Origin of the sequence: Variovorax sp. J31P179, from assembly GCF_030316985.1 — a bacterium.
GTDB lineage: Bacteria > Pseudomonadota > Gammaproteobacteria > Burkholderiales > Burkholderiaceae_C > Variovorax > Variovorax ginsengisoli_B.
Genome location: NZ_JASZYL010000025.1, coordinates 1 through 56,423, shown reverse-complemented (window position 1 = coordinate 56,423; position 56,423 = coordinate 1). Strand labels below are relative to the sequence as shown.

The window sequence follows — 56,423 nt, the reverse complement described above, 5'->3', positions numbered from 1 at the left end:
TTGAAGGGCCGCAAGGCGGTGTAGTGCAAGTCGGCGGCGGAGATGATCGCCGCCGACGCGAGTTCCACGCCTACAGGACTCAGCGCGGGATGCGGCGCGCAACCCAATAGGTCGCGCCTTGAGGCCCATAGCGCTCGGCATGCGGCATTCCGCAGGCCACCACGAAAGTGTCGCCAGGTTCCAGGTGTTGTGTCTTTCCAGCACACGACAGCCATATGTCGCCCCGGGTGACGATCGCCTCCGCATCGAACGGATGGCTGTGGGTTTCGATCTCCAGTCCTGAAGCCCAGACGCGCTCCAGGACTTCGTCGAAACCTTCGGCAAGCGCCTGAGCGCGAAACTTCTCCATTGTGTCGACTGCTTTGAGTTGCATAAGACGGCTCCTAAGCTGGCAGATGATTCTCGAACGAGCGCCACGACCGGGGAGTGGCCCGCTCGTTCGCTTCAGACCTTCGATCCAGACAACGACTCGAACTCGCGGCGCAGCGCGTCGCCATTCTGGTCGACCATGGGTGCCTGCGGATAGAACGCTTCGTCCCACTCCGTTGCGTACGGCGTCGCCGGAATCTCCGCGACCAGGCCGCGCACCTTCATGGGCCGCGTGCGCAGCTGGGGATGCTGGATCAGGTCGTGCACGGAGTTGATGGCGCCATACGCGGTCTGCGCCTCGGTGAGCCGATCGACCGCCTGCGCATAGGTCAGCTCGGCGAACACGTCGCGGATCAGCGACTCCAGGTCGACCCGGTTGCTGGTTCGCACGTTGTTGCTCGCGAATCGGACGTCGGTCGCGATGCCATGTCGAAGGCCAGGAATATTTCGCAAACGGGCGCCGTACCGCATCACGAGGCCGAGAGGCTCAACCGCGGCACAGGTGGTGCCATTCAACCCAGGAGATCGACATGCGACCATTCGAACCCACACTCGCCCCCGGGACGGGCAGCTCGCAAACGGCGCGGCGCTGGAAATTCGCTCGCGCCACGTCCGCCTTGTTCCTTCTCGCCGCACTCGGTGCAGCCGCCCATGCCGACGGGGGCATGACACGTGCGCAGGTCAAGGCCGAACTGGCCGAGGCCATGCGAACCGGCAACATGCTCGCCGCCGGCGAAAGCGGCATGACCCTCAGGGAGTCGAGCCCGCAGCGCTATCCTGCGCCGGTGGTCGCACTCGGCAAGTCACGCGCCGAGGTCAAGATGGAACTGGCCGACGCCATCCGGACCGGGGACATCATGACCAACGACGAGAGCGGCCTGAGGGTCAACGAGGAGTTCCCGCAGCGCTTCCCGGCGCGGATCGTTGCAGCAGGAAAGTCACGCGCCGAAGTCAAGGCCGATCTGGCCGAAGCGATCCGTACCGGCGACATGCTCGCGAACGATGAAAGCGGCCTGAGGCTCAACGAAGAGCTCCCGCGGCACTACGCCAAGGCACGCTCGGCACAAGGCGGATCGCCCCGGCTGATGACCGCCGAGGCGCCTTCGGCTGCAGGCCGCGCTGCGCAGTGATGCGGGCTTCATTTCATCACCAGGCCGCCGTCGACGAACAGCACCTGCCCCGTCATGAAGCGGCTCCAGTCGGAAGCAAGAAACAGCACCGGCCCCGCCACGTCCTCGGGCCGCGCGATGCGCCGCAGCGGCGTCGCAGCGATCAGCGACTCGCGGAACGCCTCGCGGGTCGCGCCGCTGGCCTGCGTCGGGTAGACCAGGCCCGGGGCGACGCAGTTGACGCGGATGCCCAACGGCCCCAGTTCGGCCGCCAGGTTGCGGCTGAAGCCGACCAGCGCCGACTTGGCGGTCGTGTAGTCGTGGTACGGGATCACCGGGCGCTCGACCAGGTCGCTGACGATGTTGACGATGCTGCCCCGGGCCCGCTGCCTGAAGTGCGGCAGCACGGCCTTGCAGACGTTGTAGGCGCCGCCGACGGCGCCATCGAATTGCGCCTGGTAGTCCTGCCACGCCGTCTCGTCGAACAGGGCGCGGCGCTGCGGGTCGAACGCATAGGGGCGGAATGCGTTGTTGACCACCACGTCGATGCGGCCCGCGTCGTCCAGCACCTGTTCCACCATGGCCTGCACGGCCACGGCCGAACCGACGTCGGCCTTCACCGCCCAGGCATCGCCGCCGGCGGCCTTGCAATCCGCGACCACGGCGGCGGCGGCGTCTTCATTGCGCAGGTGATTGACCACCACCGTCGCGCCTTCGCCGGCGAAGGCCCGGGCAATGGCGGCGCCGATGCCCCGGCTCGCGCCAGTCACCAGCACCACCTGGGTGTCGAACCTCATGGCGTCGACCTCGATCGCGACGGCAGCAGATCCGTGCCGACCACGTCCTTGATTTTGATTTCGTGCTCGATCAGGCCCAGCTTGCGATAGGCATCCGCAGCCCGTTGCAGCGCCTCCAGGTCGAAGGCGCCCAGGCCGTTGCGCTCGGTGTTGGCCGACACGCTGGCGGCATTGCGCAGGCGGATCACTTCCAGGTTGGTGGCACGGTCGGTGCCGTCGATGGCGTATTTCACCGCCAGGCCGGCCGCTTCGTCGGGATTGGCGATCATCCACGCCGCGCTCTCGCGATAGGCCTTGAGGAAGCGCTTGAGCAACGGCTTCTTCTGCTGGTAGACCTCTTCGCGGACCACGAACAGGTCGCTCGACACGTTCAGGTAGTTGCGGACCTCCATCACGTTGACATCGCCGATCCCCTTGTGCCTTCCCACCAGCAGGCCGGTGTCGGTGGCAGCGGTCGCGTCGACCTGGCCTTGCAGCAGCGGCGCGAAGTTCAACAGCCCCGTGACGACGATCGTGACATCGGATTCGGACAGCCCGGCCTGGTGCAGCAGCACCAGCAGGTTCTGGCGAGTGCCGCTGGACAGGCTGTAGACGCCGATCTTCTTGCCCTTCAGGTCGGCCGGCTTGCTGATGTTGGCGGACTTCAGCGAGACCACGTTGAAGACATTCTGCGGGTAGATGTCGTAGATCGCGCGCAGCTTTTCGCCCTTGTCGAGGGCAGCGAAGAACGCCCCCGGGTCGGTGAAGGCGACGTCGGCCTGGCCGGTGAGGATGTTGCGGATCGCGTCGCCCCCGCCGGCGCCCGGCACGTAGGCCAGATCGATCCCGTTGGCCTTGTAGAAGCCCTTGTCGGGCTCGACCAGCAGGTGCGTGATCTCGGTGATCGGCTTGCTCCAGCCAGCCACCGTGAGCTTCTCGAGCGGGTCGGCGGCGTGGGCGCCGCGGGCGGCCGTCAGGGCCAGGAGCGCGGCGCTCGCGAGCAGCGCGGTTCGGCGAGCGATGGGTCTTTGCATGGCAGTGGTTCCTTCATGAGCTTCGGGTGTAGGGCAGCAGCAGTCGCCTCTCGACGGCCAGCGTGATTTCGTAGAGCAGCAGCCCGAGCGCGGCGATGACCACCAGCACCGCGAACATCAGGGGCGTGTCCATCATCCCTTGCGAGGCGATGATCAGCGCGCCGAGCCCCTGGCTGGCGCCGATGAACTCGCCGACCACCGCCCCGACGAGCGCCAGGACCACGGCCACCCGCAGCCCCGCCAGGATGCCGGGCAGGCCGGCGGGCAGTTTCAGGCGCAGCAGGGTCTGGCGCCGGGTGGCGCCCAGCATGCGGAACAGTTCCAGCCGCTGCGGGTCGACCTGCTGCAGGCTGGTCACGGTGTTTTCCATCAAGGGAAAGAAGCAGATCAGCGCCGTGATCACCACCGTCGACGTCATGCCGAAGCCGAACCAGACGATGAAGAGCGGCGCCAGCGCCAGCTTGGGGACCACCTGGCTGACCACGATGTAGGGCTTCAGCAAGCGTTGCAGCAGCGTCGACTCGGCCAGGACCACGCCGCTCGCGAAACCGATCAGGCAGCCGAGGCTCAGGCCGAACAGCAGTTCGAGGCCGGTCGCGCGGATATGGGGCCAAAGGTAGCCGGTGGACAGCCCCATCCAGAGCGACTTCATCACCGCCGAGGGCGGTGGCAAGACCAGCGTCGAGACACCGGAGGCGCGCGACGCCAGTTCCCATAGGGCAAGCAGGGCCAGCAGCAGCGCCCAGGCGCCAAGGCGCGCGCGAACCGAGGCCTTCTTCATGCCGCCTCCAGGTCCATCGCATCGCGCACCTGCGCGCAATGCCGGTTGAAGGCCTCGCCGTAGCGCATGGCCGGCGCGCGGGGCCTCTGGACTTCGACGCGGATGGCGCTGACGATCCGGCCGCGGTTCATCACCGCGACCTGGTCGCCCAGGTACACCGCTTCGGCGATGTCATGCGTGACGAACAGGACGGTGGTGCGGCGCAGCCGGCACATCTGCAGCAGATCGTCCTGCAGTTCGCCACGGGTGATCGCGTCGAGCGCTGCAAAGGGTTCGTCCAGCAGCAGCAGCGACGGCTCGAGGATCAGGGCGCGGGCCAGGGCCACGCGGCTCTGCTGGCCGCCCGACAACTGCCGGGGGTAGTGCTGCGCGTGGCCGGCCAGGCCCAGCAGTGCCAGCAGCTGCTGCGCCTTGTCGATCTCGTCGGCGGACGGCTTGTGCTGCAGCGACACCGGCAGCAGCACGTTGTCGATCACGCGGTGCCACTCGAGCAGCGTGGGCGACTGGAAGACGAAGCCCAGCTGCGGGCCGGGCGCCAGCACCGGCCTGCCTTGCAGGCGGATGCTGCCGGCCTGCGGATGCAGCAGGCCGGCAGCGAGCTTGAGCAAGGTCGTCTTGCCGCAGCCGCTGCGTCCGACCAGGCAATGGAACTCGCCTTGCGCGATGCGCCAGTCGACGCTGCGCACCACCGGCGGCCAGCCGGGAAAGGTGAAGCTCACCTGGTCGATGTCGAGGAAGCTCACATCGATCCCTAGTCGGCGTAGGGCGCCAGCGGGTCGGCCGCGATCTCTGCCGACTGCTCGATCTCGACCATTCGAACCAGATCCAGCAGGTTGAACCGGCCGTCGTGATGCCAGCCCGCTTCCGGCGAACTCATGGCGCCGATGGCGCTGATGCGGGTCACGCCAGCGGCGCCCAGCAGTTCGGCCAGCCGGAACAGCTCGGCCGGCGCCGCGGCCACGCCCGCGGTCTGCAGGAAGGGCCGGTGCGCCTCGATCCGAGCGACCACCTGGTCCAGCGCATCGACCGCGACGACCTGGATGCTGCGATGCGATGCCGTCGGCGCCAGCTCCTTCACCTCGTCGGTGTAGGCAACGCCGAAGGCCGCGCCGTCCTCGCCGATCAACCCGTCGCCGCCTCCGTCGCCCACGGCCATCGCCTGCAGCTCGATGCCCTGGCGCCAGCCGGCCACCGTGGCCGAATCTTCCAGCGACAGAGCCCGGCGCGGGAAGCGGTGCTGCAGGTTGGCGAGCTCGCTCGCGAGGTAATGAGCGAACTCGCGCGGCGACACCCGGCCGCCGCGTTCGACGTAGAAGACATGGGGGGAGTAGCAGCCTTGCTGGTCATAGCGCATCACGTCCCAGGCGGCCAGGCGTGCCGTCGCCGGCGCTTTCAGGGCATCGAGGGCCGAGGCGCTGACCAGGCCGAAGCCCAGCTTGTGACCGTAGGCCAGGAAGCGCGTCGTGACCGGCAGCCGGCGCCGGATCTGGTCCAGCGAATCGTTGCCGCCATAGGCCAGCACCGTGTCTGCCTCGGCATACAGCGCCGACGCCTGTTCCTCGTCGCCGCCCTTCCACCACACCACGGCCAGGCAATCGGCCAGCGGCGGGTGGACTTCGGCCAGCAGGCGCGCGAACAGGCCCGCGAACAGCGGCTCCGCGCTCGGCAGCTTGCCGATGTTGCCGGCCTTCACGAGCAGCCCGCAGACCAGGCTCCAGAGCGCAATGGCCGGCACGTTGCCGGCCCAGACGTGGACCAGAAGCTCCGGCCCGAAGGCCTTCGCCGCGCCGCCCTTGGGGCGCGGCTGGAATTCGTCAAGCAGCTTCGGATTGGCGAAATCCTCGGCGACGAAGCGATGCAGCTGCGGCGCGCGAAAGGTCTTGAAGAAGGCCGTGAGGCCGAGGCGGACCATCTCGGCGTCGTAGCCGGTGACGATCGGCAGCAGCTGGTCGAGCTCCCTGCGGTATGGATCGGCCGGGTCCAGCAGCCGAGCCATCGCCCGATCGACCACGTCCACGATCCCGGACACGGTCATGGTCTTCAGATGGCGGCGGGTGGCGTGCCCGACACGCACGGCAAGGGCGCGCATCTGATCCGGACTGAGCACCGGAACGGCGACCTCGAGCCGGGTCGGGCCCGATTCGAAGCGCAGGGACCGCCACTGCACGTCCGCTGGCGCCAGGCCCGGCAGGTAGCCGGCGGTCGCATGCAGCGTCGTCATGCGGCGGCCCGGATGAATTCCTCCACCGCCAGCGAGCAGCCCTTGGCCTGCGCGCCCTCGGCGCGACCGAGCAGCAGGAAGCCGCCGTCCGCCGCCAGGCCTACGTCCTCGGTCAGGATGGTGGTCACCGAATTGAAATTGGCGAGATCGCAGTGAACCAGGATCCCGCGCTCGGCAGGCGCGACTTCACGGCCCGTGAGCGGGTCGACCAGACGCGAGCGGATCCAGTGCGGCCCGGACTTGACCGAGGGCACCGAGGCGTTGCCCGCATCGTAGAACTGCGTGCTCAGCTCGGTCATGCCATACATGTTGATGCAGTGCGATCGCTCGATGCCGAGCAGCGCGGACAGCTCCGCATAGAAGGTGTCGAGCGGCAAGTCGCGTGACTGTCCCTTGTAGCCGCCGGTGTCCAGCACCCGGCTGCCCGCCGGCAGGCGGAACGACTGGCCGCGCCGCTTGAGCTCGTCGATCAGGTGCACGAAGCTGTAGCTGGCGCCGAGCAACGCGAAGGGCTCGCCGCGCTGCTGCGCATCCGACAGGGCCTCGCAGAGTCCCGGCAGGTCCAAGCCCTGCGGACTCATGAAGTAGCGGCTCTCCGCGGTTCCGAACGCCTCCATGGCCAGCGCCAGATAGTGGGCGAGCGAGGAATTGGCCAGCACGGTCTCGGTGGGGAACAGGATGCCCATGCGCATCGGGCCATGCCCCCGCATGAAGCGCTGAGCGAAGTTGCCGATCATCGAGCGGTCGTAGACCGCCAGCGTCGGATGAAAATGGCGGCCCTTGACCTCGCTGCGGGTGGTGCCGCTGGTCATGAAGACCCGGTCGGTGGCGGCCGGCGGCTCGCAGCGCAGCGGCAGTTCCTTGAAGGCGTCGATCGGTACTGCCGGGATGTCGCTCCAGCGCTTCACGCTTCGCGGGGTCGCGCCGCGCCGTTGGCAAAAACGCTTGAAGGGCTGGTTGTTGGCGTACTGGTAGGCGAACAGTCGCAACGCCAGGCCATCGAAGTCGGCGTCGGAGCAACCGTCTTGCGCGATGAAGGCGAGGACGGCAGCGACCACGTCGCTGGCTGCCGCCGTGGGCGCAGGTGGATTCGCAGAGGAATTGTGCATAGGGCCTTCTTCGTGACCGTGAAACGGGTGCTCCGAAGGCCGCTTCGGGGTCGGCAGGATGTGCCGATGACCCAAGCAACTGCTCTTCTTCCGCCGGTGTTAACCGGTTCAAGTTCGCGGGTTTGAATCTCAGCACTGTGACGTGCACCCCGGAGCATCATGGATTTTAGGCGCATTCGCGCCTGCCGCCGTGCCGGCCCGCGATCGGCTCCTTGCCCATCAAGTCAGGCAGGGCGAGAGAGGGATGATCCCTTTCATGGACGTGGAGCCCGATCCAGTCCTAAAGTCTTCATCTTCTTGCTGACTTCCTCGATACGAAGTGACCCTGCGTCGCGTTCTGCTTGTGATCGCATTCCTGGTCGCCACGGGTGCCTGGATTGCCTTCGTTTATTGGATGACGGGGATGGAACGCAAGGAGCCGGCCTACCTGGAGATCGACCTCACGGAGATTCCGCCGGGCAGCCCGAAGTTCTACACCTTCCAACGTACACCCCTGGCCCTCGTGCGAACCACCGATGCGATGCTCGATGACCTTCGGGCGCAAACCGCCCACACCTGGAACCATCGTCCGATCGCGGCCGGGCGTCCATCGTTCTTCATCTACTCCCTGGTGAGCCCGGCCGACGGATGCGAGGTCGATCACGTGCCCAGCGGCGCGGACCGCTACGCGCCAGTGCGTCCGTGGCAAGGCGGCTATCGCGATCCATGCCGTTTTGGCGAATGGGACTACGCTGGCCGCGCGATCAAGCAGTACGCGGACCAGGACGCGCGGCTGCTGCAGATGGCCGACCTGGATGTGCCGGACTTCGAAGTCAGGGACTACCACATCTTGCGCATCACTCGTGCCCCGAAGCGATAGTCGAGACCGATGTTTTGCGAGTTCAGCATGCCTCCAGCGAGCGATCGGCAGGGCGCTGCGGACCCAACTGACTCTCGAGCCACTCGCACATCGCGCTTGCGCTCTGCTCGAAGCCGATGATCGCCGAGTAGTGGTTGGCGCCCGGTTGAGGTGCGCACAGCGACAGGTTGCCCGCATCGGTCCAGGCAGAGTGGAAAGTGGTCGACTGCCGCACGAACTCCGCGCTCTCCTCGCCGCCCCATGTCAGCAGAACCGGCGTGGGACAGGCGCGAATCGAGAACAGCGGCGAGTTGCGCCGGATCACGCCGTCGTCCAGCTGAATCTGCGGCTGCAGGTAGCTGTGGCGCAGCGGTTCCAGGTCGTACAGGCCGCTGACCAGAACGGCGGCCCGGAACGGATCTTCAGGCAGGCCGTAGTCGTCCGACCAGCGCGTCTGCAGTGCCATGGCCGCCAGGTGGGCGCCGGCCGAGTGCCCGCCGACGGCCACGCGCGCCGGATCCCCGCCGTGCCGCTCGATGTTGCGCAGCACCCAAGCCAGTGCCGCCCGCGTCTGGCGCGTGATCTCGTCGATCCCGACCCAAGGCGCCAAGGCGTAGTTCACGACCACTGTCGTGATGCCCAGCGCATGCAAGCCCAGCGCGACACAGCTGAAATCACCGGCCAAGAACGCCCGCCAGTAGCCTCCGTGGATGAAGACGAAGACCGGCGCATCGGACGGCGCCGCCGGGAAGATGTCCAGCGTCTCGGCCAAGGTCGGCCCGAAGGGAACGCCCTGCAGGCCGGGCAAGCGCTCGCGAGCCAACCGGCTCTGTTCGACGTAGTGCCGCTGGTAGGCGCCCGGGTCACTCAGCCGGGCCGCCGGGTTGTACTCGGCGTCGATCTCTGCCTGGCTGGCGAACTGGCGGTAGAGCATGGGTGGCTTCATCACAATCCCAGGTAGGCTTGACGGATCATCGGATCGTCGATCAATGCGGCCGACGGGCCATGACGCACCACATGGCCATCTTCCATCACGTAGGCCGTGTCGGCAATCGACAGCGCCGCATAGACGTTCTGCTCCACCATGCCGATGGTCACGCCCTGGGCACGGATCGAACGCAGCGCGGCGAACACCTCGTCGGCCATGGCCGGCGCCAGGCCCAGGCTCGGCTCGTCCAGCAGCAGAACGCGCGGCATGGACATCAGGCCGCGCGCCAACGCCAGCATCTGCTGTTCACCGCCGGACAGCAGGCCGGCCGGGGTGGCGCGCCGCTCCTTCAGCCGCGGGAAAAGCTCATACATCAGGTCCACCCGCGCCCGCCACCCCTTGCGCACGCGCGGCAGGTAGGCACCGATGCGCAGGGTTTCGGCGACCGTGAAGTCCGCAAACACCAGGCGGCCTTCGGGCACCAGCGCGATGCCGTCGTCGACGCGCTGGTGGGCGAAACGGCCAGTGACGTCGGCGCCGTCGAAGCGGATGCGGCCCGACCGCAGGCGCAGCAGTCCGGCCAGCGACCGCATCAAGGTGGACTTGCCCGCGCCGTTGCTGCCGATGATGGCCGTGATCGAACCGGCGGGGATCGCGACGTCGACCTGGTCGAGCACCTGGATCTCGCCGTAGCCGGCACTGGCGCCGAGCGCCTCAAGCAGGTACGGCATGGCGTCGTTCTCCCAGGTAGGCCTTGATGACGCGAGGATCGTTGGCGATCTCCGCAGGGAGGCCTTCGACCACCTTGCGACCTTCGTGCATGACCACGATGCGATCGCTCAGGCGCATGAGTGCCTTCATCACGTGCTCGATGATGACGATGCTCAGCCCGTAGCGCTCCCGCACTTCGCGGATCAGTTCGAGCGCCGCGCCCACCTCGGTGGCATTGAGCCCGGCCAGCACCTCGTCGAGCAGCAGCAGGCGGGGCCGGGTCGCCAGCGCGCGGGCGATTTCCAGCCGCTTGCGGCCCGCCAGGTTGAGCTGCGAAGCCGGCAGGTCCGCTCGATCGGCGAGCCCGGTCTCGCGCAGCAATGCGAAGGCATGTTCGCGGGCCTCCGCAGGCGACGCGATGCGCCCGCGCCCGTACATGGCTCCGACGGCCACGTTCTCCAGCACGCTCATGCCCGGAAAGGGCCGCACGATCTGGAAGGTGCGCGCCACGCCCAGCGCATTGATGCGCTCCGGCGGCTGCCCCTGGATCGCCTGTCCTTCGAGCATGATCTGTCCCGACGAAGGTTTGACGTTGCCCGCGATCATGCTGAACAGCGTGGTCTTGCCGGCGCCGTTGGCGCCCATCACGCCGAGGATTTCTCCCGGCATGACATCGAAGCTGACGTCGTCGACCGCCAGGTTGCCGCCGTACCGGCGGGCCAGGTTGCGCACGGAAAGAAGACTCACGCCGGCCTCCCGACGACCGCTCGACGCTTGAGCGACGCCGAACGCCGCCGGGCCCACAGGCCCGACAGTCCGGACGGCGCCAGCAGCACGAAGCCGATCAGCAGCGCGCCCAGCAGGATCATGTAGGTCTGGGGCGCCCGGGCCCACAGCAGTTCGCTCAGGAACAGGATGAACGCCGCGCCCAGGATCGGCCCAGCGGGCCGGTCGCTGCCGCCGATGATCGCCATGGTCACGATGGTGAACGAGGTGGTCGGACTGAACAACTGCATGGGCTCGAAGTAGGTGCTGCGCAGCACGCTCAACGCGCCCACCATCGCGGGGATCACGGCCGACACCGCGAAGGCGAGCATCTTGATGCGCGTCACGGGCACGCCCACCGTCGCCGCGGCCGTCTCGTCTTCGCGGATGGCTCGCAGCGCGGCACCGAGACGCGACCGGGTCAGCCAGACGTTGATCGCGGTGGCGGCCAGGGCCAGCCCCAGCATCGGATAGAACAGGACGACGGTGTCGGGCGTGTCGATCAGCAGTCGGCCGCCGGCGCCAAGCGACGCCTCGATGGCCACCACCACGTACTTCAGGAACTCCGAGATGCCCAAGGTCAGGATCACGAAGTAGGGACCCCGCACCCGCAGCGCCGGAAAGCCCATCACCAGCGCGAGCGCCGCCGCCGCCACGCCGGCCAGCGGCAGGATCGCCACGATCGGGATCTGCTGCCAGCCCAGCGCCATGATGTAGGCGCCGAGGCCGAAGAACACCGCGTGGCCCAGCGAGATGTAGCCCGTCATGCCGGAGAACGCGACCCAGCTGCCGGCCAGTGCGATCCAGGCGCACAGTTGCGTGAGGACACCGACCCCGTAGGCACTGAGGATCAGGGGCGACAGAGCGGCAACGCCGGTCAACGACGCGGCCACGGTCAGGCCGCCCTTGTCGACGGAAGAAAAGACAGTGCGTGCCATCAGTTGGCCTTTCGCCCGAACAGCCCCTGCGGCCGCACGAACAGGATGAGAATGAACAAGCCGTAGACCAGGATCGAGCGGTAGGCCGCCGAGGTCAGCGTCACGCCGTAGACCTCGACGAAGGCCAGCAGCAGGCTCCCCGCCACGGCACCGCCGAGCGAACCGAGGCCGCCGAGGATGACCACCACGAAAGCCGCGATCGTGAAGGGAAAGCCGCCGAAGGGCGTCACGCTCTCGGTCATGCTGATCAGCGCCCCGGCCAGGCCGGCCAGCGCGAAGCCCAGGCAGAACACCACGATGTTGATGCGATCGGCGTCGATGCCGATCAGCGACGCCGCGTCGCGTTGCTGTATCAAGGCCCTGATCGCGATGCCGAAGACGCTGAAGCGCAGGAAGCACAGCACCGCCACCGTCGCGCCGGCACTGATCCCCAGGATCACCAGTCGATTGAGGGCGATCGACACGCTGCCCCATTGCACCAGCGTGTCCATGTAGCTGTAGCTGCGCGCGTCGGCCGTGAACACCAGCGACATCAGGTTCTGCAGGATGATCGACACGCCGAAGAAGATCAGCAGCGAGTTGGCCTCCAGCCGCGCCGCGATCGCCGTGTTGCGCACCAGCCGCTTGAAGAACAGCGTGTAGCAGGCGATGCCCAGGCCCGCCGCAAGAAGCATCGCACCGAAGAGACCCAGCAGCGGGCTCAGCCCCAGCAGGGTGAAGCCGCTCCAGGCCACGTAGCCGCCGAGCACCATCAGGTCGCCATGGGCCACGTTGAGCAGGCGCATGGCGCCGTAGATGAGGTTCAGGCCCAAAGCCACCAGGGCGTAGGTCGATGCGAGCATCAACGCCGCCAGCAGCAGCTCGGGAGACAGGATCTGTGCCATGGAATTCGCCGGAGCGTCGCGGGCAAGAGGGCCGGGCCTACTTCTGCCAGCCGCTCTTGGCGACGAAGGGCGCGGTCTGCTGCGAAGGCGGATAGACGATCTGGCCCTTGCCTTGCTGGAACTGCAGGAACATCGCCGGCGTCAGGCGGTTCTGGACGCCCTCGAAGGCGACCGGGCCGTCGATGGTGTCGAAGGTGCCGGAGGCGATGGCGGCGCGCAGCTTGTCCTTGTCCAGGCCTGCCTTGGCGACGGCCTGCTGCAGGACCTCGGCCGACACCCAGGCCAGCGCGACGTCGAGGTAGTCGGGTGCTTCGCCGTACTTGGCCTGGTAGGCGTCGAAGAAGGGCTTCGCCTTCGGCCAGGCCTTCTGGTCCGGCGACCAATGGCCCAGGGTGACGATGTTGTCCAGGTTGGCGCCGAACATCTTCGAGAAGAAGGCGATGCTGGGGCCGACCGCCACGAACTGGAAGGGCGCCCGGAGATCCTGCTCGCGGGCCTGCTTCATGTAGAGCATCGAGTCTTCAGGGTAGGACAGCGAGATCACCGCGTCAGGCGAGGCGCGCTTGATGGCCACCATGCTGGCGGTCATGTCCTTGATGCCCGGCGCGTACTCCTCGTTGTAGACCACCTTCATGCCGGCGGCCTGTACCGCCGGCACCAGGTAGCGCTTGATCTCCTGCGGAAAGGGCAGCTGGACGGTGTTGATCGCCACCGCCTTCACGCCCTGCGCCTGCATCAACTTGGCCAGCTCGGCGCCCAGTGCATCCGGGATGGCCGAGGTCGGGAACCAGATGTTCTTCGCCTTGAGCGAACGAATCTGCAGCGACGCCGCGGAGCTGCCGACCATCGGAAACTTGTAGCGCTCCAGCACGCCCACCACCGCGAAGTGGGCGGGCGAACCCCAGGGCGACATCAGCAGGTCGACCTTGTCGCTGGTGATCAGCTTCTCGTAGATCGCCGCGGCCTTGGCCGGGTCGGACTGGTCGTCGTAGACCACCAGTTCCACCGGCCGCCGGGTGCCCGCCACATCGAGTCCGCCGGCTGCGTTGACCTGCTCCGCCCACAACTGGTAGGCGTTGAGCTGGCCGGCACCGGCGGCGGCGAAGGCACCCGTCTTGGCCATGCTCATGCCGATGCGCACGGGCTCGGCGGCCCAGCTGCCGGCGGCCATCGCGAGCACGAATCCCGTCGCGAACATCCGAAAGACTTTCAGTAGTTTCATCATGGAGCCCTTGAGTTGAGAGAGTGCGGTCAGCGGCGGGGTGCCACCGTTCCGGTGGGTGAACTGTTGGCGGCCTTGAAGACCTGGCCCGCGACCCATTCGTCACCCATGGCCGAGCGGATCACCTGCGAGCGCACGGCGTCCGGCAGGCAGGTGACCTCGCCGTACAGGATCGACCAGCGCTGGCAGTGCTCGACCAGCGGACGCTCCGCCGTTTCCCAGGCTTCCAGCGCCGCGGGGATGTCACGCGGGTCCTGCGCCTGCTCGAGCGCCACGGCCATGGCCAGGCCGTTCTGCATCGCCATGCCGCCGCCCTGCCCCAGGTTGGGTGGCTGGGCATGCGCGGCATCACCGACGATCGCCGTGCGGCCGGCCGACCAGGCGCGGCTGCGCGTCACGCTGTAGACGCCCCAGCTCAGCGTGTCGCCGATGCGTTCGATCAGGTGGGCCCAGCGCGGGAAGGCGTCGATCCAGAGCTGCCGGTTCAGCGGCAGATTGCGCGCTTCATCGTCCTGCAGGCAGGTCAATGCCAGGTAGATCTGCGTCGCATTGACCGGCGTCACCAGGAGCCGGCGGGTGCCGTTCCAGTTCTCGATGTACTTGCCGACATCCTGCGCCGCGAAGTCGCCGGGCCGGGAGGCGATCATGGTGCGCAATGCGCCCTCGCGGGTCTGCTCGTGCAGCAACTCCAGTCCCAGGCTCTGGCGCACGCGCGACCAGACGCCGTCGACGCCCACTGCCAGGTCGGCGCGCACGGTCTGTCCGTTGGCCAGCAGCAGCTCGCCGCAGGCCGTGGCGCCGATGGTCTCGGCGTTGGTGACGACCTTGACGCCGGCGCGCTCGCAGGCTGACTTCAGGGCGCCCAGCAAGCGGCTCCGCAGGACAGTCAGCAGGCGCTTGTCGGAGGCAATCGGCGCCGACTCGATGATCTGGTCGCGGTTGTCGCGCTGCTCGAAGTGCGTGCCGTGGAACGCACCTTCGGTGGCTTCTTCATAGGCCCCCAGGGCCTCCAGCACGCGCAGGCCGTTCTCCCAGATGTAGATGCCCGAGCCGGCCGCACGCAGCTCGGATTGCCGTTCGTAGACGGTCACGTCCCAGCCGCGCTGGGCCAGGGCGGCCGCGGTGGCCAGTCCGCCGATGCCGCCGCCGGAAATGATTGCGCTTCTTGCCATGGTTGTTGTCTTTCAGGCTGTTGGATGCTGAACAGGGACCGCTCAGACCGCTTCGACCAGGTCGACATCGCCGAGCGCCGACAGCGCCCGCGGCGCCGGGCGCTTCACGTACCACTCGCTGCAGAGGCCGTCAGGGTCGCGCAGGAAGATCGAGCGCTTCCAGGGCAGGTCGACCTGGCGCGCAATGGCCACGCCCTGCGTCTGCAGGCCTGCGACGGCCGAATCCAGCGTGGCCTCGTCGGCCAGCTGGAAGCTCGCATGGTGGTAGCTCGCGCTGTTCGCGGGCACCAGCACCAGGTGGTGGTCGTACTGGGCTTGCGTGGCGCCGAGGTAGACGACGCCCTCCTCGCGCGCCACCACGTGCAGACCGCCGATCTCGGTATAGAAGCGCGTCATCTCCTCGATGCGCGCCGTCTCGAGAACGGCATGCGTGATGCGCCAGGGGCGCATCGGCGCCGCGGTGTTGGTGCGCAGCACCGGGTCCGTGTCGTAGCGGCCTTCGGCGAAGCCCTCGGCTGTCAGCGGGTCCCAGTGCGTGGTGATCAGCGCCATCGGGCCGCTCAGTACCTGGCGCCAGTCCTTGACGGTGTCGCAATAGAACTCGTTGTAGTTGCCATCGGGATCGAACATGTAGACGCTGTGCGCCACTTGGTGGTCGACCGTGATGTCGGTCGGAACGCCGTCGTCCTTCAGGCGCCTGAAGGCCGCCACCAGATCGGCCTCGTTCTCGAGTTCCCACGCCAGGTGATTGAGCCCCGCATGCAGGCCGATGCTGCCGGGCAGCTGCAGCAGGCCATCCTTGCCGTAGCGGTCCACGCCATTGGTCTTCTGGATCATGCCGAGGTCGTGCGGCGTATGGCCGGTTCCGAGGAAGGTGGCGATCAGCTCGGGCTCGCTGAACTCCACGCGCAGGCCGCACACATCGCTGTAGAAGCGTTCGGACGTCGGGATGTCGTCCACCCAGAGATTCACGTGGCCGAGGCGACGCGGGGTGAAGTAGGAAGCTTGTCGTGTGGCAGTCATTGAAGCTCTTTCCGGGTACTCGAGTTGCGATCGAAGTGAACTCTAGAAGCCGCCTCGATGGCTGTCAATAGCGAATACCATTCAGTTTTGAAAATGTGACGGCCGACGATTGGAAGCACAATTGGTGCATCGATCGCTGCGGTCATCGCCGCCGGCGCGAGCACCAAAAGAAGGCATCGGCACATGGTTCAACGCAAGAAGGAAGGGGTTCGCGACGCGATCCTCGAGGCGGCATTCCGCCTCTTCAGCGAACAGGGGTACAGCGAGACCTCCATTCCCGGCATCGCGCGGGAAGCAGGCATTTCGACGGCCAACGTCTACGTCTACTTTCAATCGAAGATCGACATCCTGTTCCAGCTGTACTCGCCGTGGTTGCTGGGACGCCTGGACAAGCTGGAGCGCGCGCAGCGCCGAGTCGCTGATCCGCAAGAGCGACTGCGAAAGCTGTTGTTGACGCTGTGGCGCGACCTGCCGCGCGAAAACAACGGCTTCACCAACAACGTGATGCAGGCTGTCTCCACCAGCAGCGGCAACGGCGACTACAGCCCGGCGTTGCGCCAGCTGTTCCAGTCGCGGGTGGCCGGTTGGATCCAAGAATGCCTCGCGACGCCATCAGACGAAAGCGACATGCTCGCAAGCGTCGCGCTCATGGCGTTCGACGGCTTTGCCATGAACGTTCGCCTGGCGCACAGCCCCCCGTGCGACGACGACATGGCGCGACTGTTCAGTCGCTTGTTCGCTGGCGCCGCCGCAAAGTCCGCGCCGACGCCATGAAGGCGGTCTGGCCGCTGCAGAGGTAGAGTTGAGCTGTGCGGCACGCCCTGCAAAGGGGCATGCAGCTTCTCGTCGATTGTCGTTGCCCTCTGCCCGTCACGCTCGCACAATTCCCTGTCGAATCTTTTTCGATTGGGTTGAAATGGCATCTCGACCAAGCGTCCTGGTCATCGGAGGCGGCATTGGCGGCTTGTTCGCCGCCAATGCGTTGATCGAAAAGGGGCTGCGCGTTTCTGTCTATGAACAGGCGTCGGCCCTCGGTGAGATCGGCGCCGGCGTGTTCGTGACGCCGAATGCGGTGCGCCACCTCGAGCGAGTGGGTCTGGGGCCCGCCGTCGAAAGATGGGGCGCCCGAGTCGGACCCGGCTCCTGCTACCTTCGCCACGACGGCACGCCGATTGCCCCGGTGCAGGTGTCGGATGCCTCCGGGTGGCATGCGGCCTTCGGCATGCACCGCGCCGATCTTGTAGATTTCCTGGCCGCCAACCTGCCTCCCGGGATCGTCCATACCGGCCACCGTGCCATCGGCTTCGAGCAGACCGACGACGTCGCCCGCGTCGAATTTGCCAACGGCGTCACCGCCGAGGCCGACGTGGTGGTTGCCGCGGACGGCATACATTCCGAACTGCGTCCTCACGTCTTTCCGCCCTCGAAGCCCGTTTTTCACGGCACCATTTCCTATCGAGGCCTGATCTTGCGCGAGCGGCTGCCGAACTGGCCGATGGACCGCTGGCAAATGTGGGCCGGTCCGTCCAGGCATTTCCTGGTCTTTCCTGTTCGCCACGGCTCGATGGTCAACTACGTCGGGTTCGTGCCGACCGATGAGGAAATGAAGGAATCGTGGTCCGCGCCCGGCGATCCGGCGGTGCTGCGCCACGAGTTCGCAGGGTGGGACCCGCGCGTTTCCGATGTCCTGCGGCAAGTCGACAAGACTTTTCGCTGGGCACTCTACGACCGCGAGCCGCTGCCGACCTGGACCAAGGGCCGATTGACACTGCTTGGCGACGCGGCGCATCCGATGCTGCCGCACCTGGGCCAGGGGGCCAACCAGGCGATCGAGGACGGCATGGCACTCGCCACGATCCTGGCCCAGGTGGACAGATCGCAGGTGGCGGCGTCACTGCTTGCCTACGACCGATTGCGTCGCGAGCGCGTGGCGGAAATTCAGTTGGGTGCCCGGCAAAACGGACTGCGTCTGGACTCGACCGCTGCGGATCTCAGTACCCGCGACGCAGAACTCGCCGCGCATGCCGAATTCCGCAAGCGTCTCTATGCCTACGACGTGTTGCCGGATGCAATCGCCGCCGGAGCAGCGGTGCCACTGTGATGGATCTGGACGCGCGCATCATCGGTCTTACTTGATCGCACGGGGCCCGACCCTGTACAAGAGCGGGCTGCCCACGGCGCCTGACAACGCGCCGCACTCGCGAGCAGCTCACCTGCTGATCCAGCGACGGCAGCTCGGGACCGCGGCCTTCGACCCCCTCCTTCAGGGAGGGGGCGCGAGGGCCATGTGGATCGGAAAATCCTGCCCGTGCGACGCGTCCCGCGCCGGGCTTCACCGCGCCTGCGCGCGGACGCGCTTCGCCGAATTCACGCGCCAACCCATCCACATGACATCCTCAATGCTGAGCATTCTTTCACGCTCCCTCGTCGCCGCCGCCGTCCTCACGATTACCGCCTGCGGTGGCGGTGGCGGAAACGGTGGCTTTGCCACCCCGACCCAAACTTCAGCCGCAAACCCTCAAACCCGCCCCGCGGAAAGCCGCCTCGCCACGCCCGATGCGAATACAGCCTTGACCACCCGCCTCAGTGGTCTGGCTGCCGTCGGCGCACCCGTTGCGAACGGCAGCGTTTCAGTCCAGTGCGCGACAGGCACTGCCGTGGCCACGACGACCGGCGCCACGGGCGCGTGGAGCGCCACCTTGACCGACCAGAAGTTCCCGTGCCTGGTCACCGTCAGCGGCGGCACCGTACCCGCCGGGCAGTCGCTCTATTCCATGGCACTCGACGCCTCCGACCTCAACGTGACCCCGCTGACCGGCCTCGTGGTGGCGGGAGGCCTTCATGCCGCTCCGTCGACGATCACTGCGTCATCGCTCGCATCGTCGGCTTCCAGCGCCCTCGCGCAAGGACTGGCAAAGGTCAATGCGAGTCTGAAGGCTTCAGGGTACTCGCCGCTGGCCGGCAATCCGCTGACGACGTCATTCCAGCCGAGTGCCGGCGACGCGCACGACGACCTGATCTCGACCCTCATGCGCTCCCTCGCCGACGAGAACATCGCCTATGACGAGATGCTCTCGTCGATCGCATCCGCAGGCGACGCCGATGTGCCGATCCCGTTGACGCATGTCTTCAAGGCTGCGGAACTCGCCGCAATTCCCCAGCTGAACAGGGCCTCCATCTCTGCCAGCGGTGACGAACTCTCGATGACCCTCGGCGCAGGCGCCAATGCGGTGGGAAGCTTCGTCGGCGGCGGCAACGGCAACAAGGCCGTCCTCCAGCTGCCAGGCCTTGCCGGTACGAAGCTCATCGACTTCAAGGACATGGCCATGGACGTCAAAGGAGCGACCACTTCCGGCGGCAGGAATGTCTATGCCTACGTGAACTTCACCGTCGACCTGACCTGCGACGGCTCCCCGCTTGCGGCGAATGCGACGCTGGCCGATGTGCGCAAGAAGCGTCGGATCGTGATCTACGACCCGTTCGCGAAGTTCGTCCAGCAGGACAACGCCATCTCCGACAGCGCCTTCAGCACCGTGAAGTTCAGCCGCGCGACGCCGGGATGGCGGGTATCCGCTGGCACGCCCGTGGGAAGCGGCGTCGCCTTGAATCCGGACTACATCGGGCACGAAACGCTGACCGGTTTCGACTTCGCCACCTATCCGAACGCTTGCATCGTCGACGGGGTCACCGGCGACGGCGGCATGTACCGCGACAAGAGCGATGCCCAGTGCGACACGACCGCCGCATTGGCAGGCGACAAGCCAGCCGCTTGCGGCAAGCCCTACAGCGGCGCGATCGTCGTGCTCGGTGACAGCGGCACGGTGGTCGCCTCCGACTGGAAGGTGAAGAAGATTCGATTCAACGCCGCCAACGTACGGAACTTCGCGTTCCAGTAGGCACGTTCTTCAGGTCAATGGGCCCCGGCGTACGACGCCGGGGCTCTTTTACTTTCCCGGGCTGTCAGGGAGATCCTCCCACGCACGCCCTGCCCCCGCCAGAAGCCGGAACAATCTCTCTCCTTCTTGAAAGCACATGAAGACGCACGCAACGACCGGCGGTTGGAAGCCCGCCCGGCATCCGACGGTGAACGGCTATTTCTGCCTTGCACGCAAGAACTTCTCCGGCCACTGCGAACTGCTGGCCAACCGCTTGAGCGGATCACCCCACGTCGAAGCCTTCGCGACCCGCGAACAGGCCGAACGGGTTGCAGAACATCTCGCGCGTACGCGAAGGGAAGTCGATTGAAGCGGAACGATGGTGCTGCGTCCACCTTGCGGATATCGTTTCCGTCGAGGATTCGCATGCGTTTGCTGCCGCACGCCCTGCTTTGGAAGAAAGGTGCGTTCGCGGGAGACGCCAGCCGCTGGATGGACGGGCGCCTGCGCACGACGGTCGGCGCCGCAACCGGACAGGTGAACCTCGACTTCTACAGCCTGGGCCCCGGACTGCCATCGTTGGCGTCGACACCGCAAGTTCGGTCTGGATGTGGGCATCGACGTGGCTCACAGCCCGGGCACGACGGCGGTGTATCTGGTGGTCGGAAGCAGCTGGTTCCGTCCTCGAGCGAGCATCGGGATCGAGCCGTCCGGGGCGGATCAGAAGTCGGGCGCCGCGCCAAGCACACGCCCTTGATTGTCATGTTGCACGCGAAGGCAGCGCGCTTCGCGCCACGGGGGCTGGTCCGGGAGTGCCACCCCGGCCGCCGCGAACTGCTCGTCGGGAAGCAAGGGCGGAACTTCCCGATCGCGACTGGGCTGCTGGCGCAGGCGGCGCCACCGGCTGAGGCCTGCCAGGCCCAACCAGACCATGAGGCCCGCCGCCATCCACAGATAGGGACGCAGGTCGACGGCGAGCGGACGTTCGATCAGGTTCCCGAGATAGGTCCCCGCCGACGGGCTCAGCCATGCAACGCCGGCAATGACGGGCTCTCTCAGAAACCACAGATAGGCCATCCACGCAAGCAAGGTCATGACAAGGTCGCGCACGCGCATCCACCACTGCGTGCGCACCCGCTGAATTCGCGGCGGCCAATCGGGCGGCCGGGCCAGTTCCGGCGGCGCAGCGGCGTCGTCCCCCGGAGTAGCAAGCGTCTTCTGCATGATTGAATGCTCCCGCTTCAACGCAGGCCGCGGTCGGGGCTCACCCAGGTTCCGCGCATGCTGCCGATATGAAGGATGGCACGCGGCAGGCCGACGACCGAGGTCGCGGCCTGGGCGGCCCAGAACACCAGCGGATACCAGACGACCCAGAACAGCGATCGAAACATGCCGCGCTCGAAGCGCTCGTCGATCCAGGCGCTCGTCACGGCCTGCGCGAGGTAGGTCAGCGCCAGGACCTGGCCCCAGCCGCGCGGCAATGGTCCGAAGGCTGGCCAGAGTTCCGGCAGGCCGAAGCCCCAGAAGCGCAGCAACGGGCCCACGCCCCATGCCAGGAAGCCCAGTGCGATCGCATAGGCCCAGGCGACCGCGACGACATAGTTGAACCATACCGGAAGCATGCGCGGCTGCGACAGCAACTTGGGAAACACCTTGAGCATGACGGTCACGCCGCCTTCGGCCCAGCGCAGGCGCTGGCGCCACAGTCCGCGGAAGGTTTCCGGCATCAGGATCCAGCACAGCGCCTTGGGCTCGAAGGCCAGCCGCCAGCCGGCGAGCTGGAGGCGCCAACTGACGTCGACATCGTCGGTGATGGCCTCGCGAGACCACCAGCCGGCGTCCTGCAGTGCGCGCTTTCGGAAGGCGCAGATCACGCCGGAGACGGTGAACAGCGATCCATACACGGTCTGGGCCCGCTTGATCAGCCCCACGATGGACGAAAACTCGCCGACCTGCAGGCGTCCGAGGAGCGTGGCGTGGTTGCGCACCCGCGGATTTCCGGTCAGTCCGCCGATGCCTTCATCGGTCTGGAACCGACGCACCAGCCATGTCAGCGCGTGCCGTTCGAGCAGCGCATCGGCGTCGATGCACACCAGCAACTCATGCCGGGCGGCCAGCGCGCCGGCATTCAGCGCGGTGGACTTGCCCTGGTTGCTTTCCAGGTGCACGACGCGCAGCATCGGCAGCTGCGGAATCAGGGCCTCCAGCCAGGCCCCGGTCCGATCGGTGGAGCCGTCGTTGATCGCGATGATCTCGAAGTCCGGGTAGTCGATGCACGACAGGGCCCCGAAGGTTTCGGCCAGTTGCCGCTCCTCGTTGTGGCAAGGCACCAGCACCGACACGCCCGGGTACGACGGGAGCTTCGGAGGATGCTCCGGCCGCGGCTCATGGCGGCCGCGCAACCCGACGTAGAGCAAGCCGCCGGTCATCCAGAACAGGGCCATCACGAAGGGATAGCCGAAACAGAAGGCGGCGATGAGTTCATTGAAATGCATGGATGTTCAGCGCCTTCCTTCAACGTCGCACCGGAAAGATCGACCCCGACACCGCGGGCGCCGCTATGGCCGCCTCGGGCCGATCCGCAATGGGGTCATCCGGGCACCAGCCCAGCGAAACGCCGCCGTGGCGCTGGAAGTCGACGGCCTTGCGGGCCAGTACCCGGGCGTCGGGCGGCGACACGCCGGTGAACCATCTCAGGAGCGTTGGATCGACAGGCGAGAGGCGGTCGTCGGCGACCGGGTCGTCGACGCCTCGGGGCACGAGGGTGATGTCTGCCAGCGGGTGCGGCGCTGCGACGGGATGCCGTGGCGCGACCCACACCAGTTCCAGTCCGGGTCGCGCGGCGTCCAGGGCCGCGAAGGCCCGCCATCCCGCCGCGTCGATGCCGTCCGCGCGACCCAGGTCGGCGAGCACCGACTGTCGCCGCTCGCGTATGACCCAGGATGACCAGGTCAGCGGAATGCCCGGACGGTGCGCGAAGAGCGGCGGCGGACCGTCGAAGTGCATCGCCAGCGCCTGCGTGTCCTCGAGCAGCCAGCCGTCCAGCGGCACCTTGGCACCCAGGTCCCCATAGAGGCGCTGCACGCGCGCGTCGTCGCCCAACGCCGCGAGTGCCTCGCGATGCGGCAGGCGGGCATAGACCTTCACGCCGGCCCGCGTGTTCATCTGCCAGGCGATGCGCGACAGCCAGTCGCCCGCCAAGGGCAGCTCCCGGGTAGGAAACCAGGCGGCGGTGATCCGCCCCTGTGCATCGCGGCGAACCGCGTCGACCACCAGGCCGGTCACCCCCAGCGCCCGCACGCGCTCGATCGCCAGTCCCAGGCGTTCGTTGCTGGCCTCCGCGTTGTCGGTCCACAGGGCCGCCGGGTCGAGGCAGACCAGGCGATCCAGGCGCCGCTCGTTCGGATCGGGACGCAGGCTTTGCACCAGGTCCGGCAGCGGCGGGTTGTGCCTGTGCAGCAACCGGGCCAGCCTGAAGGGCCGCTCCGGGCGAGAGGGTCCCTGGTCGAGCACCAGCGCGAACGAGAAGCCCAGGTCGCGGGCCGCCTGCGTGCCGATGCTGTCGTAGCGGCCGTAGGGCCACACCAGCGCGCGCGGCGCGCGACCCAGTTCGCGCTGCAGGCTTGCCCGCCCGGCCGCCAGGTCGGCGCGGACGCCCGCCGCAAAATCGGCTTCGCTCTGGTAGCCCGTGCCGGGAGAGTAGCGGCGCGTCACCGCCGCCGGCATGGTGTTGCCCTGCGGGTTGCCGACGACTTCGTCGTGAAGCGACTGGCTGTGCAGCGCGAACTCGACCAGGCCCGAACGCTGCATCTCGCGCGCCTGATCCCAGCTGATGAAGCGTTCGCGCGGCACCGCTTGATCTCCATAGCGAACCATCGAGCCTGCAGGTGGTTCCATCCATTCGCCCACCAGGGCCGCGACGATCGGGAAGCCATAGGCGAGCGCCAGCGGGTAGACGCGGGTGTACAGGCTGCGGTAGCCGTCGTCGAAGGTGATCAGCACGGCCTTGGCGGGCAGCACCTTCTCCCCGCGGCCCGCGCGTGCGATGTCGTCGAGCGAGATCGCCGTCCAGTCGTTGCCGCGCAGCCAGTCGAAAAAGCTCACCAGGCGATCCGCGGTGACCGCGTCGTCGTCCAGGTCGCCGGGAGCGTCCACCACGTCATGAAGGCTCACCGTCGCGAAGGTCGCGGCCGGTCCGGATGCGGGCGAAGGCAGCTGCGCGAACGCGGGCCGGGCGGCCAGCCACAGGAGCAGCAGCGAGATCGCCAGCGTGCGAATCGCCTTGTTGGCGGGCGGGCTCGTGTTCATCTTCCGAACCTGTGCTCGAGCTTGAGGTAGCCGTTCAGCGTGCGCTCGCGCTGGCCGTTGTAGACGTTGCTCGCCCATTCGATGCCCCAGGTCAGTTCGGTCCAGGGATCATGGCGCCAGGTCTGCTCGTAGGCGGCACCGCCCACGGCGTAGCCGCCGAAGTCGCGCTGGTCGAACATGCCGATCGTCAGTCGCAGCCGCTGCAGCAGCACGCGCTCGTAGACACGCCCCAGGACATGCTGCACCTGCGCCTCGACCGAAGGCAGCCATGACTCCCTGGGATTGAAATACGGCGTGACGGCCAGGCTGTTGTGCTGCCATTCGACGCGCGGCTTGACCATGATGTCGAGGTGCGGCCGATCGAGCAAGGTGAGGGTGCCGTCGATCGTCACCTGCTCCCGCCTGTTGCCGTCGCTGAAGTCCATGTACTGCGCTTTCAGGCCCGCCTCGGTCGATTCGGTCCAGGCATAGCGCACGCCGCCGCTGGCCGCATCGGCCGTGATGCCATGAAAATCCGCCCGCAGCGGGGTGTCCGGCGAATGCTTCGCGGCATCCGCCAGGAACGTCCAGTGATCGGTGGGCTGCCACTGGGCGGCGAGCGAGCCGCCCGAGGTGTTCAGGGAGCCTGTCTGGGACCATGCCAGCGCGTTGACCTTCCAGTCGGGCCAGAGGGCCTGCACACCGCCGCCGAAACGATGGCGTTCGGCGCGGCCTTCCTCGATGGAGTCGCTGCTGCTGTCGGCCAGGCCGATAAGCCGCCAAGTGCCCGCGAAGGTCGAGGACTCGACCTGGAGACTGGCTTCACCGCCATTGCCGGGCCCTTGCAGCGCCTGGTTGTCGGTATGCCTGCCACCCAGCGCGAAGCGCACGCTGGGGCCCATGGCGGCGTCGAGTTCCCGCCGCGCCTGCTGCACGCGCGGAATGTCCGCGCCTTCTTCCAGCAGCGGCGCCAGGCGCTCGTCGGCGCGCAGCAAGCGATGGCGTCGCGTGTCCGAGTCCACCTGCTGCACGCGAATGCCGAAATCCTCCGGCGCCAGCGCGGCGGCGGCATCGATGCCGTCTTCGGCCCGGCGCGGCCAGCCCTGCTGCGCAGCGATATCGGCCGCCTGCGCACGCAGCCAGGGGAGAGCCGGGGCGCCACGCTCCAGCGGCGCGATGCGCTGCCACGCGGCGGCCGGCATGTCGGCATAGCTGTGCACCGCAGCATCGAAGACCTGCGCTTCGAGCCAGGCTTCGTTTTCGCGCGGCGTCTGCTGTTCGCCGGCACGGCGCCAGGGCGGTCCCGCAGCGGCCACCAGGGCGTCGACCGTGGCGAAGGCGGCTTCGAAATCCTCGGCCTCCGTCTCTGCATAGGCACGGCCCATCATCATCGAACGCCATGGACCCTCGTCGTCGGCGCGCTCCGAAGGCGTCAGGCGCTGCAGGGCTTCATCGTAGACGCGGCGCGCATCCGCGGGGCGGCGCAGGGCGAGCAGCGCGTCCGCCTCGGCTTCGAGGACATAGGCCGGAAGGGCATCTCCCGCCGCACGCAGCGCCTCCACCTGGTCCACGGCGTCCTGCCAGCGCTCGCGATAACGCAGGGCCACCGCACGGTCGCGTTGCAGACGCGTGACCAGACCCGGGTCCGGCGGCGCGGCGGCACGCGCCTCGACCAGCAACGCGTCGAGACGGGCCAGCGCCGGGTCCACGGCGTCGAAACGCCGTCGGGGATCGGGCTCCCGCGGAGGGATGTCGATCGCCCAGCGCAGGCGCTGGCCGGCGACGCGGCTGCGCACACCCGGGTCGGCACGGGCGCCCAGCGCGTGGGCGGCGGCGCTCGGGGCGCCCAACTCCATCAGCACATCAGCCAGGGCCTGGGTGACTTCGGCGTTGTCTGGCTGCAGGCGCCGGGCCTGCGCGATCGCGCCAAGGGCGGCATAGCGATCGCCTGTGCGCAAAAAAGCGCGACCACGCTCCAGCAGCAACTGCGCTGCCACCGCTGCATCGGCCTGCGCGTCGGGCCTGAACGGTGACCGCGGGGCCTGAGTTGCACCAGGCGCAGTCACGCCCTGTCCCGCTGCGATGCCGCATGCCACCACCCCGGCCAGGGCGGTGGAGCGAATGCCCAAGGTGGAAGAATGTCGGAGAATTCGGCACTCCTGAATGCGGCCGGGGCCTGCTTGTTTCAGCCTAAACGCAGCAACCAGATCCGTCAAACACGAGGCACGCCATTTCCTGGGGACCTTCATGCGCGGCGCCTCTCTGATGCGCTGTAAAGCCAGGACCACCACAGAGGGGGTGTCATGAGGAAATCGCTTTGGAAGCTTGCGGTCGTCGGGGCCGTTCACGCCGCTCCCGGGGCCTGCGCGGCCGACCAGGCGTCGTACGACGAACTGAAAGCCGAGTTGCAGCAGGCCATGAAGACGATCCAGGACCTGCAGGCGCGCATGACGGCCCTCGAGCAGCAAAAGGCGACCGCCCCGGCAGCGGCCGCCGTGGCCGTGCCCGCTGCCGCCGCTTGGGCACCCGTCGTCTCGGTGGGCACGAGGGCCGAGGACGGCGTCCCGGACCCGGACAAGGCAAGGGTCGAGTTCTACGGCCAGGCCATGATCGACACGATCTACGACTTCAAGCGCATGAACCCCGACTGGCAGGCGACCCTGCGGCCATCGCAGATTCCGATCGTCTGCCCGGGATCGCCAGGATGCGGCAAGGATGGCACGACGGTCTTCAGCGTGCGGCAATCGAGTCTCGGGTTCAAGTCCTTCATCCCGACGAGCCTCGGCCTGGTCAAGACCGACCTGAGCTTCGACCTCTTCGCGACCAACGGCGGTACCCAGGTCCACTGGCTGAACGCATGGGCCGAACTCGGCATGTATGGCGCCGGCCAGACCTACTCGAACTTCATGGACATCGACGTGTTCCCGAACATCATCGACTACTGGGGACCGAGCGGCATGGTCTTCGTGCGCAATCCTCAGCTGCGTCTGACGCCCTACAGCAAGGATGGATTGACCGCGGCCTTCTCGCTCGAGGCGCCCAATTCGGCGATCGATACCGGTCGGATCACACGGGTGGACCCGGCGCTGGGCGCCGGCATCACCGGCTGGAACCGCGCCCCGGACGTCGTCGCGAGCCTGCGGATGGACGGCGACTGGGGCCATGTCCGGGCCGCCGCCATCGTGCGACAGGTCGGCTTCCAGAACACGATCAGCTTCAACAGCGAGCCGTCCGGCTCGAAGACCGGGTACGGGCTCAATCTCAGCGGCACGTACAGCGTGTTCGGCAAGGACCAGCTGAGCGCGCAGGTCGTCGGCGGGCAAGCCATCGCGAGCTACATGAACGACGGCGGCGTGGACCTGGCCCCGGGCGCGAACCTGCAGGCCGAAACGGTGGGGTCTCTGGGATGGCTCGTCTACTACAACCACGCCTGGAGCGAGAAGTGGAGCAGCGCCATCGGCTACAGCGAGCATCGGCAGAACAATACCGCCGGACAGCTTGCCACCGCCTTCCACAAGGGCAGCTATTCGTCGGTCAACCTGCTGTATGCCGCCTCTCGAAGCATCCTGCTGGGCGGCGAATTCATCTGGGGGCGCCTCGAGAACAAGTTCGGACTGTCGGCAGACGACTACCGGCTGCAGTTCTCGACCAAGGTCACGTTCTGACGCCGCCTGACCCCCGCCAGTGCGACCCGTCGACACCGTGCTGGCGCCGAGTTTTCCGCGAGGTCCGGACGTGTGGCTTCTGAGTCAAACGGCCGACCACCCGCGCTCACAGTCCAGGACTGCTTTGCATGATCCCGCCGTCCACGAAAATCGTGGTGGCCGTCAGGTAGCTCGCACCGTCGCTCGCGAGGAACGCCACGACGCTCGCGATTTCCTCCGAACGAGCCATGCGGCCCAACGGAATGGCCGAGTTCAGCTTCTTCAGCAGTACCGGATCGTTCATGGTCGACAGGTTGATCGGCGTGGCCACGGCGCCAGGGCCGACGCCGACGACGAGGATGTTGTGCGGCGCCAGCTCGACGCCCGCCGTGCGGGTGAGCATGCGAATGCCGCCCTTCGAAAGGCAGTAGGCGGCGTTGCCCGGCATCGGCCAGTCCTCGTGCACGGAACTGACGTTGATGATGCGCCCGCCGCCCCCCTGCTTGATCATCTGCTGCGCGGCGAACTGGGTGCCGAAGAACGCGCTCTTGAGATTGATGGCGAGCACCTTGTCGTAGTCCGCCTCGCTCGTGTCGAGCACGGAGGTGCGAGTCTCGACCCCTGCGTTGTTGACCATGACGTCGACCCGGCGGAACCTCTTGACGGCAGTGGCGATCAGCCTTTGCAGGTCGGCTACCTTGCTCACGTCGGCTTGCACTCCGATCGCCTGGTCTCCCAAGGCGAGGACTTGCCTCTCCGTCGCTTCCGTTGCTTCTGGATGCACGACGTAGTCGATGACAACGTTGGCGCCTTGCTTGGCGAGCTCCAGCACGATGGCGAGACCGATGCCGCTGTTGCCGCCCGTGACGATGGCGACTTTGTCCTTCAGGTTCATGGTTGATCTCCTGGATGAGTGATGGTTGAGGTCTGGGTCGGAATTTGAATCGGCGCGCGCACTGCTTCCGTGACCCGTGGCGCTGGGCGGCGGGCGATGAGCGCGGCAAGCACGACGAGCGCCAGCGCGACCCCGGTGGTCGCTCCATAGATCGTGCCCAGACTCAATCCCGACCGTGACTCCAGAGGGCCGACGCCAAAGGCCGCGATCCCGTAGCCGATCTGGTAGGACGCAATCAACCCACCGGCCATCGATGCGGCGATGGCCTTGAGTTCCGCCTGACCGAAGCTGATGACCAGCGGCAGCAAGGCCGAGCAACCGAAGCCTGCGAGCGCAAAGGCCGGGATGCCGAGGAGCGGCTGGCTCGGCTGCAGGAAGGCAAGGACGACAAAGCCAGCGGCCACGAGCAACGGCAGGACCTGGAAGACGGCGCGCTCGGGCAACCATTTCTCGACGAGGGCAAAGAGGACGCGCCCTGCCGTCACCATGCCCCAGAACACGGTCAGGGCAAGCGAGGACTGCGTCGCACTTGCGCCCAGTTCCTTCGTCATGTAGAGCGAAGCCCAGTTGCCGTTCATCGTTTCGCAGACACCGTACAAGAGCGCGAATCCGGCGAACACCCAGAACCGAGAAGGAAGCTTCGTCCGCCCGCCCACGACGCCGGCGCCGTCCGCCTGCGCATCCGGACTGAGCGGCAAGCGCGCACTGAACAGGAGCAACCCCAGGATCAGCGCGCCAGCCAGCACCGGAAGTCCCCACCAGAAGCCCAGACCGACGAACACCGCGACAAGAATCGGCGCCAGCGCAGTGCCTGACCCCAGCAGGGCGTTCAGCGCCAACACAGCCTTGTCCACCTTCTGAGGAAAGAAGGCGGCGGCGAAGGTGTTGAGCGTCGGCACCGTGAAACCGAAACCGACGCCGAGGCAGCCGGTGGCGACGAGCAGGACCACGTAGGCAAGCGCGTGCTCGCTCATCGCGAACCGGCTCAGAACGAGCAGCGCCATCGACGCCAGATTCGCAACGAGTCCGATCAGGAAGATGCGCTTGGCGCCGAGGCGTCGTGCCAAGCCGGCGCCCAGCAGGGAGGATCCGATGGCTGTCAGCGCCTGGGGCACGAACATGCCGCCGTATTCCGTTCTCGACAAACCGTAGCCCGCGGCGCTGGTGAAGACGACGCCCGCCGCCGGAAACGTGACCAGCGCCACGCCCTGAATCAAGCCGGCACCGTACACGGCCGCGACTTCCTTGCGCCGTGCGAGCGGGTAATTTGTCATTGGATGCGGTGCAGCAGATGTTCGCCGACGCGCAAGGCATTCGCGATGGCGGTCAACGACGGATTCACCGCCCCGATGCTTGGAAAAAAGCTCGTGTCCACGACGTACAGGTTGTCGAGCTCGTGCGCCCTGCAGTTGACGTCGAGGACGGAAGTTGCCGGGTCGATGCCGAACCGGCAGGTGCCGGCCTGGTGAGCGACGCCGGCGATGGGAATGTGCTTTCCCATGTAGAGGTTGTTCGGGATGAGGTGAGGATGCATGTCCATGTGCTCGAGCATCGACTGCAATTTCCTTTGCAGGCGATTGATCGGCTCCACGTTCGTGAACTCGTAGTGGAGTTGGATCTCACCTCCAGAATTCACGGAGACGCGATTCTGCGGAAGCGGCAAGTCTTCGCTCGTGAGCCAGAAATCCACCGCGTGCCGGGCCATCTGATCCAACGTGAAGCCGGGCGCGAAGCGCGGCGCGTCTTCCTTGAACATCGGTCCCTGGGACTTGCCGAGCATCTGGATATTGCCGAGCGGAAATTCGCAGTCCGTCGCACCGAAATAGAAATCGTTGATCGTGAGCGTCTTCTGGAACTCGGTCGGGTTCTCGTGCCGGGAAAGAGCGACCAGCGCGACCGCGTTGTGAAACATGAAGTGGCGACCCACCATGTCCGAACCGTTCGCCAGCCCGCGCGGATGTTTTTGATTCGCCGACATGAGCAACAGCCGTGCGGAATTGGCTGCCCCGCACGACACGACGACGAGGCTTCCGGTGTATTCCTCGCGCTGCCCGTCGCGATGCACGATCACCTTGGTGACCGTGCGTCCGCTGGCGTCCGTTTCGAGGCGCTGGACATGAGCGTCTCTCTTCAGCGTCACGTTCGGGTACTGCAACGCGGGCCGCACGGCGATGACTTCAGCGTCCGCCTTCGCGTGGACGAGGCAGGGGTAGCCGTCGCAGGAATTGCAGCGTATGCAGTGGCTGTGCGGACGGTCCGCCTCGTCCAGCAGGATGCCGGTCGGCGCGTACGCCGGCCGATAACCTGCACGCTTCAAGCCATCGGCGATCTCCTGCACACGCGGCTCGTGGCTCACGGGGGGAAATGCGTAGGGTGCGCTGGCCGGTGGATCGGTCGGATCATCGCCGCGCTGACCATGGACGTGGTAGAGCGCTTCTGCCTGCGTGTAGTACGGTTCGAGATCGTCGTACCGGATCGGCCAGTCGGGCGTCGAGCCGTCGGCAGTGCGATGCGCCGTGAAATCCCTCTCGCGCAGGCGAAACATCGCAGCGCCGAACATCTTGGTCGCGCCGCCGACGAAGTAGTGGACGCCCGGCTGGAACGGCTTGCCGTCCGAGTCATACCAGGTGTCCTTCGACACGTAGCGGTTCTTCACGAAGACTTCGGTCGGATCCCAGTTCTGCTTTTCGCGCGGCAGATAGTCGCCGCGTTCGAGGATGAGAATTCGCTTGCCGGAAGGGGCCAGCTTGAGGGCGAGCGTGCCGCCGCCGGCCCCGCTGCCGATGATGATGAAATCGTAGTGATCATCGCTGCGCATGAGGTTCCCCCGTGGGTAAGGCCTTGACTGCACGAGTGGGCACCTCTTTCGCGGCCGATATTGTCGGAAATCGTTACGTTGGTAACGGGGCCATGTCAACGCAGCACAGGCGAGGGCAGTCGCCTTCAAAATCAGGGATCACGGGAGGTCGAATGGCTCTTCGAATCGAGGACTACGGACTCATCGGCGACATGCACACTGCAGCATTGATCGGGATCGATGGGTCGATCGACTGGTTGTGCCTGCCGCGTTTCGACTCTCCCGCATGTTTCGCGAACCTGCTCGGCACCGAGGAGAACGGTCGATGGCGCATCGCTCCGACCGGGGACGTCGTCGCCACGACGCGACGGTATCGGCCTTCGACGCTCGTTCTCGAAACCGAGTTCGAGACGGCCGACGGCGTGGTTCGGCTCATCGACTGCATGGCCTTGCGCGCATCGAACCCACGGATCGTGCGGATCGTCGAGGGCGTGCGCGGCACCGTACCCATGTCGGTTCGGCTCAACCCGCGGTTCGATTACGGCAAGACCGCCCCGTGGATCCTCGCCAAGGATCAGGCGGTGAGTGCCGGCGCGGGACCCGAGGCGGTGGAGTTGCGGGCCGACGTACCGATCACGTCGCAGGACCGTTGTCTCGAAGCCGACTTCTCGGTGAATGCGGGCGAGCGCGTTTGCTTCGTCCTTACAGGGTACCTCTCCTGGGAAGAGGCGCCGCCACCCATCGATGCGCTCTATGCCGTGGCCGAGACCGAGGCTTGGTGGCGCGCCTGGTCGGGTCGTTCGACGTACAAGGGTGCGTGGAAGGACGAGGTCGAACGCTCCCTCATCACGCTCAAGGCGCTCACCTACGCACCCACTGGCGGGCTGGTGGCTGCGCCCACCACGTCCCTGCCGGAGTTCCTTGGCGGCGTGCGCAACTGGGACTACCGGTACTGTTGGATCCGAGACGCAGCGCTCGCGCTGGACGCGCTCATGTCTGCAGGCTATGTCGAGGAAGCGACGCATTGGCGCGACTGGGTGATCCGCGCCGTTGCGGGCGACCCCGAAGACCTGCAGATCATGTACGGGATCGCAGGAGAGCGCCGCCTCGACGAGTACGAACTCGGCTGGCTGGCGGGCTACGAGGGGTCCGCCCCTGTGCGGGTCGGAAACGCTGCCTCGGGGCAACTGCAGCTTGACGTCTATGGCGAGTTGGCCGATGCGATCTATCGCGCGCGGCGGCTCGGCATGACTGCCGTCGCCGCAGCGCTGGATCCCACCCAAAGCTTCGTTCTGTGGCTTGAGCGCCATTGGCGCGAACCCGACGATGGCATTTGGGAGGTTCGGGGGCCCCGACGTCAGTTCGTCCACTCGAAGGTGATGGCCTGGGTCGCTGCCGATCGCGTCGTGAAGATGTTGCAAGAGTCGGGCTACAAGGGCGCGATGGACGAACTGCTGCGGATGCGGGACGACATCCACGAGGAGGTGTGCCGCAATGGCTTCGACGCCGAGAGGAACACGTTCACCCAGTACTACGGATCCACGCAGCTCGATGCGGCGTTGCTGCTGATCCCGCAGGTTGGATTTCTGCCGGCGACCGATCCGCGCGTGGCCGGCACGGTCGAGGCGATCCAACGTGAGCTTGTGCACGACGGGTTCGTGATGCGGTACATCCCGGACAAGGACGCGGCCGACGGATTGCCCCCGGGCGAAGGCGCGTTCCTCGCCTGCAGCTTCTGGCTCGTCAACGATTTGGCCATGCTCGGGAGACTCGAGGAGGCCCAGGCGCTTTTCGACCGGCTGCTTTCGCTCCGAAACGATCTCGGACTCTTCGCCGAGGAATACGACCAGGCGCACCAGCGACTGATCGGCAACTTCCCTCAGGCGTTCACTCACCTGACGTTCATCGCCAGCGCCATGGCTCTTTCGGAAGCCGCCGATGCGCGGGGATCCCCCGCACGGGATCGATGAGCTCGGTCAACGCGGTTTCGCCCCTCTCGGGCGCGCAATACGAGATCCGTCACGGCTCGCAGCGCGCCATCGTGACCGAAGTGGGCGCGACGCTGCGCCACTACTCGGTGGAAGACGCGGACATCATCGATGGATTCGGGGTGGAGGAGTGGTCGCCCAGCGGCCGCGGTCAGGTGCTGGCTCCCTGGCCGAACCGCCTCGACCGCGGGCAGTACCGGTTCGAAGGTCGGGCCGGCCAAGCGGCGCTCGACGAGCCCGAGTTGCAGAACGCGATCCATGGGCTGGTGCGATGGCTCCCGTGGAAGAGCGCATCGAAGTCGGCCGATGAAGTTGCGTTGACCTGCGCCCTCCATCCACAGCCGGGGTATCCGTGGCGGCTCGACCTGGAAGTCCGGTACCGGCTCGATGCGACAGGCCTGACGGTCTCCTTCCGGGCGCGAAATGCCTCGAGCGTCCCCGCGCCCTTCGGGATCGGTTTCCATCCCTACCTGACGGTGGGCACCGCCATCGATGACGCGGTCCTGCGGGTCCCGGCGAACCGATGCCTGGTGATGGACGACCGCGGGCTTCCGGTCGGAGACGAGCCGGTCGCCGGATCGGACCGGGATTTCACCGAGCCGAGGTCGATCGGCTCGATGCGGCTGGATACTGGCTACACGGACCTCGTGCGAGGGGCCGACGGCCTCGCGCGCGCATCCGTGGCGAGGTCCGACAAAGGCCGACGTGTCAGCCTCTGGGCCGATTCGTTGTTCCGATACCTCATGGTGTACACGGGCGACACCATCGAGAATGTGTCGCGTCGACGACGCGCCGTTGCGATCGAGCCGATGACATGCCCGCCGAATGCTCTTCGTTCAGGGATCGGCCTCTTGAAGTTGGAGCCCGGGCAACACGTCGAGGGCCGCTGGGGGGTGGTGCCGGATGGGGCCGAATTTGGCGATCACTCCCCCGACGCGAGATGTTCGCGAACGGCGGCAACGTGATTGCCGACCTTGGAAATGGCATCCCGCAGTTTCGCCTCGGTGCATCGAAGCTCCTTGCACCAGTACTTCAACTCCAGGGAATCTTCCTCAAGGATCCGACCTGGATCCAGTGGCTGGAAATCTCTCAGGTCATCAGGCATACAGCCTCCTCAGGCAATGTGGCCGAACCTTTATAGACTCAAGCGAATCGATCTGCAAGGCGGCGTACAGGCATTCAGTCGCATGCAGTCTGGTCAGCACTCGCCCTTCTTGGCGTGGCCCGGTGGGCAATGGTAGCGCTTGCCTTCGTGGTGATGACGGTCTCGGTCGTGGTGCTCGCGGGCCTCCCACTCGTGTCGGCTCCAATAGCGACGCCCATCGTAGTACCGCTCGCCATACCAGCCGGGCACGACCACCACCTGTGCAGGCGGAGGCACGTACACCGGTCGCGGGGCAACGTACACAGGCGGCGGTGCGACGTAGACCGGCGCTGGCGTGCCCACATTGATGTCGATGTTGACCGCGTGCGCGACGCTGGTCAGGCCGAGCAAGGCGCCTGCAGCCGCGACGAGATATGAGTACTTTTTCATTGTTGTCCGTGATGAGATGAGGGACCCGATATTCTGCAACGCGCCGATTGCCCCGCGGTTGACCGGCGCCAAGGCCCGCTGAGCGAATCTGACAATTGAATTGGCCACCCGCCCTGGGGCATCGATGCATTAGTCTCGGATTCCGCCTTGAGTCCACCGAAAGCCGCATTGATGAAAACACCTTGGATGCTGGGCCTGCTCGCCGGCTTGGCCACGTCGACGGCGTGGGCCCAGCCCAACCCCGCCCTGCTGGGCAGCAAGGATGCGTTCATCGCCGATGTGCTGCGCCAGATGACACTCGACGAAAAGATCGGCCAGCTTCGCCTCATCAGCTTCGGCCCATTGATGCCGGCGCCGAAGCTTGCCGAGGAAGTGGCCGCCGGCCGGGTCGGTGGCTCTTTCGGCGTCGTCAGCCGCCCAGAGCAGCGTCCACTTCAGGAAGCGGCCACACAACGGAGCCGGATGAAGATCCCGTTGCTGTTTGCCTACGACGTGGTCCATGGCCACCGCACCACCTTCCCGATCGGCCTGGGCCTCGCGTCGAGCTGGGACCTGGAAGCGGTCCGGCTGAGCGCACGCGTCGCAGCGCAGGAGGCCAGCGCCGACGGCATCGATTTCACGTTCGCGCCGACCGTCGACATCGCCCGCGACCCCCGGTGGGGTCGCACCTCGGAAGGTTTCGGCGAAGACCCGTACCTCGTGTCGCAGATGGCGCGTGCGATGGTCAAAGGCTTCCAGAACGATTCGGCCGCCAAGCCTGACAGTCTCATGGCGTCGGTCAAGCACTTCGCGCTCTACGGTGCCGTCGAAGGCGGGCGCGACTACAACATCGTCGACATGAGCCCGATGCGCATGTACAACGATTACCTGCCACCCTACCGCGCGGCCATCGACGCGGGTTCGGGCGGTGTGATGCTCGCGCTGAACGCCGTCAACGGCGTGCCGGCGGCGGCGAACACCTGGCTGCTGCAGGACCTGCTGCGGAAGGACTGGGGCTTCAAAGGAGTGACGGTCAGCGACCACGGTGCCATCGCCGAACTCCTGCACCATGGGGTGGCGCGTGACGAGGCCGAAGCCGCCAAGCTCGCAATCAAGGCCGGCGTCGACATGAGCATGGCCGACGAGCTCTACATCAAAGAACTGCCCGGTCTGGTGAAGTCGGGCCAGGTCAGCGAAGCCGAGATCGACAACGCAGTGCGTGAGGTGCTGGGCGCCAAGTACGACATGGGCCTTTTCCGCAATCCGTTCCTGCGGATCGGCAAGACCGAGGACGACCCGGCAGAACTCAAGGCCGACAGCCGCCTGCATCGCGCGCCGGCGCGTGACGTGGCCCGCAAGTCGATGGTGCTGCTTGAAAACCGCAACCGCACGCTGCCGTTGCGCAAGACCGGAACGATCGCGCTGGTCGGACCCCTCGCCGATTCGCAGGTCGACATCCTTGGCGCGTGGTCGGCCCAGGGCGTGCCGGCCTTGGCAGTGACCTTGCGTCAAGGCATGGCGGCAGCGACTGGCGACAAGGCGAGGCTCCTCTTCGCACGCGGCGCGAACGTCACCGAAGACAGATCGATTGTCGACTACATGAACTATCCGAACGGAGAGGCGCAGGAAATCGTTCAGGATGGCCGCATGCCGCAGGAGATGATCGACGAGGCCGTGGCGGCGGCGAAGCAGGCCGACGTGGTCGTGGCTGCCGTGGGCGAGTCGCGCGGCATGTCGCATGAGTCGTCGAGCCGCACGCGCCTCGATCTGCCAGAGAGTCAGCAGGCACTGTTGAAGGCGCTCAAGGCAACGGGCAAGCCATTGGTGCTGGTGTTGATGAACGGCCGCCCACTGACGCTCGGCTGGGAGAAAGCCAATGCCGACGCCATGCTGGAGACCTGGTTCGCCGGCACAGAAGGCGGCAATGCCATCGCCGATGTGCTCTTTGGCGACGCCAATCCATCGGGCAAACTGCCGATCTCGCTGCCTCGCTCGGTGGGGCAAATCCCGACGTACTACAACTTCCCACGCCTCGGCCGGCCTTTCACGCCAGGCAAGCCCGGCAACTACACCTCGCAGTATTTCGACGAACCGCAGGGCGCGCTCTACCCCTTCGGTTATGGGCTGAGCTACACCGAATTCACACTGTCGAACCTGGTTCTGTCGTCGCGCAAGCTGCGAAAGGGCCGCACGCTCGAGGCCAGCGTCAGGGTGAAGAACAGCGGCGACCGCGCCGGCGACGCGGTGGTGCAGCTCTATGTTCAGGACGTGGTCGCTTCGGTCGTGCGTCCGGTCAAGGAGCTCAAGGGCTTCCGCAAGCTGCTGCTGCAACCGGGCGAGACGCAGGTGGTGCGCTTCCCGATCGGCGAGACGATGCTGAGCTTCTACAACCAGCAACTCAAGCGCGTCGCGGAACCCGGCACTTTCAACGTGCAGGTGGGACTCGACTCACGCGATGTACTGCAAGAGAGTTTCGAACTGCTGCCCTGACGCGGGGCTCCCAGTGAGAGTCGAGCCGTGCAATCTGGCAAGGACCGTGAGGGCATTGACCCCTACGATTGCAGAATAGGTTGGACTGCCTACACTCCCCTCATGACCACCACCCTGATTTGCGCCCACGTTGCCTTGGCTGCGCTGCTTCTCGCAGCCACCTGTGCACGTGCGGCTGCAAAGAGGGCTCGTCGTCAGCTGACGCCAGCACATTCCTAAGCCCGGCGGTCCGCTCTCTCCCCTTTCAGCGCAACCATCCACCGCCGGGCAAAAGCTTCGCGCGGTCGCGGATGCCACCTCGAAGACGGCGTTCGCATTTCGATGGAATGCAGCCATGCATGCAGTTGTTCACGGCGAGCGCACGCTCACCGATCTGGATTTCGCTCGCTTGAAGACAGGTGACCTCGCCCGGTGGCACACGCCCTCCGGCGAGGAGTGCACCTCCGAGATCGCATCCATCCAGTACCAGCCCGAAGCCTCGGGCGACTACTCCCGGTAGACCGGCGACCGCCAGGTCGACCCTCACGGCTCCCGAATGAGCCGCCCGCAGCAACACGTATTCCCGAAGTCGCGATGTCGCGCGCAGGAAGCTTGGCGCTAGCCATTTCGAAAGGATTTTCCATGACCCCTCACTCCGTCCTGGCAGTAACCGATTTTTCCCCATTCGGAAACGATGCGCTCGCTCGCGCAGCCCTTCTCAGCGCGGAGCACGGCGCGACGCTCAATCTCGTCTACCTGGCCTACCCTGGGGAGGCTCCGCCCGAAGACGCGTCCACCAGACTGGCGCACCACGCTTTGCAACTCAGCCAGCGACATGGCGTCCCGGTGCGCGCAGTGAGCCGACTTGCCTTCACCGTCCGGGACCTCTTGCCTCAAGTGGCCAGCGCTGACCTGGTCGTCTGGGGCACCGCCGCCGTTCGAAGTCTGCGAACGTTCTTCACGGGCCAGCCGGTCGAGGAACTGCTTCGAACCGCGAAGCGCCCCGTTCTCGTCGTGCGGCGCGCGGCCACGCACGACTACCGCAGTCTGATCGTGGCGGTCGACTTCACGCAGGCGTCACGAGGGCTTGTCGACCTTGGCTTTGCTCTCAGCCCGTCGGCCCAGGTCGAGCTCTTCCATGCGGTCAGCACAGCCAACGAAGGGAAGCTTCGGTACGCCGAGGTCTCGGATCGTGCCATCAAGGCCTACCGCAGCGAGTGCCGGCGCTACGCCCAGGACAGGATGTTCTGGCTGACGGACTCGTACGACTCGAGGCGCAATCGCGTGCTGTCCGCCGTCGGCCACGGTGACGCTGCCCGACAGACGGTCGTGCAACAACAGAACAGCGGCGCAGAGCTCATCGTCGTCGGCAGGCGACCCTCCTCGCGACTGAGCGACCTCTTCTTCGAGAGCACCGCGAACCGAATCGTCAGCTACTCGGACACCGACGTGCTCGTGGTACCTCACGACTACGAGCCGGCATCCGGCGCTCGCGCCGTGGAGCGGATCTCAACGGCAGGGGCCGAGGTGCGCCGGGTCAGGGCCGGCGCGCCAAATCCACCGCGCCTTCCCAATCCGGCCGCAGTGTTCGGTGGACCATGAACTTTCATTCCATTCTCGCCGTCACCGATCTCTCGCAGCAAGGCAATCGCGCGGTGATTCGCGCCGCGATGCTCGCTGCGCCGCGGCGCGCCCTGCTGAAGATCATGTATGCGCCCTCGGATTTCCGTGGCTCCATCGACCCGGATGTCGAGCAGGACGTGAAGCGACTCGCTACGGAGGTTCACACTCGCTTCAATGTTCTGGTCAAGACCGTTGCCGACACGCGCGGTGACCTGGAAGGGGTCGCCGAGGAAGCCCGATGGGCAGACATGCTGGTTGTCGGCGAGCATCGGAAGGAACCCACCGGATTCTTCTTTCGCGGCAAGCCGATCGAGCGCCTGCAGCAACTCGTGCCTTGCCCCGTGCTGCTGGCTCGGTTGGAGGTGTTTCATCGCTATCGCCGAATTCTGGTGGCGATCGACTCCACGGCTTGCTCCAAGAAGCTGCTGAAACTGGCTCGAAGCCTCGACAGCGACGCGCTGGTCGAGCCGTTTCATGTGGGCGATTCGTCGACTGCCACGCGCAACAGGGGCAGCCCCAACGATGTGGCGCGCCAGGCGGTGATTCAACAACAGCATTCCAACGCCGACCTCATCGTGGTCGGACAGTCCAGAAGTTCCGGATTCTCGGAATTTCTCTTCGGGAGCGTGGCACACAGGGTGCTGCGGTGGTCGAGTTGCGACGTTCTCCTGGTACCTCACGATCTGCGTATCGACCCCATCCCTGGAATGCCGACGATAGCCACCCCGCACCTGTTGGCAAAGCCGGAGCAGTAGCCATGATCCTTGCCCTGCCTTTCCCCCATTTCCGCATCCCCTTTCATCGCCCGCTTGAACTTCGGGTCGATGTCGATCCGTCCGCGACCAACCGCGGCGATCCGCTCACCCACGTTTACGAGCGCATTCAAACGCCAGGCGACCAACTTCACGACCTGCCAAGCTTCGGCCTTCGAGATCCCCATCTCAAGGTGCACGTCCGGGAAGTCGACGGCGAGCGCTATGCGTACGTCGAAGACACGCTGCGGCGATGTCTGGCCGGCTGCACGGTCTTCAACAGATTGGTCGAAGTCGACCGTCGGGCGGATCGGCATCTTCGCTCTCCTCATTCACGCTATCTGCCCCAATACCAACGGCAAGGAATCGCGACGGCCGTCTACGACTGGGCACTCGCCTCCGGAATCTGCCTGATGACAGGGGCGCGTCAGTCGGCGGGCGCGCACGCCCTGTGGCGCAATCTGGCGCGGCGCTACGAGTCGGGCTTCGCAGAACTTCGCAACAAGAAGCTCACCTATCTGGGCGTCGACATGAGTCCCGGCGATCTGGAGCGACTGGAAACCCGGATGTTCCTCCTTCCGGCGAAGTGCACTCTCCCCGAGTTCTGCGCGGCGGTCGGAATGCGGATTTCTCCACGTTGAGTGGGTTTCGGAAGGCGCGCCGACCCACGGGCACATCCACACGACCGCGGGCGAGCAAAAGGCGGTGCTGCGTGACGGAGGGCAGCCGGTGGGTACGCACCTGCGCCTACGACGTGGGGTGCAGGCTGCGCCGGGGCCGGCTACGATGTGGGCTGTCCGAGCTTCGACCTGGAGACGCCCATGAAAGCCTTCCACCTGCACTTGTTGCCGCCGGTCCTGGCCCTGCTGCTGGCCGCTTGCGCCAGCGATCCGTCCCGCCTGGCCATCGGCTCTTCGCGCGCCCAGGCCCTGCAGCAGTTGGGCAAGCCGAGCGCCACCTACCCACTGCCCGATGGCGGCGAGCGCTTGCAATATTCAACCGAGCCATACGGATACGAGGTCAACAACGTCGATCTGAACGCGGCCGGGCAAGTGGTGGCCGTGCGCAACGAACTCGCCGCGCCGTTGGTCAACAACCCGATCCAGATCGGCAAATGGCGCGAGGCGGACATCCTGCGCACCTACGGAAAGCCCTTTCAAGTGACGCGTGTGGATTCCTTCGACGGCACCATCTGGAGCTGGCACATACAGCAGAACTACCTGCCGTATCTGTTCTACGTCTACTTCGATCCGACCGGCGTGGTGGTGCGCTACTCCGTCAGCCCTCAATGATGCGGATCGAGCGATGACCGGGCGGGCGTGACGCCGCAACTCGTTCAGCAGCGTCGCGCCCCATATTCAACGAAGAATCGGAGACTCTCAGGATTCGACATGGCATCGGGACTCGCGACCTTTTCCGCCGCCGACCCCAGCAGCAACCTGCGCACCGGCACTTCCATCTTCTTTCCGCTCAGCGTGCGGGGGATGTCTTCGACCTGCGACACCTCGTCCGGAACATGGCGGGCCGAGGCCTTGGTGCGGATTTCCATGCAGATGCGCTGCCTCAGCGCATCGTCCAGCACCACGCCGGGCTGCAGCACCACGAACAGCGGCATGAAGGAGGGACGCCCCAGGTATTCGAGGTCCACCACCAGGCTGTCGCGCACTTCCGGCAGAGCCTCCACCACGCGATAGATCTCGGCCGTTCCCATGCGGATCCCGAAGCGGTTGATCGTGCTGTCCGAGCGACCGTAGATGACGGAACTGCCACGCAGCGTGAAGCGGATCCAGTCGCCGTGGCGCCATGCGCCCGGGAACTGGTCGAAATAGCTCTCGAGGTAGCGCTTGCCGCCAGGGTCGTTCCAGAAGAACACCGGCATCGAGGGCATGGGCCGCGTGATGACGAGCTCGCCGACCTCGCCCACCACCGATTGCCCGGCCCCCAGCCGGGGTTGCCGTCGTAGAGGACGATGCTTGCGCCCGTCAGGAGCGCACCCACCTGGAGGTTCCAGACGATCCAGCCGGTGCTGCCCAGGAACAGGAGGCGATCGCCGGCGCGCAGGTCGTGCTGCAGCGCCATCGTCTTCAGGTGCGTGAGGACGATGCCGCCATGGCTGTGGACCATGGCCTTTGGCAGCCCGGTGGTGCCTGACGAATACACGATCCACAGGGGATGGTCGAAAGGCAAACGCTCGTAGTGCGGCGGCGCCGATTCGGCAATCGCCTCGGCCCACTCGATGCGATCGCGCCAACCGACGGCGCGCTCGGTGGCCAGGGGGCCGGGCACGTGGACCACGCGCCGTACCGTGGGCAGCTGCGCAAGCAACGCATCGACCTGCTGCGAACGGTCGTGCAGCTTGCCGTTGTAGCTGTCGCTGTCGGATGCCAGCAGCAGGCAGGGTTCGATCTGCCTCAGGCGATCCAGCACCACCGAGGGGCCCATGTCCGGGGCACATCCGGACCAGATCGCACCGATGCTGGCGCAGGCGAGGAAGGCCACGACCGTCTCGGGTCTGTTGGGCAAACGGCCTGCGACCCGATCTCCGGGTCGACCGACCAGCGCCACAGGTCCTGGTAGCCCGAGGCTTGCACGCCGCGACGTCGAGCCAGCCACTGCTGGTAGTGATGCAGGCGACTGGCGGTGACTTGCTCGGGCGAGGGCGACCACAGCAGCTCGCCGTGGCCATCAGGAAGGGAATGGGGTTGCATCGGGTGGGACTGAACGGAACTCAAGAATGGAACCTTACAGGGGATCGCATCCGAAGTGATGCAGGACGTTGCGCAACAGACCGTCGAACACAGGATCTCGACCCACGACCCATGCAGCACCGACCGCACCGGCATGGAACACACGACCGCCCTGGGGCCGTTCCCAGTAGATCATCTCCGCCGACAGACCTTCGAGCGAGTCCGTGACGCGCGAATGCCAGTCGAGGTAGGTGTCCAAGGCGCCCGGGACACGGCGGATGCCCTGCGCAACGACGCTCAGGCCGGTCGGCGGCTCGGGCAGCGTGACGCCAGGCGGCGTGTCGAGGGTCATCCGCGTCAGTGTCGCGGCGCTCAGGTCCCATTCGTGCCCGATGGCGCGGGGCAGTCCGCCGCCGGGTGCATGGCCGAAGGTCTGCCCGCGTTCGAGCCCCAGGCGGTGCGGATGGTTGAACAGTGGATGCTCGGGCTCGGCCACGTGGTAGACGCCGAAATCCTCCGCGTCGGCGAAGCCCCATCCCGCGGTCTCCAGGCCGATGATGCTGGCGGCCGAGCGGCCCACGGCGCGCAACTGGCCGCCGCGCGCCCAGTCCTGGCTGTGGAACTCCTCGCCGAAAGGGCCGGCCGGCGGCCGCGATCCGGCCTCCGCGGGATCGGCGCCGCGCGCGTCGTTCTTGCGCTGCTCCATGACGCCCATGTCGTCATCGAAACTGACCCGCAGGTACATCGTGTTGCCTGAGAGAACCAGGGCCTGGCCGCCACGCCGCAGCAGGGCATCGAAGCCATCGACCACCGGCGTGGACCAGTATTCGCTGTGGCCATTGACGACAACCGTGCGGTAGGCCGCCAGCAGGTCGGGGTCGGCATGCACGTCGAGATCGGCCAGCAGATCGAATTCGTAGCCCTCGCGTTCGAGCCATGCATGCAGTCGGCGCTCCAGGCGCGTCCATTGCGAGAAGCCGCTGCCGACCGGATCGTAGAGCGCCGCCGGGCTCGCGTTGGGCCATGGCATGCGCAGCCCGGTGAAGTAGCTCGGCTGGCCGGCCTGATGGTAGGTGTAGCTGCAGAATGCGGGCGCCTGCGGATGGCTGTTGGGCAGGCCGGTCGAACGGCGCGGCCACACGGGGTCTTCCACCTGGTTGCGCGCGAAGGGCGTGGCGGCGTAGGCCAGCCAGCTGCTCATGGCGCAAAGCACCAGCAGCGGCGCAGGTCGAGCGCCTGCGGGGCGCTTGACCAGGAACGTGATGTCGTAGACGGCCTCTTGTCCTTCCCAATCGAATCGCAGGCGCGCGACATGCAGACCGGGACGCGCGTCGGACGGCAATGTCAGGCTGTGCGTGGCTGTCCAGCGGCAGTCGTAGAGATCGTCGCTGGCGAGGCGCAAGCCCTGTCGTTGCCCATGAGGATCGAACGCGTCCTGGGCTTCGTCCGCCGCGTCATCGAAGGCCGGCCCTCGCACCATCCAGGTCCCATGGTTGACGATGCGACCCGCGCGCTGGTGGCCACTGGTGTCGACGACGGCGTTGCCGCGCCCTTCGCGCAAGGGCCAGCAGGCGCGCACGGCCGGATCGACCGGCAGCCGCAGCGCACGCTGGGCGGCCCGAGCGGCGATTTCATCGCCCGACAGCGCGCGTTCGTAGATCACCGGCAGGGCCAGATCCACATCCGCCAGAGCTTCGACGCCGTGGGCGTGTCCGGCCGCCCCCAGGCGCAGTGGCGCGGCGCCGGGGCAGACCGGGCCGCTGCGTGGCCAATGTCCGGCGCACGCACCATCGATCCACAAGGCCGCCGACCGACCATCCCAGGTCGCAACGACATGCTGCCATCTCCTGGTGGCCAGCCCCTGCGCCACGTGCAGGCCGTTCTCGCTTTGCAGGCCGCCATCGCCCAGGTACAGCGCCAGCGCGCCGTCGGCCTCGATGAACAGACCGAAGCCGCAATGCCCGGGCGCATCGTATTGCGTGATCAAGGCCTGTCGCTCGCCCGTGGATCGCCAGGGCATGACCCAGCATTCCAGCGTCAGTCCCGACAGCGGCAGCGCCGCCGGCAGGCCCCTTTCGACATGGATGTAGGAGCCGGGATGGATGGGCTGGACGCGGGCGGGCGACGCCCCGAGGTCCGCCACCACGGTGTCTTCGCGTCGACTGTCCGGGTCCGGGCCCAGGCGGCACACCGACAGGTGGTAGGGCCGGTCGCTGCTGATGTGGATGTCGATCGGCTCGCCGGCGTGCACGGTCTTCGAGCGGGTGTAGCCATGCACGCCCGGCACGACCAGCGGGCGGTGCGGCGGGATCGATCGGCTCATTCTGCGGTGAAGCCCGACGCCTTGACCACCGGCCCCCAGCGCTTGAGGTCATCCGCGATGAGGTTCGTCAGCTCATCGGGCGTGCTCGGATTCGCATCGCTGCTGAGCTTGGCCAGGCGTTGCTGCACCTCCGGAAGGACCAGGGCCTTGCCGAGCGCAGCATGGAGTTGCGCGATCGTCGCGCGCGGTGTGCCGGCGGGCGCGAACAGACCCGTCCATTCGAGATTGTCGAAATGCGGTTGACCCAGCTCCTTGAGCGTCGGCACATCCGGCAGCAGCGCGGCGCGCTTGGCCCCGTTCACCGCGATCACCTTGAGCTTGCCTGCCTGCTGGTATTGCACGAGATCGGCGATCGGAGTGATGCCGGCGGCCACCTGGTTGCCCAGGAGGTCCTGGACCAGGGGGGCTGCGCCACGATAAGGCACTGAGGTCAGCTCCACCTTGGCGTCGCTGCCGAGGCGGTAGCCGATGAACTGCGCCACGCTGCCGGCCGCCGGGACGCCGTAGGTCGCTTTCGACTTGTCGTTGTTGGCCAATGCGAGCCATTCGCGGACATCGCGCACCGGCAGGGCGGCGGGCACGGCGAGGCCTTCGTAGAAGGTGGCGATGCGACCGACAGCCTGGAAGTCCTTCACCGGGTCGTAGTGCACCGACTTCGAGGTCAGCGGCAACATCACCATCATGTGCATGTTGGCGAGCAGCACGGTGAGACCGTCCGCTGGCGCGGCGCGCACGTAGTCGGCAGCGATCTGGCCACCCGCGCCGGTGCGGTTCTCCACCACCACCGGCACGCCCAGTTCCGCAGCCAGCTTGTCGGCCAGCGTGCGGGCCTGCACGTCGGCCGAACCGCCGGCCGGATAGCCGACGATCAGCCGCAGCGCGCCCTTGGAGGTGGGCACCTGCGCGGGAGCCGTGCAGGCGAAGGCGAGGCTCGCGCAGGCGAGTGACAGGCGAAACAGAACGGGCAGCTTCATGGGGGCATCTTTCGAAAGACTTGCAGGAGGGGAGAAAGGGCTTGGGCGGTCGAAGCAACGCGCTACGCACGCGCGATTCAGGCGAGCTTGGAACGCGTCACTTCATCCGCCAGGTCGGTGAGCGTCCGCTCGAGCTTTTCGACCAGCTCGTCGAGCTCGGACTCGCTGATGGTCAGCGGCGGCGTGATCATCTGGAAGTCGCCGAAGGCGCCCAGGTTGGCTCGGCGGTTGTACAGGGCGATGCCGTGGCGCAATCCGTGCGCCGTGAGTTTCGAAGGCGCGTTGAATGCCGGCGGCAGCGCGCGCCGCGTGGCCTTGTCGGCGACCAGTTCGATCGCACTGAGCAACCCGAGGCCGCGTACGTCGCCCACCAGCGGCGATCGCTCGGCCAGCGCCTCCAGCCGCCGGCGCAGGCTCTCGCCGCGCTCACGGGCGCGGGTCACGAGGTCGAGACGTTCGACTTCGTCCATCACTGCATTGGCGACGGCGCAGGAAAGCGGGTTCGTGAAGTAGGTGTGTCCGTGCACGAAGCCGCCCTGACCTGCCACAGCATCGACGATACGGTTGGGCGCCAGCAGGCAGCCCAGCGGCGTGTAGCCGGCGGCCAGCCCCTTGGCCAACGTGACCATGTCGGGTCGCGCGGCACGCCAGTGGTGCGCGGCCAGGAACTCTCCGGTGCGGCCGGCGCCGCTCATGATCTCGTCATAGATCAGCAGCACCCCATGGCGGTCGCAGATCTGTCGCACGCGCTCGAAGTAGGCCGACGACGACACCACGGCGCCGGTAGACAGGCCCCCGATGGGTTCGATGATGAAAGCGAGGATGGATTCCGGCCCCTCGCGCTCGATCGTCCGGGCCAGCTCCTCGGCGCACGCCATGGCGTGGCTCTCCTGGGTGTGGCCGTCGGGGATCCGGTAGGACATCGGAGCCGACACCTTGGGCATCGACTTGATCATCGGCCCGTAGATCGACTGGGTGTGCGCGTCGCCGGTCACGGCGAGCGCGCCGAGGGTCGAGCCGTGGTAGCTGGGGTTGCGCGAAATCACCTTCCAGCGACTGGCCTGCCCGCTGACCACCGCATACTGCCGCGCCAGCTTGAGGGCCGACTCGTTGGCCTCGGAGCCGCCCGAGATGAAGAAGGCGCGGTCGAATCCCTCGCCGGCCAGCGCGCAGACACGGTCGGCCAGCGCGATGTTGTGTTCGCTTTCGAAGAAGCGCGGGTACGCGAAGCTCACGCGCGCGGCCTGCTCCTTCATGGCCGCGAGCACATGCGGGTTTCCATGGCCGATGTTGGCGACCACGGCGCCGGCGGTGGCATCCAGATAGCGCTTGCCGTCGGCGTCCCAGAGGTAGACGCCTTCGCCCCGATCGATGCGCGGCGGCCGTGGCGAGCCCTTGGGGCTGTAGAAGGCAAGGACGGAGCCGCCTTGCGCAGTGTCGCCGAGCAGGCGCGGGGAAGCGGGGGTCACGGGGGCGCTGGCGTGAGTATTCATGGCGCAACGATACGGAGCTCCCGAGCTAAAGAGAAGCAGCATGGAAGGATGAAGTCCTATACGCTATGCGCATGAAGCTCGCTCATGACCGCCTCGATCTGCTGGCCACCTTTCTTCGCGTGGCCGAGACCGGCTCGCTGAGCAAGGCGGCTCGATTGCTCGGCATCACCCAACCGACCGCCAGCCGGCGCCTGATCGAACTCGAGCGTCTATTGGGTTGCAAGCTCGCACTGAGAACGACCGCGAGCTTTTCCTTGACCGATGAGGGGCGCCTGTTGATGGCCGAGGCCCGGGCCTTGTCCGATGGCTGGGCCAGCCTGTCCGAGCGGATTTCCGGCGGCCGCAGCCGGCCCGAAGGCACGTTGCGAGTGATCGGGCCCTCGGGCTATGGAACGGGCTTCCTGACGGATGCGGTGACGGACCTGTGTGCCGCCTGGCCGCAGCTTCGCGTGGAACTGACCTTGACCGATCGGGTGGTGGATCTCGTTGCCACCGGCGCGGAATGCTGGGTTTGCGTCGGCGAGGTGCACGATCCAGGTCTGGTGAGCAGGCCACTGGGGCGCATGGAGAGGATCCTGGTGGCCCATCCTGCGCTGCTGCGTCGCATCGGTCGCGTGACCCCGGCCACCTTGCCCACGTTGCCGTGCGTGGGGCTGGTGCCCTACTTCCATGGTTCGGTGCGTCTGCGGGATGCCGCCGGGCGCTCGCAGACGGTCTCCATCGACACGCCACTGCGCACGGACAGCCTGCTGTCCAGCTACCGGGCGATCCTCAACGGCGCCGGCATCGGCGCGGCGGCCCCGTGGATGTGCGAGGCCGATCTCGAATCCGGACGACTCAAGCGCGTGCTGCCACGTCTCTGGCTCGAGCCGGTCGGCATCTATGTCGCCCTGCCGCCGGGCTTGCATCGACCCGCGCGGGTGACGGCATTCATTGCCGCATTGGAGCGAAGGATCAAGGACATGCGCGGCTTTCAGTCGGCCTGAACTCTCACCATCTGGCCGAAAGAACCTCTATCGCCGCGAACTGTGTTCTATCGTTGCTACATCCTGGAATAAGTTTAGGCTTTTCAAGATGCAACCGCTCTCGACATGCTGATGAGATTGGATTTTCAATCAGCAGGCGTCGCGACTCGCGAACGTCGTTCGAAGGTACATAGGAGTGACTATGTCTCGCACTATTTGTTCTGTGGGTGACTTGGCGCAGTTGCCTGACGACGAACTGCTCGCGTGTCTTGCCCAGTTGCGGGTTGCAATCCACGATGCAAAGCGCGAGCATGCGGCGGCCCGACGCGAAGCACGAATTTCCGAGGAGAAGAAGCTGGAGTTTCGGTCGTTCGAATGGCGGCCCCGAGGTCCCCAGCGTCTTTCCTCGCCTGCCAGGCTGAGTCCACAGACTCCCGTCGAAGAACTCCCTGTGCGGGCCAGGGCCCGTGACGCTCTATCCGAACTCCACATCTTCTGCGTCGAGGACCTGTCAGCCATCAGCGAGCAAGAGCTCATGACGACGGAAGCCATCGGTGCGAAGACCGTCAATCGCCTGCGCGAAGCGCTCACTCGCATCGGGCTGGACTTTCTTCCGAATCCCATGGGCCAAGCGACCACGTTCGAAGGATCCAGGACCGTCAGCATCACGCCTCCTCGCCAGAAACTTTGAATTCGGTCTCCCTTCCGGCGCTTGGTTTCTTGGACAGAAACGCTATCATTGAATTAATTTCTATCCTCAACAGCGCCTAACCTTGGGCTGTGAGCAGCCACAACCTGATTCGAGAAGGACGCAAGCGCCTCGGCATGAGCGAGCAGCAGTTTGCTGACACGCTGGGGGTAAGCCGTGGCGCCGTACAGCAATGGGAAAAACCAGGCGGTACCGCCCCAATCAGGCACGCGTGGCCGACCTGCTAGGCATCTCGGTGGCAGAACTCGTGTCGGGGGTGTCAGCCGGCGGGCGAGGCTTGGACGTGCGTGCTGAGGTCCCATTGGTCTCATCGGTCGAGGCGGGGAACTACACCGTCATCGACAACTTCAAGCCGCGCCAGCAATTCGAGACCGTGCCGGTGAGCGTGCCGATCAAGCGCCACACCTATGCACTGCGCGTGCACGGCGACAGCATGGTCAGCGAGATCGGAGACTCGTTTCCGGAAGGGTCGATCCTGGTTGTCGAACCGGAGATGGCCGCCGAGCCAGGCGACTACGTCATCGCCCTGAACCAGTCCAACGAGACCACGTTCAAGCAGCTGGTCAAGGACGGGGGCGATTTGTACCTCAAGCCGTTGAACAGCCGCTACCCCATCAAACCGCTGAACGGGGCCCGCGTCATCGGCGTCGTTCGGGAATTCACCAAGCGTTTTCGATAGCCTGATCGCCCCCGACAGCGGCGTGATTTTGATAGATTTGGCATGCACTGCTATTTTTTCTATCAGCTTCCCTTTGTCAGACGTGGCCCCGCCATGATCTTCATCGCGTTCTCTTTTTGCTTGGATCGTCTCACTTGGAAGGTGTGGACGCGGGGACGGGCATCTCGGTGGTGCGCAGCTTTCCGCCACCCTTGACGCTGCCGGTCACGTGGGTAGTTCCGGCGCCCGTCACACGCTTGACACACGCGTCGCGAGCGGCTCCCTCAGGTTGGCGATTGCAGCGCTTCAGCGCGTTTTCGTCGTAGCCCCCAGGGCTGTTGAGCTTGCCCCGCTGTTTTGCATCCTGCGCCGCCGCCGCCTCGCGCAGGCAAGCGGTGCGGTCCACCCGCGGATCGCTGCATCGCTCAAGAGCACTGTCGGTCGCAGCAATCGAGGCATTGACTGAACCCGCTAGCGCAGCGACCGCCAGCACCGCTCTCACCATCGAACGAAAAGGCTTGTCCATAAAGCGCTCCTCTTTGATAGAACTGCTATCGAAATCCAAGGAGAAGGCTGGTTCATGGAGCACGACTCATCGGACGGCCGAATTTCGCAAAGAGTCTGAGGGCAAACAGCGCCAACTGCAAACAGTTTGTCCGCGTTGCGCCAGTTGCCAAAACGGATGCTTAATGCCGCCAACAAGAGAACTGAACTCGAAGTCCCATGCAGGTTGCCCTGGAACATGGCTCGTCAACCAGGGCTCGAGTAGCGATAAGAGGAGACCAAGGATGGGTATCACTCGACCTTCTGCGTGTCGCAGATCTCGCGTCCGACTTCGTTCGTATTGGCGAACAGCAGCCCGGACAATTTTGCTCACGACATGCGTGCTGGCTGCAAACTTGGCCGTCGCCGCTGATCCTGATGCCCCCCGTGCCGATCAGTTGATCCGCAATGGCAAGTATCAGGAAGCCTACGAGTTGCTCGCACCCTTCGAACCGACCAACTCGAACGACGCCACCTTCACTTACCTGCTCGGCCGTGCCGCATTGGGCACCCAGCGCGCCGAAGAGGCCAAGGCGCTGTTCGAACGCAGTCTCGCTATCCGACCGGACGACGTCTCTGCGCATCTCGCACTCGGGCGAGCCTACTTCGCGCTCGGACAGTACGCCGAGGCGAAGATCGAGTTCGAGACGGTGCTGCGCTTCGACAACCTGCCGCCCGACGTGCTGTCGCAGGTCGAGATCTACGACCAGGCGGCGCGGCAGTCGCTCGACCAGGGCAGGTCGCTGACGGGATTCGGCTATGCGGAAACCGGCATCGGCAATTACCGTGTCAACGAGACCGTCGGCACGAGGACTTTCGGCGGCGGCGACCGCAGCGACACCTTCTACAACGCGCGAGCCGGCGGCGGCGCGAACTACGCACTGCAGAATGGCTACGCGATCGATGCGACGCTCGACTATCGCTACCGCTACTACGACAACTCCGACAGCAGGAGTGATTCGGATCTTCGCTGGACCCTCGCCGGCAGCAAGGCATTGGGCGAGAACAACCTCGCGGCGGGCTTCAGGGGCCGAACCAGTTACAGGGGCGACGGCAACTACCGCAACGATGTCTCGATCTTCACGGACTATCGCATGCGCTACAACCCGGACAACCAGTTCACGGTAGGCGCGGACATTCGCCGGCGCCGGTATCCGGAGGGCCCGGAGCGCGACCGGAGTCGGACCACTGCCCTCGTGTCGGCGGGATGGGTCAATTCGTTCATGGAAGGCAAGGGCAGCTTTTCATTGACGGGCCATGCCGGGCGAAACTATGCAACCAGCCGGCCCGATGGCGATTCCAACGTTTTCGGTGCCACTGCCGCGTTGGACTTCACCGTGAACAAGAAGCTTGGCTGGGGCGGCTTCGTATGGTGGGAGCGTGACATGTTCGCTTCGGACAACATCCACTTTCATCCCGATACCCTCGACAACTCCATCGTCCTGCGGCGCCGGGACAACCTCTACGAAGTCGGCGCCTACCTGGTCTGGGAGTTCGTGCCGACCTGGACGCTGCGCCCGGAGATTCTCTGGATCCGGGACCAGAGCAATTCGATCGGGGCCAACTACAGCTCGACCGAAGTGTGGATCAATGTGCGCAAGGCGTTCTGAGCCCGCGGCCGCCGCTCTCCATGCCGTCTCGGTCGCAACGATGACCCTGCATGGTGTCCTGAAGAAGCAAAGGCGACCAGATCGTTGAGTTCACGCGAACAACAAGGAGACAGCATGGCTTCGACCGAACAAAAGATGTCACGGATGCAACTCACCGCGATGGTCGTCGGGGGCATGGTCGGCGCAGGCATTTTCTCGTTGCCGCGCACCTTCGCCAACGCCACGGGTCCATTCGGCGCTGTCATCGCGTGGCTCATTGCCGGCACCGGCATGTACATGCTCGCGCGGGTCTTCCAGTCGCTCGCGGAACGCAAACCCGAACTCGACGCCGGCGTCTTCGCCTATGCCAAGGCCGGTTTCGGAGACTACCCCGGCTTCCTGTCGGCCTTCGGCTACTGGATCGGCAGCTGCATCGGCAATGTCTCGTACTGGGTGCTGATCAAGTCCACGTTGGGTGCGTTCTTTCCGATCTTCGGCGATGGCAACACGGTCGTCGCGATCTTGGTGGCATCGATCGGCATCTGGCTCTTCCACTTCATGATCCTGCGTGGGGTCCAGCAGGCGGCGTTCATCAACACGGTCGTCACGATCGCCAAGGTCATCCCGATCCTGGTGTTCATCGTGATCCTGATCTTCGCGTTCAAGATGGACATGTTCCGCTTCAACTTCTATGGGGCAGGATTGGAAGGGGGCATCTTCGAGCAAGTTCGCGCGACCATGCTGGTCACGGTGTTCGTCTTCCTCGGCATCGAAGGCGCGAGTGTGTATTCGCGCTACGCGAAGAAGCGCTCCGACGTCGGCGCCGCCACGATCACCGGCTTCGTCGTGGTGACCACGCTCATGGTGCTGGTCACATTGCTTCCCTATGCCGTACTGGAGCGGCCCGACGTGGCCATCATGCGCCAGCCGTCGATGGCGACCGTTCTCGAGGCCGTTGTCGGGCCGTGGGGCGCGGTCTTCGTGAGCCTGGGGCTCATCGTTTCGGTGTTGGGGGCGTATCTGGCATGGTCGCTGATCTGCGCCGAGGTGCTCTTCGCCGCGGCGAAAACCAAGGACATGCCGAAGGCCTTCGCCAAGGAGAACAAGAACAAGGTGCCGGTCGTTGCCCTGTGGGCGACGAACATCATCGTGCAGCTCATCGTCATCACCACGTACTGGTCGCGGGATGCGTTCTCGCTGATGCTGAACCTGACCAGTGCCATGGCCTTGATTCCCTTCCTCCTGGTGGCAGGCTACGGCCTGCAACTGACCAAGCGTCGAGAAGGCTATGACGTGCGCCCCGAGGAGCGCACCCGCGATCTCGTCATTGCGATCGTTGCGACGGCCTACACGGCTTTCCTGCTCTATGCCGGGGGCATGAAATTCATTGTCCTGTCGGCGGTCCTCTACGCGCCAGGCACGGCGCTCTACTTCTGGTGTCGCCGTGAGCAAGACCTGCCGGTGTTCACCAAGGCATCGGACTGGATCATCTTCGGCCTCGCCGTTGTCGGCGCCGTGATCGGCATCTATTGGATCGCCACGGGCTACATCACCATCTAGCCACGCCGGCTGGGTGCTCACACAGGAGAACGTCATGGCAACAAAGACAAAACCCACCGCATTCGGTGTCCACTCCGAAGTGGGTCAGCTGCGCAAGGTGATGGTGTGCGCCCCGGGCCTGGCCCATTCGCGCCTCACGCCGAGCAACTGCGACCAGCTGCTCTTCGACGACGTGCTGTGGGTCGAGAACGCCAAGCGAGACCACTTCGACTTCGTCACCAAGATGCGCGACCGCGGCGTCGAGGTGGTCGAGATGCACAATTTGCTGGCCGAGACGGTGGCGGTGCCCGAGGGCAAGAAGTGGATCCTCGACAACCAGGTCGTGCCCAACCAGGTCGGACTCGGCTTCATCGACGAACTGCGCAGCTATCTCGAGGGCCTGGACAACCGCAAGCTGGCCGAGACGCTGATCGGCGGGCTGTCGACCAACGACTTCCCCGAGTCCATCGGCGGCAAGGCGCTGGAGGTCGTGCGCGAGGCCGCAGGCGTCACCGAATACCTGCTGCCGCCGCTGCCCAACACGCTCTACACGCGCGACACCACCTGCTGGATCTATGGCGGCGTGACGCTGAACCCGCTGTACTGGCCGGCGCGCCACGAGGAAACCATCCTCACCACCGCGATCTACAAGTTCCACCCCGACTTTGCCGGCAAGGTCAACGTCTGGTGGGGCGACCCGACCGAAGACCACGGCCTGGCCACTCTCGAAGGCGGCGACGTGATGCCGATCGGCAAGGGCAACGTGCTGATCGGCATGAGCGAGCGGACCTCGCGCCAGGCCATCAGCCAGCTGGCGGCCACGCTGTTCAAGAAGGGCGCAGCCGAGCGCGTCATCGTCGCGGCCATGCCCAAGATCCGTGCCGCGATGCACCTCGACACCGTGTTCACCTTCGCCGACCGCGACTGCGTGCTGCTGGCGCCGGACTTCATGAACCAGACGCGCACCTACTCGTACCGTCCGAGCAGCCATCCGAGCGGCGTCGAACTGCATGCCGAGAACAAGCCCTTCGTCGACGTCGTGGCCCAGGCGCTCGGCTTCAAGAAGCTGCGCGTGGTCGAGGCCGGCGGCAGCGACTACCAGCGCGAGCGCACCCAGTGGGACAGCGGCGCCAACCTGGTCTGTGCCTCGCCGGGCGTGGTTTATGCATACGATCGCAACACCTACACCAACACGCTGCTGCGCAAGCAGGGCATCGAGGTGGTGACCATCGTCGGGGCCGAACTGGGCCGCGGTCGTGGCGGTGGCCATTGCATGACTTGCCCGATCGTTCGGGACGCGGTGGACTTCTGACTGGTTTCCGGCTGAATTCAGGAGGAACCCGACCATGGAGACGGAACAAGCGACAAGGCCACAGCTATCACTGACCGAGGCCATCATTCCGATCGCCAGTCTGATTTTTCTGGTCGGACTTTCCTACTTCCTGTTCGGCGATGCGGGTGCGGGCGGGCCCAACCAGGTGGCGCTGATGGTGGCGACGATGGTGGCTGCCGTCATCGGTCTGCGTCATGGCCTCACACTGGAAGAAATGCGGGACGCGGCCATTGCGAGCGTGAGTTCGGGCCTTGGCGCCATCTTCATCCTGCTGGCGGTCGGCGCGCTGGTCGGCACCTGGGCGCTGAGCGGCACGATCGCCGCGATGGTGTACTACGGCCTGCAGTTGCTCAGTCCCAACTACTTCTACGCCACCGCCCTGCTCATTTGCGGCTTCATCTCCTTCAGCATCGGGAGTTCGTGGACGACGGTCGGCACGATCGGCATCGGCCTCATGGGCATCTCGCAGAACATGGACATGAATGCTGCCATCACGGCAGGGGCCGTCGTCTCGGGCGCGTACTTCGGTGACAAGTCATCACCGCTTTCGGACTCGGCCAACCTTGCCGCTGCCGCGGCGGGCGTCGATCTGTACAAGCACATTCGAGAGACCTTGCTGACTTCGCTGGTGGCGCTCGTCATCTCGTTGCTTGTCTTCTACCAGCTCGGCCGTCCGGGTGAGTTCGACGCGAGCCAGAAGATGGCTTTGCTCAAGAGCACCTTCAACATCTCGCTGCTCCTCTTCATCCCGCTCGCAACCGTGATCGTGCTTGCCCTGTGCAAGGTTCCGGCCTTTACGTCGATCTTCATCGGTGCGCTCGTTGCCGCCGGGCTCGCGGCCTTCACCGCGCCAGAACGCGTCATTGCCTTCGCCCAGCCGCGAGAAGGCATTCCGAGCGTACTCGCGATGCTCAAGGGCATGTGGCTGGCGCTGGCGAGCGGCTACAAATCCTCGACCGGCGTCCCGACCATCGACCTCCTCGTTACCCGCGGCGGAATGGAAAGCATGATGAGCACGATCTGGCTCATCATCACCGCTCTCGCCTTCGGCGGGGTCGTCGAGAAGTGTGGAGTCCTGGAGCGACTGACGACTCCCATCCTCGCGCGGGCGAAGAGCGCCGGGGCATTGGTCGCCGCACTCGCAGCCGCCATCATCGGCACCGCCATTGCCACCGCCGATCAGTACATGGCCGTGATGCTGCCGGGGCGGTCCTTCAAGAGTGCCTTCGAAGCACGCGGCCTCGCTCCGGTCGTGCTGTCACGCACGATCGGTGACGTAGCGACACCCACATCCGCTCTCATCCCGTGGAACAGTTGCGGCGCCTACATGGCAGCCACCCTTGGCGTCGCCACGTTCAGCTACGCGCCCTTTGCGATCTTCTGCATCGCGAGCCCGATCATCGCCATCGTCATGGCCTATTGCGGCATCCGCATGCCGCGTGTTTCCGCGCCACACTTGGCGTCGAGCAAGACGCGATCGACACAAGAGTGAAGACGCCCAGGCGGACTCGACAGCCCGGCGGCTCAAGGCCTCGCCCCTCCCTGAAATACCCCGTGACCAAACCCCCGGGTTTTCCATTAATCAATCCACTTGATTTATTAACTAAGGGGTTCCAAACTCTGTTGCCCGTCCTCAATACTTTTTGGCAAACAGGAGACAACCCGATGCTCAAGCTCACCCTCGCCGCCGCCCTGACCTCCGCCGCGCTGGCCGCCCAGTTCCCCGCCCAGGCCGCCGAGCCCGTGATCGGCCTGATCACCAAGACCGAGACCAATCCCTTCTTCGTCAAGATGAAGGAAGGCGCCACGGCCGAGGCCAAGACCAAGGGCGCCAAGCTGCTGTCGGGCGCCGGCAAGACCGACGGCGACAACGCCGGCCAGGTGGCG

At 66.0% G+C, this 56,423-nt stretch carries 52 protein-coding genes, 2 pseudogenes and 1 riboswitch; of the genes and pseudogenes, 24 read left to right on the top strand and 30 right to left on the bottom strand.

Annotated features, from left to right (window positions below; genetic code table 11):
- Positions 1-79: 79 nt before the first annotated feature.
- Both QTI17_RS33580 and QTI17_RS33575 read right to left on the bottom strand, forming a co-directional pair.
- Positions 80-373, bottom strand: a complete 294-nt coding sequence (locus tag QTI17_RS33580) for a cupin domain-containing protein (RefSeq protein WP_286538420.1) — start codon at positions 371-373, stop codon at positions 80-82.
- Positions 374-444: 71 nt separating this feature from the next.
- Complete coding sequence (locus tag QTI17_RS33575; RefSeq protein WP_286538419.1) at positions 445-885, bottom strand: CoA transferase; 441 nt, start codon at positions 883-885, stop codon at positions 445-447.
- Positions 886-899: 14 nt separating this feature from the next.
- Here QTI17_RS33575 and QTI17_RS33570 point away from each other — a divergent pair, with 14 nt between their 5' ends.
- On the top strand, positions 900-1,499 hold the full coding sequence (locus QTI17_RS33570; RefSeq protein WP_286538418.1) for a DUF4148 domain-containing protein: 600 nt from the start codon (positions 900-902) through the stop codon (positions 1,497-1,499).
- Between the two features lie 8 nt (positions 1,500-1,507).
- Here QTI17_RS33570 and QTI17_RS33565 read toward each other — a convergent pair whose 3' ends face one another.
- Genes QTI17_RS33565 through QTI17_RS33540 form a run of 6 tightly spaced genes read right to left on the bottom strand, consistent with a single transcriptional unit; the run spans position 1,508 to position 7,399 of the window.
- A complete protein-coding gene (locus tag QTI17_RS33565) occupies positions 1,508-2,275 on the bottom strand; it encodes an SDR family oxidoreductase (RefSeq protein ID WP_286538415.1) in 768 nt (255 codons plus the stop codon).
- A complete protein-coding gene (locus tag QTI17_RS33560; protein WP_286538414.1) occupies positions 2,272-3,288 on the bottom strand; it encodes an ABC transporter substrate-binding protein in 1,017 nt (338 codons plus the stop codon). The genes QTI17_RS33565 and QTI17_RS33560 overlap by 4 nt, the downstream gene beginning before the upstream one ends.
- 13 nt (positions 3,289-3,301) lie before the next feature.
- Positions 3,302-4,069 (bottom strand): ABC transporter permease, encoded by a 768-nt coding sequence (locus tag QTI17_RS33555; protein ID WP_286538413.1) that lies wholly within the window; start codon positions 4,067-4,069, stop codon positions 3,302-3,304.
- The gene (locus tag QTI17_RS33550) at positions 4,066-4,812 is read right to left on the bottom strand and encodes an ABC transporter ATP-binding protein (protein WP_286538412.1); all 747 of its coding nucleotides are present in this window, start codon (positions 4,810-4,812) and stop codon (positions 4,066-4,068) included. The genes QTI17_RS33555 and QTI17_RS33550 overlap by 4 nt, the downstream gene beginning before the upstream one ends.
- An 8-nt stretch (positions 4,813-4,820) precedes the next feature.
- A complete protein-coding gene (locus QTI17_RS33545; RefSeq protein ID WP_286538410.1) occupies positions 4,821-6,290 on the bottom strand; it encodes an acyl-CoA reductase in 1,470 nt (489 codons plus the stop codon).
- Positions 6,287-7,399, bottom strand: a complete 1,113-nt coding sequence (locus QTI17_RS33540; RefSeq protein WP_286538408.1) for a LuxE/PaaK family acyltransferase — start codon at positions 7,397-7,399, stop codon at positions 6,287-6,289. Before QTI17_RS33540 ends, QTI17_RS33545 begins: the two co-directional genes overlap by 4 nt.
- A gap of 68 nt (positions 7,400-7,467) precedes the next feature.
- A riboswitch (TPP riboswitch) is annotated at positions 7,468-7,561 on the bottom strand.
- Positions 7,562-7,718: 157 nt separating this feature from the next.
- Between QTI17_RS33540 and QTI17_RS33535 the strand changes: the two genes are divergently transcribed.
- A complete protein-coding gene (locus QTI17_RS33535; protein WP_286538405.1) occupies positions 7,719-8,258 on the top strand; it encodes a Rieske (2Fe-2S) protein in 540 nt (179 codons plus the stop codon).
- Positions 8,259-8,280: 22 nt separating this feature from the next.
- Here the strand turns inward: QTI17_RS33535 and QTI17_RS33530 are convergent, their stop codons facing one another.
- From QTI17_RS33530 to QTI17_RS33495, 8 genes are read right to left on the bottom strand one after another with little or no spacing between them, the layout of a single operon-like run.
- A complete protein-coding gene (locus QTI17_RS33530) occupies positions 8,281-9,183 on the bottom strand; it encodes an alpha/beta hydrolase (RefSeq protein WP_286538404.1) in 903 nt (300 codons plus the stop codon).
- Positions 9,183-9,896, bottom strand: a complete 714-nt coding sequence (locus QTI17_RS33525; protein ID WP_286538403.1) for an ABC transporter ATP-binding protein — start codon at positions 9,894-9,896, stop codon at positions 9,183-9,185. The genes QTI17_RS33530 and QTI17_RS33525 overlap by 1 nt, the downstream gene beginning before the upstream one ends.
- On the bottom strand, positions 9,880-10,623 hold the full coding sequence (locus tag QTI17_RS33520) for an ABC transporter ATP-binding protein (protein WP_286520898.1): 744 nt from the start codon (positions 10,621-10,623) through the stop codon (positions 9,880-9,882). Before QTI17_RS33520 ends, QTI17_RS33525 begins: the two co-directional genes overlap by 17 nt.
- Complete coding sequence (locus QTI17_RS33515) at positions 10,620-11,579, bottom strand: branched-chain amino acid ABC transporter permease (protein WP_286538402.1); 960 nt, start codon at positions 11,577-11,579, stop codon at positions 10,620-10,622. Before QTI17_RS33515 ends, QTI17_RS33520 begins: the two co-directional genes overlap by 4 nt.
- Complete coding sequence (locus tag QTI17_RS33510) at positions 11,579-12,463, bottom strand: branched-chain amino acid ABC transporter permease (RefSeq protein WP_286538401.1); 885 nt, start codon at positions 12,461-12,463, stop codon at positions 11,579-11,581. Before QTI17_RS33510 ends, QTI17_RS33515 begins: the two co-directional genes overlap by 1 nt.
- A gap of 37 nt (positions 12,464-12,500) precedes the next feature.
- Entirely contained in the window at positions 12,501-13,685 is a 1,185-nt protein-coding gene (locus tag QTI17_RS33505) for an amino acid ABC transporter substrate-binding protein (protein WP_286538399.1), read from the bottom strand.
- Positions 13,686-13,714: 29 nt separating this feature from the next.
- A complete protein-coding gene (locus QTI17_RS33500) occupies positions 13,715-14,857 on the bottom strand; it encodes an FAD-dependent oxidoreductase (protein WP_286538397.1) in 1,143 nt (380 codons plus the stop codon).
- A gap of 42 nt (positions 14,858-14,899) precedes the next feature.
- Positions 14,900-15,880 (bottom strand): VOC family protein, encoded by a 981-nt coding sequence (locus QTI17_RS33495; RefSeq protein ID WP_286538395.1) that lies wholly within the window; start codon positions 15,878-15,880, stop codon positions 14,900-14,902.
- Positions 15,881-16,063: 183 nt separating this feature from the next.
- Between QTI17_RS33495 and QTI17_RS33490 the strand changes: the two genes are divergently transcribed.
- The 4 genes from QTI17_RS33490 (at position 16,064) to QTI17_RS33475 (ending at position 20,125) form a co-directional block, all read left to right on the top strand.
- Entirely contained in the window at positions 16,064-16,654 is a 591-nt protein-coding gene (locus QTI17_RS33490; protein ID WP_286538393.1) for a TetR/AcrR family transcriptional regulator, read from the top strand.
- Between the two features lie 142 nt (positions 16,655-16,796).
- On the top strand, positions 16,797-17,981 hold the full coding sequence (locus tag QTI17_RS33485) for an FAD-dependent monooxygenase (RefSeq protein WP_286538391.1): 1,185 nt from the start codon (positions 16,797-16,799) through the stop codon (positions 17,979-17,981).
- A gap of 298 nt (positions 17,982-18,279) precedes the next feature.
- Entirely contained in the window at positions 18,280-19,776 is a 1,497-nt protein-coding gene (locus QTI17_RS33480) for a hypothetical protein (protein WP_286538389.1), read from the top strand.
- Positions 19,777-19,912: 136 nt separating this feature from the next.
- Complete coding sequence (locus QTI17_RS33475) at positions 19,913-20,125, top strand: hypothetical protein (protein ID WP_286538388.1); 213 nt, start codon at positions 19,913-19,915, stop codon at positions 20,123-20,125.
- A gap of 350 nt (positions 20,126-20,475) precedes the next feature.
- On the opposite strand, the gene pgaD is transcribed toward QTI17_RS33475, so the two are convergent.
- The 4 genes from pgaD to pgaA are packed head-to-tail and all read right to left on the bottom strand — an operon-like array spanning position 20,476 to position 26,291.
- Entirely contained in the window at positions 20,476-20,979 is a 504-nt protein-coding gene (gene pgaD / locus QTI17_RS33470; RefSeq protein WP_286538387.1) for a poly-beta-1,6-N-acetyl-D-glucosamine biosynthesis protein PgaD, read from the bottom strand.
- A gap of 17 nt (positions 20,980-20,996) precedes the next feature.
- The gene (pgaC, locus tag QTI17_RS33465; RefSeq protein ID WP_286538385.1) at positions 20,997-22,250 is read right to left on the bottom strand and encodes a poly-beta-1,6-N-acetyl-D-glucosamine synthase; all 1,254 of its coding nucleotides are present in this window, start codon (positions 22,248-22,250) and stop codon (positions 20,997-20,999) included.
- Between the two features lie 19 nt (positions 22,251-22,269).
- A complete protein-coding gene (gene pgaB, locus QTI17_RS33460) occupies positions 22,270-24,063 on the bottom strand; it encodes a poly-beta-1,6-N-acetyl-D-glucosamine N-deacetylase PgaB (protein ID WP_286538384.1) in 1,794 nt (597 codons plus the stop codon).
- A complete protein-coding gene (pgaA, locus tag QTI17_RS33455; protein WP_286538383.1) occupies positions 24,060-26,291 on the bottom strand; it encodes a poly-beta-1,6 N-acetyl-D-glucosamine export porin PgaA in 2,232 nt (743 codons plus the stop codon). The genes pgaB and pgaA overlap by 4 nt, the downstream gene beginning before the upstream one ends.
- 54 nt (positions 26,292-26,345) lie before the next feature.
- Between pgaA and QTI17_RS33450 the strand changes: the two genes are divergently transcribed.
- Entirely contained in the window at positions 26,346-27,707 is a 1,362-nt protein-coding gene (locus tag QTI17_RS33450; protein ID WP_286538382.1) for a DcaP family trimeric outer membrane transporter, read from the top strand.
- A 106-nt stretch (positions 27,708-27,813) separates the two neighbouring features.
- On the opposite strand, the gene QTI17_RS33445 is transcribed toward QTI17_RS33450, so the two are convergent.
- The 3 genes from QTI17_RS33445 to QTI17_RS33435 are packed head-to-tail and all read right to left on the bottom strand — an operon-like array spanning position 27,814 to position 31,399.
- On the bottom strand, positions 27,814-28,581 hold the full coding sequence (locus QTI17_RS33445; protein WP_286538381.1) for an SDR family NAD(P)-dependent oxidoreductase: 768 nt from the start codon (positions 28,579-28,581) through the stop codon (positions 27,814-27,816).
- On the bottom strand, positions 28,578-29,855 hold the full coding sequence (locus QTI17_RS33440; protein ID WP_286538379.1) for an MFS transporter: 1,278 nt from the start codon (positions 29,853-29,855) through the stop codon (positions 28,578-28,580). Before QTI17_RS33440 ends, QTI17_RS33445 begins: the two co-directional genes overlap by 4 nt.
- Positions 29,852-31,399, bottom strand: coding sequence for a GMC oxidoreductase (locus tag QTI17_RS33435; RefSeq protein ID WP_286538378.1), 1,548 nt, complete (start codon positions 31,397-31,399; stop codon positions 29,852-29,854). The genes QTI17_RS33440 and QTI17_RS33435 overlap by 4 nt, the downstream gene beginning before the upstream one ends.
- A gap of 152 nt (positions 31,400-31,551) precedes the next feature.
- On the opposite strand from QTI17_RS33435, the gene QTI17_RS33430 reads away from it, so the two are divergent.
- Together QTI17_RS33430 and QTI17_RS33425 are read left to right on the top strand one after the other, a co-directional pair.
- Positions 31,552-33,348, top strand: coding sequence for a glycoside hydrolase family 15 protein (locus QTI17_RS33430; protein WP_286538376.1), 1,797 nt, complete (start codon positions 31,552-31,554; stop codon positions 33,346-33,348).
- Entirely contained in the window at positions 33,345-34,331 is a 987-nt protein-coding gene (locus QTI17_RS33425; protein WP_286538375.1) for an aldose 1-epimerase family protein, read from the top strand. Before QTI17_RS33430 ends, QTI17_RS33425 begins: the two co-directional genes overlap by 4 nt.
- Here QTI17_RS33425 and QTI17_RS33420 read toward each other — a convergent pair.
- Both QTI17_RS33420 and QTI17_RS33415 read right to left on the bottom strand, forming a co-directional pair.
- Positions 34,289-34,471 carry a DUF3606 domain-containing protein gene (locus tag QTI17_RS33420; RefSeq protein ID WP_286538374.1) on the bottom strand — a complete coding sequence of 61 codons (183 nt, stop codon included), beginning with the start codon at positions 34,469-34,471 and terminating at the stop codon, positions 34,289-34,291. The two genes, QTI17_RS33425 and QTI17_RS33420, sit on opposite strands and share 43 nt — an antisense overlap.
- A gap of 93 nt (positions 34,472-34,564) precedes the next feature.
- Positions 34,565-34,900: a hypothetical protein gene (locus QTI17_RS33415; RefSeq protein WP_286538372.1), complete on the bottom strand. Its 336-nt coding sequence runs from the start codon at positions 34,898-34,900 to the stop codon at positions 34,565-34,567.
- A gap of 186 nt (positions 34,901-35,086) precedes the next feature.
- Between QTI17_RS33415 and bglX the strand changes: the two genes are divergently transcribed.
- The 6 genes from bglX to QTI17_RS33385 all read left to right on the top strand — a co-directional run bounded on the left by bglX (position 35,087) and on the right by QTI17_RS33385 (position 41,015).
- Positions 35,087-37,369 carry a beta-glucosidase BglX gene (gene bglX / locus QTI17_RS33410; protein ID WP_286538371.1) on the top strand — a complete coding sequence of 761 codons (2,283 nt, stop codon included), beginning with the start codon at positions 35,087-35,089 and terminating at the stop codon, positions 37,367-37,369.
- A gap of 334 nt (positions 37,370-37,703) precedes the next feature.
- Positions 37,704-37,868 carry a GreA/GreB family elongation factor gene (locus QTI17_RS33405; RefSeq protein WP_286538370.1) on the top strand — a complete coding sequence of 55 codons (165 nt, stop codon included), beginning with the start codon at positions 37,704-37,706 and terminating at the stop codon, positions 37,866-37,868.
- Between the two features lie 122 nt (positions 37,869-37,990).
- Complete coding sequence (locus tag QTI17_RS33400) at positions 37,991-38,950, top strand: universal stress protein (RefSeq protein WP_286538369.1); 960 nt, start codon at positions 37,991-37,993, stop codon at positions 38,948-38,950.
- The gene (locus QTI17_RS33395; RefSeq protein WP_286538368.1) at positions 38,947-39,726 is read left to right on the top strand and encodes a universal stress protein; all 780 of its coding nucleotides are present in this window, start codon (positions 38,947-38,949) and stop codon (positions 39,724-39,726) included. Before QTI17_RS33400 ends, QTI17_RS33395 begins: the two co-directional genes overlap by 4 nt.
- Before the next feature lie 2 nt (positions 39,727-39,728).
- On the top strand, positions 39,729-40,364 hold the full coding sequence (locus QTI17_RS33390) for an N-acetyltransferase (RefSeq protein ID WP_286538367.1): 636 nt from the start codon (positions 39,729-39,731) through the stop codon (positions 40,362-40,364).
- Between the two features lie 180 nt (positions 40,365-40,544).
- On the top strand, positions 40,545-41,015 hold the full coding sequence (locus QTI17_RS33385) for a hypothetical protein (RefSeq protein WP_286538365.1): 471 nt from the start codon (positions 40,545-40,547) through the stop codon (positions 41,013-41,015).
- A 44-nt stretch (positions 41,016-41,059) separates the two neighbouring features.
- On the opposite strand, the pseudogene QTI17_RS33380 reads toward QTI17_RS33385, so the two are convergent.
- From QTI17_RS33380 to QTI17_RS33365, 4 genes and pseudogenes are all read right to left on the bottom strand, one after another.
- Positions 41,060-42,270, bottom strand: a pseudogene (locus QTI17_RS33380) (AMP-binding protein); the annotation flags it as partial.
- A 195-nt stretch (positions 42,271-42,465) separates the two neighbouring features.
- Positions 42,466-44,733, bottom strand: coding sequence for a LamG domain-containing protein (locus QTI17_RS33375; protein WP_286538364.1), 2,268 nt, complete (start codon positions 44,731-44,733; stop codon positions 42,466-42,468).
- A complete protein-coding gene (locus QTI17_RS33370; protein ID WP_286538363.1) occupies positions 44,730-45,707 on the bottom strand; it encodes a Bug family tripartite tricarboxylate transporter substrate binding protein in 978 nt (325 codons plus the stop codon). The genes QTI17_RS33375 and QTI17_RS33370 overlap by 4 nt, the downstream gene beginning before the upstream one ends.
- A 77-nt stretch (positions 45,708-45,784) precedes the next feature.
- On the bottom strand, positions 45,785-47,176 hold the full coding sequence (locus QTI17_RS33365; protein WP_286538360.1) for an aminotransferase family protein: 1,392 nt from the start codon (positions 47,174-47,176) through the stop codon (positions 45,785-45,787).
- 89 nt (positions 47,177-47,265) lie between these two features.
- Here QTI17_RS33365 and QTI17_RS33360 point away from each other — a divergent pair, with 89 nt between their 5' ends.
- The 4 genes from QTI17_RS33360 to QTI17_RS33350 all read left to right on the top strand — a co-directional run bounded on the left by QTI17_RS33360 (position 47,266) and on the right by QTI17_RS33350 (position 49,553).
- A complete protein-coding gene (locus QTI17_RS33360; protein WP_286538357.1) occupies positions 47,266-48,186 on the top strand; it encodes a LysR family transcriptional regulator in 921 nt (306 codons plus the stop codon).
- Between the two features lie 181 nt (positions 48,187-48,367).
- On the top strand, positions 48,368-48,856 hold the full coding sequence (locus tag QTI17_RS33355) for a DNA-directed RNA polymerase subunit alpha C-terminal domain-containing protein (protein ID WP_286538355.1): 489 nt from the start codon (positions 48,368-48,370) through the stop codon (positions 48,854-48,856).
- An 89-nt stretch (positions 48,857-48,945) separates the two neighbouring features.
- A complete protein-coding gene (locus QTI17_RS35180) occupies positions 48,946-49,101 on the top strand; it encodes a helix-turn-helix domain-containing protein (RefSeq protein WP_353506753.1) in 156 nt (51 codons plus the stop codon).
- Complete coding sequence (locus QTI17_RS33350) at positions 49,086-49,553, top strand: LexA family protein (RefSeq protein WP_286538354.1); 468 nt, start codon at positions 49,086-49,088, stop codon at positions 49,551-49,553. The genes QTI17_RS35180 and QTI17_RS33350 overlap by 16 nt, the downstream gene beginning before the upstream one ends.
- Positions 49,554-49,683: 130 nt before the next feature.
- On the opposite strand, the gene QTI17_RS33345 is transcribed toward QTI17_RS33350, so the two are convergent.
- Entirely contained in the window at positions 49,684-50,097 is a 414-nt protein-coding gene (locus tag QTI17_RS33345) for a hypothetical protein (protein WP_286538352.1), read from the bottom strand.
- A 334-nt stretch (positions 50,098-50,431) separates the two neighbouring features.
- Between QTI17_RS33345 and QTI17_RS33340 the strand changes: the two genes are divergently transcribed.
- The 5 genes and pseudogenes from QTI17_RS33340 to QTI17_RS33320 all read left to right on the top strand — a co-directional run.
- Positions 50,432-51,685 carry a tetratricopeptide repeat protein gene (locus tag QTI17_RS33340; protein ID WP_286538350.1) on the top strand — a complete coding sequence of 418 codons (1,254 nt, stop codon included), beginning with the start codon at positions 50,432-50,434 and terminating at the stop codon, positions 51,683-51,685.
- Between the two features lie 114 nt (positions 51,686-51,799).
- Positions 51,800-53,224 carry a basic amino acid/polyamine antiporter gene (locus tag QTI17_RS33335; protein ID WP_286538348.1) on the top strand — a complete coding sequence of 475 codons (1,425 nt, stop codon included), beginning with the start codon at positions 51,800-51,802 and terminating at the stop codon, positions 53,222-53,224.
- A 34-nt stretch (positions 53,225-53,258) separates the two neighbouring features.
- Positions 53,259-54,515, top strand: coding sequence for an arginine deiminase (gene arcA / locus QTI17_RS33330; RefSeq protein WP_286538347.1), 1,257 nt, complete (start codon positions 53,259-53,261; stop codon positions 54,513-54,515).
- Between the two features lie 34 nt (positions 54,516-54,549).
- Positions 54,550-56,028 carry a Na+/H+ antiporter NhaC gene (gene nhaC, locus QTI17_RS33325; RefSeq protein WP_286538345.1) on the top strand — a complete coding sequence of 493 codons (1,479 nt, stop codon included), beginning with the start codon at positions 54,550-54,552 and terminating at the stop codon, positions 56,026-56,028.
- A 173-nt stretch (positions 56,029-56,201) separates the two neighbouring features.
- A pseudogene (locus QTI17_RS33320) lies at positions 56,202-56,423 on the top strand (sugar ABC transporter substrate-binding protein); the annotation flags it as partial.

Excerpts from the sequence above, each read along its gene's own strand:
- QTI17_RS33580 (WP_286538420.1), bottom strand. The coding sequence starts at position 373 with ATGCAACTCAAAGCAGTCGACACAATGGAGAAGTTTCGCGCTCAGGCG.
- QTI17_RS33570 (WP_286538418.1), top strand. The coding sequence starts at position 900 with ATGCGACCATTCGAACCCACACTCGCCCCCGGGACGGGCAGCTCGCAA.
- QTI17_RS33565 (WP_286538415.1), bottom strand. The coding sequence starts at position 2,275 with ATGAGGTTCGACACCCAGGTGGTGCTGGTGACTGGCGCGAGCCGGGGC.
- QTI17_RS33560 (WP_286538414.1), bottom strand. The coding sequence starts at position 3,288 with ATGCAAAGACCCATCGCTCGCCGAACCGCGCTGCTCGCGAGCGCCGCG.
- QTI17_RS33555 (WP_286538413.1), bottom strand. The coding sequence starts at position 4,069 with ATGAAGAAGGCCTCGGTTCGCGCGCGCCTTGGCGCCTGGGCGCTGCTG.
- QTI17_RS33545 (WP_286538410.1), bottom strand. The coding sequence starts at position 6,290 with ATGACGACGCTGCATGCGACCGCCGGCTACCTGCCGGGCCTGGCGCCA.
- QTI17_RS33540 (WP_286538408.1), bottom strand. The coding sequence starts at position 7,399 with ATGCACAATTCCTCTGCGAATCCACCTGCGCCCACGGCGGCAGCCAGC.
- QTI17_RS33530 (WP_286538404.1), bottom strand. The coding sequence starts at position 9,183 with ATGAAGCCACCCATGCTCTACCGCCAGTTCGCCAGCCAGGCAGAGATC.
- QTI17_RS33525 (WP_286538403.1), bottom strand. The coding sequence starts at position 9,896 with ATGCCGTACCTGCTTGAGGCGCTCGGCGCCAGTGCCGGCTACGGCGAG.
- QTI17_RS33515 (WP_286538402.1), bottom strand. The coding sequence starts at position 11,579 with ATGGCACGCACTGTCTTTTCTTCCGTCGACAAGGGCGGCCTGACCGTG.
- QTI17_RS33510 (WP_286538401.1), bottom strand. The coding sequence starts at position 12,463 with ATGGCACAGATCCTGTCTCCCGAGCTGCTGCTGGCGGCGTTGATGCTC.
- QTI17_RS33505 (WP_286538399.1), bottom strand. The coding sequence starts at position 13,685 with ATGAAACTACTGAAAGTCTTTCGGATGTTCGCGACGGGATTCGTGCTC.
- QTI17_RS33500 (WP_286538397.1), bottom strand. The coding sequence starts at position 14,857 with ATGGCAAGAAGCGCAATCATTTCCGGCGGCGGCATCGGCGGACTGGCC.
- QTI17_RS33495 (WP_286538395.1), bottom strand. The coding sequence starts at position 15,880 with ATGACTGCCACACGACAAGCTTCCTACTTCACCCCGCGTCGCCTCGGC.
- QTI17_RS33490 (WP_286538393.1), top strand. The coding sequence starts at position 16,064 with ATGGTTCAACGCAAGAAGGAAGGGGTTCGCGACGCGATCCTCGAGGCG.
- QTI17_RS33485 (WP_286538391.1), top strand. The coding sequence starts at position 16,797 with ATGGCATCTCGACCAAGCGTCCTGGTCATCGGAGGCGGCATTGGCGGC.
- QTI17_RS33480 (WP_286538389.1), top strand. The coding sequence starts at position 18,280 with ATGCTGAGCATTCTTTCACGCTCCCTCGTCGCCGCCGCCGTCCTCACG.
- QTI17_RS33475 (WP_286538388.1), top strand. The coding sequence starts at position 19,913 with ATGAAGACGCACGCAACGACCGGCGGTTGGAAGCCCGCCCGGCATCCG.
- pgaD (WP_286538387.1), bottom strand. The coding sequence starts at position 20,979 with ATGCAGAAGACGCTTGCTACTCCGGGGGACGACGCCGCTGCGCCGCCG.
- pgaC (WP_286538385.1), bottom strand. The coding sequence starts at position 22,250 with ATGCATTTCAATGAACTCATCGCCGCCTTCTGTTTCGGCTATCCCTTC.
- pgaB (WP_286538384.1), bottom strand. The coding sequence starts at position 24,063 with ATGAACACGAGCCCGCCCGCCAACAAGGCGATTCGCACGCTGGCGATC.
- pgaA (WP_286538383.1), bottom strand. The coding sequence starts at position 26,291 with ATGAAGGTCCCCAGGAAATGGCGTGCCTCGTGTTTGACGGATCTGGTT.
- QTI17_RS33450 (WP_286538382.1), top strand. The coding sequence starts at position 26,346 with ATGAGGAAATCGCTTTGGAAGCTTGCGGTCGTCGGGGCCGTTCACGCC.
- QTI17_RS33445 (WP_286538381.1), bottom strand. The coding sequence starts at position 28,581 with ATGAACCTGAAGGACAAAGTCGCCATCGTCACGGGCGGCAACAGCGGC.
- QTI17_RS33440 (WP_286538379.1), bottom strand. The coding sequence starts at position 29,855 with ATGACAAATTACCCGCTCGCACGGCGCAAGGAAGTCGCGGCCGTGTAC.
- QTI17_RS33435 (WP_286538378.1), bottom strand. The coding sequence starts at position 31,399 with ATGCGCAGCGATGATCACTACGATTTCATCATCATCGGCAGCGGGGCC.
- QTI17_RS33430 (WP_286538376.1), top strand. The coding sequence starts at position 31,552 with ATGGCTCTTCGAATCGAGGACTACGGACTCATCGGCGACATGCACACT.
- QTI17_RS33425 (WP_286538375.1), top strand. The coding sequence starts at position 33,345 with ATGAGCTCGGTCAACGCGGTTTCGCCCCTCTCGGGCGCGCAATACGAG.
- QTI17_RS33420 (WP_286538374.1), bottom strand. The coding sequence starts at position 34,471 with ATGCCTGATGACCTGAGAGATTTCCAGCCACTGGATCCAGGTCGGATC.
- QTI17_RS33415 (WP_286538372.1), bottom strand. The coding sequence starts at position 34,900 with ATGAAAAAGTACTCATATCTCGTCGCGGCTGCAGGCGCCTTGCTCGGC.
- bglX (WP_286538371.1), top strand. The coding sequence starts at position 35,087 with ATGCTGGGCCTGCTCGCCGGCTTGGCCACGTCGACGGCGTGGGCCCAG.
- QTI17_RS33405 (WP_286538370.1), top strand. The coding sequence starts at position 37,704 with ATGCATGCAGTTGTTCACGGCGAGCGCACGCTCACCGATCTGGATTTC.
- QTI17_RS33400 (WP_286538369.1), top strand. The coding sequence starts at position 37,991 with ATGACCCCTCACTCCGTCCTGGCAGTAACCGATTTTTCCCCATTCGGA.
- QTI17_RS33395 (WP_286538368.1), top strand. The coding sequence starts at position 38,947 with ATGAACTTTCATTCCATTCTCGCCGTCACCGATCTCTCGCAGCAAGGC.
- QTI17_RS33390 (WP_286538367.1), top strand. The coding sequence starts at position 39,729 with ATGATCCTTGCCCTGCCTTTCCCCCATTTCCGCATCCCCTTTCATCGC.
- QTI17_RS33385 (WP_286538365.1), top strand. The coding sequence starts at position 40,545 with ATGAAAGCCTTCCACCTGCACTTGTTGCCGCCGGTCCTGGCCCTGCTG.
- QTI17_RS33375 (WP_286538364.1), bottom strand. The coding sequence starts at position 44,733 with ATGAGCCGATCGATCCCGCCGCACCGCCCGCTGGTCGTGCCGGGCGTG.
- QTI17_RS33370 (WP_286538363.1), bottom strand. The coding sequence starts at position 45,707 with ATGAAGCTGCCCGTTCTGTTTCGCCTGTCACTCGCCTGCGCGAGCCTC.
- QTI17_RS33360 (WP_286538357.1), top strand. The coding sequence starts at position 47,266 with ATGCGCATGAAGCTCGCTCATGACCGCCTCGATCTGCTGGCCACCTTT.
- QTI17_RS33355 (WP_286538355.1), top strand. The coding sequence starts at position 48,368 with ATGTCTCGCACTATTTGTTCTGTGGGTGACTTGGCGCAGTTGCCTGAC.
- QTI17_RS33335 (WP_286538348.1), top strand. The coding sequence starts at position 51,800 with ATGGCTTCGACCGAACAAAAGATGTCACGGATGCAACTCACCGCGATG.
- arcA (WP_286538347.1), top strand. The coding sequence starts at position 53,259 with ATGGCAACAAAGACAAAACCCACCGCATTCGGTGTCCACTCCGAAGTG.
- nhaC (WP_286538345.1), top strand. The coding sequence starts at position 54,550 with ATGGAGACGGAACAAGCGACAAGGCCACAGCTATCACTGACCGAGGCC.